The 56,291-nt window shown below is 66.7% G+C and carries 57 protein-coding genes and 1 tRNA gene (2 of these 58 running past the window's edge); 31 read left to right on the top strand and 27 right to left on the bottom strand.

Annotation, left to right across the window (positions count from 1 at the left end; translation table 11 throughout):
* Together JOF56_RS02700 and JOF56_RS02695 are read right to left on the bottom strand one after the other, a co-directional pair.
* Nucleotides 1–500, bottom strand: partial view of an isochorismatase family protein gene (locus tag JOF56_RS02700; RefSeq protein WP_209634043.1) — the 5' portion only. The gene continues 70 nt to the left of window position 1, outside the view; only the first 500 of its 570 coding nucleotides appear in the window; the start codon lies at nt 498–500; its stop codon lies off the left edge, out of view.
* Nucleotides 501–510: 10 nt separating this feature from the next.
* Nucleotides 511–1,806 (bottom strand): nicotinate phosphoribosyltransferase, encoded by a 1,296-nt coding sequence (locus JOF56_RS02695; protein ID WP_209634041.1) that lies wholly within the window; start codon nt 1,804–1,806, stop codon nt 511–513.
* A 104-nt stretch (nt 1,807–1,910) separates the two neighbouring features.
* Between JOF56_RS02695 and clpS the strand changes: the two genes are divergently transcribed.
* The 8 genes from clpS to JOF56_RS02655 are packed head-to-tail and all read left to right on the top strand — an operon-like array spanning nt 1,911 to nt 6,323.
* Complete coding sequence (gene clpS / locus JOF56_RS02690) at nt 1,911–2,198, top strand: ATP-dependent Clp protease adapter ClpS (protein ID WP_209634039.1); 288 nt, start codon at nt 1,911–1,913, stop codon at nt 2,196–2,198.
* A complete protein-coding gene (locus tag JOF56_RS02685; RefSeq protein WP_209634037.1) occupies nt 2,195–2,752 on the top strand; it encodes a DUF2017 domain-containing protein in 558 nt (185 codons plus the stop codon). The genes clpS and JOF56_RS02685 overlap by 4 nt, the downstream gene beginning before the upstream one ends.
* Nucleotides 2,749–3,771, top strand: a complete 1,023-nt coding sequence (locus tag JOF56_RS02680) for a P1 family peptidase (RefSeq protein WP_209634035.1) — start codon at nt 2,749–2,751, stop codon at nt 3,769–3,771. The genes JOF56_RS02685 and JOF56_RS02680 overlap by 4 nt, the downstream gene beginning before the upstream one ends.
* Nucleotides 3,768–4,007, top strand: coding sequence for an ATP-dependent Clp protease adaptor ClpS (locus JOF56_RS02675; protein WP_209634033.1), 240 nt, complete (start codon nt 3,768–3,770; stop codon nt 4,005–4,007). Before JOF56_RS02680 ends, JOF56_RS02675 begins: the two co-directional genes overlap by 4 nt.
* Nucleotides 4,004–4,534: a DUF2017 family protein gene (locus JOF56_RS02670; RefSeq protein WP_209634031.1), complete on the top strand. Its 531-nt coding sequence runs from the start codon at nt 4,004–4,006 to the stop codon at nt 4,532–4,534. Before JOF56_RS02675 ends, JOF56_RS02670 begins: the two co-directional genes overlap by 4 nt.
* Before the next feature lie 58 nt (nt 4,535–4,592).
* A complete protein-coding gene (locus JOF56_RS02665; RefSeq protein ID WP_307854888.1) occupies nt 4,593–5,045 on the top strand; it encodes a M67 family metallopeptidase in 453 nt (150 codons plus the stop codon).
* Nucleotides 5,046–5,096: 51 nt separating this feature from the next.
* Nucleotides 5,097–5,369 carry a MoaD/ThiS family protein gene (locus JOF56_RS02660; RefSeq protein WP_209634029.1) on the top strand — a complete coding sequence of 91 codons (273 nt, stop codon included), beginning with the start codon at nt 5,097–5,099 and terminating at the stop codon, nt 5,367–5,369.
* 3 nt (nt 5,370–5,372) lie between these two features.
* On the top strand, nt 5,373–6,323 hold the full coding sequence (locus tag JOF56_RS02655) for a PLP-dependent cysteine synthase family protein (protein WP_209634027.1): 951 nt from the start codon (nt 5,373–5,375) through the stop codon (nt 6,321–6,323).
* Nucleotides 6,324–6,346: 23 nt separating this feature from the next.
* On the opposite strand, the gene JOF56_RS02650 is transcribed toward JOF56_RS02655, so the two are convergent.
* Nucleotides 6,347–7,198: an SMP-30/gluconolactonase/LRE family protein gene (locus JOF56_RS02650; RefSeq protein ID WP_209634025.1), complete on the bottom strand. Its 852-nt coding sequence runs from the start codon at nt 7,196–7,198 to the stop codon at nt 6,347–6,349.
* Between the two features lie 19 nt (nt 7,199–7,217).
* Here JOF56_RS02650 and JOF56_RS02645 point away from each other — a divergent pair, with 19 nt between their 5' ends.
* From JOF56_RS02645 to JOF56_RS02625, 5 genes are read left to right on the top strand one after another with little or no spacing between them, the layout of a single operon-like run.
* Complete coding sequence (locus JOF56_RS02645) at nt 7,218–7,877, top strand: rhomboid family intramembrane serine protease (RefSeq protein ID WP_372447821.1); 660 nt, start codon at nt 7,218–7,220, stop codon at nt 7,875–7,877.
* 53 nt (nt 7,878–7,930) lie between these two features.
* Complete coding sequence (locus JOF56_RS02640) at nt 7,931–8,578, top strand: rhomboid family intramembrane serine protease (protein ID WP_372447820.1); 648 nt, start codon at nt 7,931–7,933, stop codon at nt 8,576–8,578.
* Nucleotides 8,575–9,378: a glutamate racemase gene (murI, locus tag JOF56_RS02635; RefSeq protein ID WP_245378123.1), complete on the top strand. Its 804-nt coding sequence runs from the start codon at nt 8,575–8,577 to the stop codon at nt 9,376–9,378. The genes JOF56_RS02640 and murI overlap by 4 nt, the downstream gene beginning before the upstream one ends.
* A 36-nt stretch (nt 9,379–9,414) precedes the next feature.
* Nucleotides 9,415–10,182 (top strand): MBL fold metallo-hydrolase, encoded by a 768-nt coding sequence (locus tag JOF56_RS02630; protein ID WP_209634020.1) that lies wholly within the window; start codon nt 9,415–9,417, stop codon nt 10,180–10,182.
* Between the two features lie 48 nt (nt 10,183–10,230).
* Nucleotides 10,231–12,801 (top strand): tetratricopeptide repeat protein, encoded by a 2,571-nt coding sequence (locus tag JOF56_RS02625; RefSeq protein WP_209634018.1) that lies wholly within the window; start codon nt 10,231–10,233, stop codon nt 12,799–12,801.
* On the opposite strand, the gene JOF56_RS02620 is transcribed toward JOF56_RS02625, so the two are convergent.
* The 3 genes from JOF56_RS02620 to JOF56_RS02610 form a co-directional block, all read right to left on the bottom strand.
* The gene (locus tag JOF56_RS02620) at nt 12,758–14,017 is read right to left on the bottom strand and encodes a glycosyltransferase family 4 protein (RefSeq protein ID WP_209634016.1); all 1,260 of its coding nucleotides are present in this window, start codon (nt 14,015–14,017) and stop codon (nt 12,758–12,760) included. The two genes, JOF56_RS02625 and JOF56_RS02620, sit on opposite strands and share 44 nt — an antisense overlap.
* A gap of 18 nt (nt 14,018–14,035) precedes the next feature.
* Nucleotides 14,036–14,380, bottom strand: coding sequence for a hypothetical protein (locus tag JOF56_RS02615; protein ID WP_209634014.1), 345 nt, complete (start codon nt 14,378–14,380; stop codon nt 14,036–14,038).
* Nucleotides 14,381–14,452: 72 nt separating this feature from the next.
* Entirely contained in the window at nt 14,453–15,118 is a 666-nt protein-coding gene (locus JOF56_RS02610) for a Crp/Fnr family transcriptional regulator (RefSeq protein WP_209634012.1), read from the bottom strand.
* Nucleotides 15,119–15,243: 125 nt separating this feature from the next.
* Here JOF56_RS02610 and rph point away from each other — a divergent pair, with 125 nt between their 5' ends.
* A complete protein-coding gene (gene rph / locus JOF56_RS02605; RefSeq protein ID WP_209634010.1) occupies nt 15,244–16,023 on the top strand; it encodes a ribonuclease PH in 780 nt (259 codons plus the stop codon).
* Nucleotides 16,020–16,634 (top strand): RdgB/HAM1 family non-canonical purine NTP pyrophosphatase, encoded by a 615-nt coding sequence (gene rdgB / locus JOF56_RS02600; protein ID WP_209634008.1) that lies wholly within the window; start codon nt 16,020–16,022, stop codon nt 16,632–16,634. The genes rph and rdgB overlap by 4 nt, the downstream gene beginning before the upstream one ends.
* Before the next feature lie 87 nt (nt 16,635–16,721).
* Here the strand turns inward: rdgB and JOF56_RS02595 are convergent, their stop codons facing one another.
* Nucleotides 16,722–17,282, bottom strand: a complete 561-nt coding sequence (locus tag JOF56_RS02595) for a TetR/AcrR family transcriptional regulator (protein WP_209634006.1) — start codon at nt 17,280–17,282, stop codon at nt 16,722–16,724.
* A 42-nt stretch (nt 17,283–17,324) separates the two neighbouring features.
* Here JOF56_RS02595 and JOF56_RS02590 point away from each other — a divergent pair, with 42 nt between their 5' ends.
* Nucleotides 17,325–18,458: an FAD-dependent monooxygenase gene (locus JOF56_RS02590; protein WP_209634003.1), complete on the top strand. Its 1,134-nt coding sequence runs from the start codon at nt 17,325–17,327 to the stop codon at nt 18,456–18,458.
* Nucleotide 18,459: 1 nt separating this feature from the next.
* On the opposite strand, the gene JOF56_RS02585 is transcribed toward JOF56_RS02590, so the two are convergent.
* The 5 genes from JOF56_RS02585 to JOF56_RS02565 form a co-directional block, all read right to left on the bottom strand.
* Nucleotides 18,460–19,128 carry a hypothetical protein gene (locus JOF56_RS02585; RefSeq protein ID WP_209634001.1) on the bottom strand — a complete coding sequence of 223 codons (669 nt, stop codon included), beginning with the start codon at nt 19,126–19,128 and terminating at the stop codon, nt 18,460–18,462.
* A 418-nt stretch (nt 19,129–19,546) separates the two neighbouring features.
* Nucleotides 19,547–20,020 carry a thioredoxin-dependent thiol peroxidase gene (gene bcp, locus JOF56_RS02580; RefSeq protein WP_209633999.1) on the bottom strand — a complete coding sequence of 158 codons (474 nt, stop codon included), beginning with the start codon at nt 20,018–20,020 and terminating at the stop codon, nt 19,547–19,549.
* Nucleotides 20,021–20,040: 20 nt separating this feature from the next.
* Entirely contained in the window at nt 20,041–20,592 is a 552-nt protein-coding gene (locus JOF56_RS02575) for a hypothetical protein (RefSeq protein ID WP_209633997.1), read from the bottom strand.
* A gap of 160 nt (nt 20,593–20,752) precedes the next feature.
* Entirely contained in the window at nt 20,753–20,935 is a 183-nt protein-coding gene (locus JOF56_RS02570; RefSeq protein ID WP_209633995.1) for a hypothetical protein, read from the bottom strand.
* Between the two features lie 108 nt (nt 20,936–21,043).
* Nucleotides 21,044–21,277, bottom strand: a complete 234-nt coding sequence (locus JOF56_RS02565) for a hypothetical protein (protein ID WP_209633993.1) — start codon at nt 21,275–21,277, stop codon at nt 21,044–21,046.
* Nucleotides 21,278–21,519: 242 nt separating this feature from the next.
* Here JOF56_RS02565 and JOF56_RS02560 point away from each other — a divergent pair, with 242 nt between their 5' ends.
* Nucleotides 21,520–21,966, top strand: a complete 447-nt coding sequence (locus JOF56_RS02560) for a nuclear transport factor 2 family protein (RefSeq protein WP_209633990.1) — start codon at nt 21,520–21,522, stop codon at nt 21,964–21,966.
* A 135-nt stretch (nt 21,967–22,101) separates the two neighbouring features.
* On the opposite strand, the gene JOF56_RS02555 is transcribed toward JOF56_RS02560, so the two are convergent.
* Entirely contained in the window at nt 22,102–22,299 is a 198-nt protein-coding gene (locus tag JOF56_RS02555; protein WP_209633988.1) for a hypothetical protein, read from the bottom strand.
* A 253-nt stretch (nt 22,300–22,552) separates the two neighbouring features.
* On the opposite strand from JOF56_RS02555, the gene JOF56_RS02550 reads away from it, so the two are divergent.
* Entirely contained in the window at nt 22,553–23,212 is a 660-nt protein-coding gene (locus JOF56_RS02550) for a hypothetical protein (protein ID WP_209633986.1), read from the top strand.
* Nucleotides 23,213–23,238: 26 nt separating this feature from the next.
* Here JOF56_RS02550 and JOF56_RS02545 read toward each other — a convergent pair.
* Nucleotides 23,239–23,312: transfer RNA gene (locus JOF56_RS02545), tRNA-Leu, on the bottom strand.
* 102 nt (nt 23,313–23,414) lie between these two features.
* On the opposite strand from JOF56_RS02545, the gene JOF56_RS02540 reads away from it, so the two are divergent.
* Nucleotides 23,415–23,636, top strand: coding sequence for a DUF3618 domain-containing protein (locus JOF56_RS02540; RefSeq protein WP_209633984.1), 222 nt, complete (start codon nt 23,415–23,417; stop codon nt 23,634–23,636).
* Between the two features lie 19 nt (nt 23,637–23,655).
* Here JOF56_RS02540 and JOF56_RS02535 read toward each other — a convergent pair whose 3' ends face one another.
* Together JOF56_RS02535 and JOF56_RS02530 are read right to left on the bottom strand one after the other, a co-directional pair.
* The gene (locus tag JOF56_RS02535; RefSeq protein WP_209633982.1) at nt 23,656–24,024 is read right to left on the bottom strand and encodes a hypothetical protein; all 369 of its coding nucleotides are present in this window, start codon (nt 24,022–24,024) and stop codon (nt 23,656–23,658) included.
* Between the two features lie 126 nt (nt 24,025–24,150).
* Nucleotides 24,151–24,750: a TetR/AcrR family transcriptional regulator gene (locus tag JOF56_RS02530; RefSeq protein ID WP_209647963.1), complete on the bottom strand. Its 600-nt coding sequence runs from the start codon at nt 24,748–24,750 to the stop codon at nt 24,151–24,153.
* Nucleotides 24,751–24,874: 124 nt separating this feature from the next.
* On the opposite strand from JOF56_RS02530, the gene JOF56_RS02525 reads away from it, so the two are divergent.
* On the top strand, nt 24,875–26,341 hold the full coding sequence (locus tag JOF56_RS02525; RefSeq protein WP_209633980.1) for a flavin-containing monooxygenase: 1,467 nt from the start codon (nt 24,875–24,877) through the stop codon (nt 26,339–26,341).
* Between the two features lie 157 nt (nt 26,342–26,498).
* On the opposite strand, the gene JOF56_RS02520 is transcribed toward JOF56_RS02525, so the two are convergent.
* The 3 genes from JOF56_RS02520 to JOF56_RS02510 form a co-directional block, all read right to left on the bottom strand.
* Nucleotides 26,499–27,023: a helix-turn-helix transcriptional regulator gene (locus JOF56_RS02520; RefSeq protein WP_209633978.1), complete on the bottom strand. Its 525-nt coding sequence runs from the start codon at nt 27,021–27,023 to the stop codon at nt 26,499–26,501.
* A gap of 82 nt (nt 27,024–27,105) precedes the next feature.
* Nucleotides 27,106–28,674, bottom strand: a complete 1,569-nt coding sequence (locus JOF56_RS02515) for an LCP family protein (RefSeq protein WP_209633976.1) — start codon at nt 28,672–28,674, stop codon at nt 27,106–27,108.
* Nucleotides 28,675–29,110: 436 nt separating this feature from the next.
* Nucleotides 29,111–31,042 (bottom strand): phospholipase A2, encoded by a 1,932-nt coding sequence (locus tag JOF56_RS02510; protein WP_209633974.1) that lies wholly within the window; start codon nt 31,040–31,042, stop codon nt 29,111–29,113.
* A gap of 94 nt (nt 31,043–31,136) precedes the next feature.
* On the opposite strand from JOF56_RS02510, the gene JOF56_RS02505 reads away from it, so the two are divergent.
* Nucleotides 31,137–34,568, top strand: coding sequence for a tetratricopeptide repeat protein (locus JOF56_RS02505; RefSeq protein WP_209633972.1), 3,432 nt, complete (start codon nt 31,137–31,139; stop codon nt 34,566–34,568).
* Nucleotides 34,569–34,936: 368 nt separating this feature from the next.
* The gene (locus JOF56_RS02500) at nt 34,937–35,824 is read left to right on the top strand and encodes an SDR family NAD(P)-dependent oxidoreductase (protein ID WP_209633970.1); all 888 of its coding nucleotides are present in this window, start codon (nt 34,937–34,939) and stop codon (nt 35,822–35,824) included.
* On the opposite strand, the gene JOF56_RS02495 is transcribed toward JOF56_RS02500, so the two are convergent.
* Nucleotides 35,727–37,688, bottom strand: coding sequence for an FAD/NAD(P)-binding protein (locus JOF56_RS02495; RefSeq protein ID WP_209633967.1), 1,962 nt, complete (start codon nt 37,686–37,688; stop codon nt 35,727–35,729). The genes JOF56_RS02500 and JOF56_RS02495 overlap by 98 nt on opposite strands.
* Before the next feature lie 135 nt (nt 37,689–37,823).
* Complete coding sequence (locus JOF56_RS02490) at nt 37,824–38,711, bottom strand: universal stress protein (protein ID WP_209633965.1); 888 nt, start codon at nt 38,709–38,711, stop codon at nt 37,824–37,826.
* Nucleotides 38,712–38,786: 75 nt separating this feature from the next.
* Between JOF56_RS02490 and JOF56_RS02485 the strand changes: the two genes are divergently transcribed.
* From JOF56_RS02485 to JOF56_RS02470, 4 genes are all read left to right on the top strand, one after another.
* Nucleotides 38,787–40,205, top strand: coding sequence for a helix-turn-helix domain-containing protein (locus JOF56_RS02485; RefSeq protein WP_209633962.1), 1,419 nt, complete (start codon nt 38,787–38,789; stop codon nt 40,203–40,205).
* A gap of 51 nt (nt 40,206–40,256) precedes the next feature.
* Nucleotides 40,257–41,603, top strand: a complete 1,347-nt coding sequence (gabT, locus tag JOF56_RS02480; protein ID WP_209633960.1) for a 4-aminobutyrate--2-oxoglutarate transaminase — start codon at nt 40,257–40,259, stop codon at nt 41,601–41,603.
* A 29-nt stretch (nt 41,604–41,632) separates the two neighbouring features.
* The gene (locus tag JOF56_RS02475; protein ID WP_209647962.1) at nt 41,633–42,985 is read left to right on the top strand and encodes an NAD-dependent succinate-semialdehyde dehydrogenase; all 1,353 of its coding nucleotides are present in this window, start codon (nt 41,633–41,635) and stop codon (nt 42,983–42,985) included.
* Nucleotides 42,986–43,141: 156 nt separating this feature from the next.
* Nucleotides 43,142–43,912 (top strand): S1 family peptidase, encoded by a 771-nt coding sequence (locus JOF56_RS02470; protein WP_372448361.1) that lies wholly within the window; start codon nt 43,142–43,144, stop codon nt 43,910–43,912.
* A gap of 62 nt (nt 43,913–43,974) precedes the next feature.
* Here the strand turns inward: JOF56_RS02470 and JOF56_RS02465 are convergent, their stop codons facing one another.
* Both JOF56_RS02465 and JOF56_RS02460 read right to left on the bottom strand, forming a co-directional pair.
* The gene (locus JOF56_RS02465; RefSeq protein WP_209633956.1) at nt 43,975–44,160 is read right to left on the bottom strand and encodes a hypothetical protein; all 186 of its coding nucleotides are present in this window, start codon (nt 44,158–44,160) and stop codon (nt 43,975–43,977) included.
* Between the two features lie 66 nt (nt 44,161–44,226).
* Nucleotides 44,227–47,310: an ATP-binding protein gene (locus JOF56_RS02460; protein ID WP_209633954.1), complete on the bottom strand. Its 3,084-nt coding sequence runs from the start codon at nt 47,308–47,310 to the stop codon at nt 44,227–44,229.
* Between the two features lie 59 nt (nt 47,311–47,369).
* Here JOF56_RS02460 and JOF56_RS02455 point away from each other — a divergent pair, with 59 nt between their 5' ends.
* Nucleotides 47,370–48,581, top strand: coding sequence for a hypothetical protein (locus tag JOF56_RS02455; RefSeq protein WP_209633952.1), 1,212 nt, complete (start codon nt 47,370–47,372; stop codon nt 48,579–48,581).
* Nucleotides 48,578–48,889, top strand: coding sequence for a hypothetical protein (locus JOF56_RS02450; protein ID WP_209633951.1), 312 nt, complete (start codon nt 48,578–48,580; stop codon nt 48,887–48,889). The genes JOF56_RS02455 and JOF56_RS02450 overlap by 4 nt, the downstream gene beginning before the upstream one ends.
* On the opposite strand, the gene JOF56_RS02445 is transcribed toward JOF56_RS02450, so the two are convergent.
* Both JOF56_RS02445 and JOF56_RS02440 read right to left on the bottom strand, forming a co-directional pair.
* On the bottom strand, nt 48,827–50,944 hold the full coding sequence (locus JOF56_RS02445; protein WP_209633949.1) for an ATP-binding protein: 2,118 nt from the start codon (nt 50,942–50,944) through the stop codon (nt 48,827–48,829). The two genes, JOF56_RS02450 and JOF56_RS02445, sit on opposite strands and share 63 nt — an antisense overlap.
* Before the next feature lie 113 nt (nt 50,945–51,057).
* Nucleotides 51,058–51,543: an Lrp/AsnC family transcriptional regulator gene (locus JOF56_RS02440; RefSeq protein WP_245378122.1), complete on the bottom strand. Its 486-nt coding sequence runs from the start codon at nt 51,541–51,543 to the stop codon at nt 51,058–51,060.
* 91 nt (nt 51,544–51,634) lie between these two features.
* On the opposite strand from JOF56_RS02440, the gene JOF56_RS02435 reads away from it, so the two are divergent.
* From JOF56_RS02435 to JOF56_RS02425, 3 genes are read left to right on the top strand one after another with little or no spacing between them, the layout of a single operon-like run.
* Entirely contained in the window at nt 51,635–52,705 is a 1,071-nt protein-coding gene (locus tag JOF56_RS02435; protein WP_209633947.1) for a thiamine pyrophosphate-dependent dehydrogenase E1 component subunit alpha, read from the top strand.
* Nucleotides 52,705–53,685: an alpha-ketoacid dehydrogenase subunit beta gene (locus tag JOF56_RS02430; RefSeq protein WP_209633944.1), complete on the top strand. Its 981-nt coding sequence runs from the start codon at nt 52,705–52,707 to the stop codon at nt 53,683–53,685. The genes JOF56_RS02435 and JOF56_RS02430 overlap by 1 nt, the downstream gene beginning before the upstream one ends.
* 2 nt (nt 53,686–53,687) lie before the next feature.
* A complete protein-coding gene (locus JOF56_RS02425; RefSeq protein WP_209633942.1) occupies nt 53,688–54,932 on the top strand; it encodes a dihydrolipoamide acetyltransferase family protein in 1,245 nt (414 codons plus the stop codon).
* A gap of 38 nt (nt 54,933–54,970) precedes the next feature.
* Here the strand turns inward: JOF56_RS02425 and JOF56_RS02420 are convergent, their stop codons facing one another.
* Nucleotides 54,971–56,023, bottom strand: a complete 1,053-nt coding sequence (locus tag JOF56_RS02420; RefSeq protein ID WP_209633940.1) for a sulfate/molybdate ABC transporter ATP-binding protein — start codon at nt 56,021–56,023, stop codon at nt 54,971–54,973.
* Nucleotides 56,020–56,291: the 3' end of an ABC transporter permease gene (locus tag JOF56_RS02415; protein WP_209633938.1), read on the bottom strand. The gene runs 535 nt beyond the window's last position; only the last 272 of its 807 coding nucleotides appear in the window; the start codon falls outside the window, past its right edge; its stop codon occupies nt 56,020–56,022. Before JOF56_RS02415 ends, JOF56_RS02420 begins: the two co-directional genes overlap by 4 nt.

The following is a 56,291-nucleotide window of genomic DNA, read 5'->3' as shown; positions in this document are numbered from 1 at the left end:
GTGGGCTGCGCGACGCCCGCAGTCAGCTCAAGCAGCACGCGCGTTGTCAGACCCGCCTGCGCCGCGTCCACCGCGGTCGCGCGCACGCAGTGGTCCGTTGCGATGCCCACCACGTCGACGGTCGTGACGTCACGTGCGCGCAGCCAGTCAACGAGAGAGCTGCCGTCCGCGGCCTCGCCCTCGAAACCTGAGTAAGCCGCCGCGTAGGCGCCCTTGGAGAACACCGCCTGGATCGCCGTCACGTCCAACTCCGGATGAAACGACGCCCCGGCCGTCCCGGCGACGCAGTGCACGGGCCAGCTGTCGACGTAGTCCGGTTCGTCGCTGAAGTGCGCACCCGGGTCGATGTGGTAATCCCGGGTGGCCACCACGACGTCATACGGCGTCTCGGAGATGTGCTTGCTGATGGCGGCGGCCACCGCGGCGCCGCCGGTCACCGCCAGCGAACCGCCTTCACAGAAGTCGTTCTGAACGTCCACCACGATCAACGCGTTCGCCACGGTGACTCCCCTAATCGATGAACACGGTCGGGATGGCCGGCTCGCCGTGGGACAGTTTCAGGCCCTCCCAAGGCAGGCTGACCAGGCCGCGCTTGACCCGCTTGCGGCACTGTTCCAGGGTGGGCGGGTCGGCCACCGGCTGTCCACCACGCAGGAACGGAACCTGTAGATCCCGGTCGTTGTCCGACATCTGCGGCCACTGCTTGTCCGGCTGGTACACGACCTCTTCCAGCGCGGTCCCGGTCGGCTTGTGGCGCCGCATCGCGCCCTTGCGCCCGCCGCGCGACTCCTTGTGCGAGCTGCGCTTGGCCACGGGCCGCCCGGCCACCTCGACCAGCTTGTAGACCATGCCCGCGGTCGGCGCGCCAGACCCGGTTACCAGCGAGGTGCCAACCCCATAGGCGTCGACCGGCTCGGCGCGCAGCGCGGCGATCGCGTACTCGTCGAGGTCGCCGGACACCACGATCCGCGTGTCCTTGGCGCCCAGCGAGTCCAGTTGCTCACGGGCGTGCCGCGCGAGCACGCCGACGTCACCGGAGTCGATCCGGATCGCACCCAGATCAGGACCGGCGATCTCGATCGCGGTGTTGATGCCAGCGGTTATGTCGTAGGTGTCGACGAGCAGCGTCGTGCCTACGCCGAGCGCGTCGACCTGCGCCTGGAACGCGGCGCGCTCGTCGTCGTGCAGCAAGGTGAACGCGTGCGCACACGTGCCTGCGGTTGGGATGCCGTACGTACGGCCCGCCTCGAGGTTGGAGGTCGTCGCGAACCCAGCGATATACGCGGCGCGCGCACAGTCCACGGCGGCGCTCTCGTGGGTCCGTCGCGAGCCCATCTCGATGATGGGTCTGCCGTTGGCGGCGCTGACCATGCGTGCAGCTGCCGAGAGGATCGCGCTGTCGTGGTTGAGGATCGACAGCACAACCGTCTCCAGCACCACTGCCTGCGCGAACGTGCCCCGCACGGTCATGAGCGGCGACCCCGGGAAGTACAGCTCGCCTTCCGGGTACCCGTCCACGTCGCCGGTGAAGGTGTAGTTCGCGAGCCAGTCGATGGTCTGTTTGTCGACCACCTTGCTCTCGCTGAGCCTGCTCAGCTCGTCGTCGCCGAAGCGGAACCGCGCGATGGTGTCGAGGACCCGCTGCGTGCCGCCGACGAGCCCGTACCGGCGGCCGTCGGGCAGCCTGCGGGCGAAGACCTCGAAGACACATGGCCGTTCCGCGGTGCCATCCGCGAGTGCGCCAGCCAGCATCGTCAGCTCGTAGTGGTCGGTGAGCAGCGCAGTGCTCGTGCCGGGTCCGTTCATGAAAGGAGAGCCTATGGCGCCCCCACGGGCGACGATCACCCGGCGGGGCGCAAAACGCCTGAACTCGGCACAACGGCTCGCCAGGCGCATGCCACCATTGACACATGACCACGCCAGTCGAGCTGGGGAAGACACACGGGGCCGAGACCGGCGCCGAGGACAAGCCGTGGCAGACGATCGTCTGGAACGACCCGGTCAACCTCATGTCGTACGTGACGTACGTGTTCCAGAAACTGTTCGGCTACACCAGGGACAAGGCCACAAAGCTGATGCTTGACGTGCACCACAAGGGCAAAGCGGTGGTGTCCTCGGGGGACAAGGACAAAGTCGAGGCGGACGTCGCCCGGCTGCACGCCGCGGGTCTCTGGGCCACTATGGAGCGCCCCTCTTGAACCCCTGGCGCAAAGAAGGTGACGTCCTCGTCACCGAGATGGAACGGCAGGAAGCCGCTGTGCTGCGCGGGCTGGTCGGCCAGATCAACGACATGCTGCACGCGCGCGCCGAAGAGGCGCCGAAGGACGAGCTCTCGGAGCTCACCGGCATCCGGACCGGGCCGGCGACCTCGCCGGACGACCCGATCCTGTCGCGGTTGCTGCCGGACTTCCACCGGCTGGACGCCGACCAGCCGTCCAAGGAGGACATGGATTCGGCGGCGGCGCTGCGCTCGCTGCACGAGCCGGAGCTGCTGGACGCCAAGACCGGCGTCGCCGAGGTGCTGCTGGACACATGCCCGCCGGGTGGCGGTGAGGTGCGCCTCAATTTGGACCAGGCCGACGCGTGGCTCTCCGCGCTCAACGACGTCCGGCTTGCTCTGGGGACCGCGCTGGACATCGACGACGACATGCCCGACGAGCTGCCGGACGACGATCCGCGCGCCGACCACCTGCCGGTCTACCACTGGCTCACCGTGGTGCAGGAAGAGCTCGTGCACGCCATCAGCTCATGAAGCCCGGTCCGCTCAACGCGATCACCGACGTCCACGGCGTGACGGTCGGCCATCACCAGCGCACAGGCGACGGTTGGGCAACCGGCACGACGGTCGTGTTGACGCCGCCGGAGACCGTCGGCGCTGTCGACTCGCGAGGCGGCGCGCCCGGGACAAGGGAAACCGACACGGTCCTCCCAGAGAACCTCGTGCAGTTCGTCGACGCCATCTGCTTATCGGGCGGCAGCGCGTACGGCCTGGCGGCGGCCGACGGGGTCATGCAGTGGCTTGCGGAGCACAACCGCGGGCTGCAGGTCGGCGCGGAGCCGCATCACGTCGTGCCGATCGTGCCGTCGGCTGTCCTGTTCGACCTGCCGGTCAACTCGTGGGGCAACCGTCCGGACGCCTCGTTTGGTTACGCAGCGTGTGAAGCAGCGGTTTCCGGGCGCGTTGATCAGGGCTGCGCAGGCGCCGGAACTGGCGCTCGAATCGGCTCGCTCAAAGGCGGTGTCGGCACAGCGAGCACGATTGTCGACGGATTCACAGTGGGCGCGCTTGTCGTTGTGAATGCGGTCGGCGAAGCCGTGAATGCCGGTACCGGCATTCCGTTCGCCGCCGATTTCGAACTCGCGGACGAGTTCGCGGCCAAATGGCCTAACCGGGCCGGGCAATTACCCGACATCCCGAGACGGCGCCTCAACACGACCATCGGCGTGATCGCCGTGGATGCCAGGCTGGGCAAGGCTGAGGCCCGCCGGCTGGCCGTGGCGGCGCACGACGGACTGGCCCGCGCAGTGCGCCCCGCCCACTCGATGTTCGACGGCGACACCGTCTTCGCCCTGGCGACCGGCGTGAAAGACCTGGTCACCGGTGATGGTCCACCAGGAGTACCACTGCGGGCGCTGGCGTTGGACCGGCTCTGCACAGCAGCCGCCGAGACCTTCTCGCGCGCCATGGTGCACGGGCTGCTCCACGCTGAGGCCCACGGAGACCTCCTCGCATACCGCGACATCTGGCCCGAAGCCATAATGCGTCCATGAGTAGTGGGGGCTGGCGCGTGGTGTTATGGGATGACGACATCAATACTGTGGCCACAGTGGCGTTCGTGTTGCACCGGTTGATCGGTATGTCGATCGGCAAGGCGCTTGATCTTCCTCATGAAGTGCATGAACGGGGCGTTGCGGAAATAGCCGTTCTTGAGGACCGGGAACAGGCCGAGATGATGGCCGCGCGGATGCAGGTCTTTGGTTTGCACGGCGGAGTGATCCCGGCATGAGCAACGAGAAGATCCTTCAAGAGAGCGTTCAGCTGCTGGCCGAGACACTGCGGGGTGGCCCAGCTCGGCCGATCAGGTCGTTGGGCTGGTGGGCCCGGTGCAGTCCCGTCGGCGGTCCCAGCGCGCGTGCTGCGCTGTTTGCGCCAGTGTCGCCGGACACACAGGCCGCTGCGGATTTCCGGGAACGGCATGAAAGCGCGATGCAGGCGGAGGTCCTCGCCGCCGTGACCCGTGTGCTGGACCGCTGGGAGCACCAGTGTGAACCTGGGTGCGATCAATCGCACTTCGACGACCTCTTCATCGCCCTGATTCACGTGCGCCTGATGCTGAGTCCACGTCGGGGAGCCACCGAGATCTCGCCCATCGCGGAGCGGGTCGGCACGATCAGCTTGGCGGCGCAGCAAGTGCTGACCGAGAAATGGCTGAGGCCGCTGATCAGCGCGAAACTCAATGCCCCCGGTGATGCGCCGCCGGCTGAGCCAGGGCTGCCTGGATCGGTGCGGGAGGCGCTGGCCCAGTACGACTAGCAGCTGGTGGCCCATCTCACGGCGTGGGAACGCCCGATCCAGCCTTTAGGATGGAGCCGTGTTGCAGATCCGCCGAGACCTCGTGGACGAGATGGTGGCCCACGCCAGGCGCGACCACCCGGACGAGGCCTGTGGAGTGATCGCCGGGCCGGAAGGCACCGACCGTCCGGAACGGTTCGTGCCGATGACCAACGCCGCCCGGTCGCCCACCTTCTACGAGTTCGACTCCGGTGAGCACTTCCGGCTCTGGCGGGAGATGGACCGCAACGACGAGGTGCCTGCGGTGATCTACCACTCGCACACCGCGACCGAGGCTTACCCGTCGCGCACGGACATCAACCTGGCCAGCGAGCCCGAGGCGCACTACGTCCTGGTCTCCACCAGACACCCGGAACAGTACGAACTGCGGTCCTTTCGGATCGTCGACGGCCAGGTGACCGAGGAGCCGGTCGAGGTCGTCGAGTCGTACCTGTTCTCGCACACGGGGGCGGACGACGTCCCCGACTCCTGAGCCGAGTCCCCGTTCCGCATTGTGTCCGAATCCCAGAGCCGGAGGTTACCCATGGCTGTGACCGTTTCCATTCCCACGATCCTGCGCACGCACACCGGTGGCGAGAAGGCCGTCGAGGCGACCGGCGCGACCGTCGCCGAGATCATCGACGACCTGGAGGCTCGCCACGGGGGCCTCAAGACCCGACTGGTCAAGGAAGGCACCCTGCACCGGTTCGTGAACGTCTACGTCAACGACGAGGACGTCCGGTTCGCCGGCGGCCTCGAGGCGAAGGTGTCCGACGGCGACACGGTGACGATCCTGCCCGCCGTCGCCGGCGGCTGATTCGTGACCAGGTACGACTCGCTGCTCGACGCGCTGGGCAACACCCCGCTTGTCGGTCTGCCCCGGTTGTCGCCGGGCGACGGCGTACGGCTCTGGGCCAAGCTGGAGGACCGCAACCCGACCGGTTCGGTGAAGGACCGGCCGGCCCTGGCGATGATCGAGTCGGCAGAGCGCGACGGCCGGCTCACGCCAGGGTGCACCATCCTGGAGCCCACATCCGGCAACACCGGCATCGCGCTGGCCATGGCTGCGAAGCTCAAGGGCTACGGCTTGGTCTGTGTGATGCCGGAGAACACCTCCGAGGAGCGCCGTCAGCTGCTGCAGGCGTACGGCGCGCGCATCGTGTTCTCGCCTGCGGCCGGTGGGTCCAACCAGGCGGTCGCGCGGGCCAAGGAGCTGGCCAAGCAGAACACCGACTGGGTGATGCTCTACCAGTACGGCAACGAGGACAACGTCCGCGCCCACTACGAGGGCACCGGGCCGGAGATCCTGCGTGATCTGCCGTCGGTGACGCATTTCGTTGCCGGCCTGGGCACGACCGGGACCCTGGTCGGGGTGGGCCGCTATTTGCGCCAGCAGAAACCGGGCGTGCAGATCATCGCGGCTGAGCCGCGGTACGGCGAGCTGGTGTACGGCCTGCGCAACCTCGACGAGGGCTTCGTGCCCGAGTTGTACGACCCGTCCGTGCTGACCGGCCGCTATTCCGTCGGTTCGTACGACGCGTTGCGCCGGACCCGGCAGTTGCTCGAGACCGAGGGCATCTTCGCGGGGATCTCCACAGGAGCCATCCTGCACGCGGCGCTTGCCGTCGCGGAGAAGGCGGCGAGCGCGGGCACTGAGGCCGACGTGGTCTTCGTCGTGGCCGACGGCGGCTGGAAGTATCTGTCCACCGGCGCTTACAGCGGTTCGCTCGACGAGGCTGCGGCGCGCCTGGACGGCCACCTCTGGGCGTAGGCGCAATTATTGAGCCAGGGCCGTCAACCTGCGAAAACGGTTGACGGCATTCCTGTGCCTACATCAGGCACGACAAAGACCGACCCGGCTAGCGGCTGCTGCTCAAGCTCTTCGTCGGTCAACCCGACGCGGGCCGTGGTGATGTACAGGTCGGCCAGATTGGCGCCGCCGAAGCAGCACGCGGTCGTCAGGCTGGCCGGCACGGTGATCGTGCGGTCCAGCTTGCCGTCCGGCGTGTAGCGGCGGACCTGACCTTCGCCCCACAGTGCGACCCATATGCAGCCGTCCGCGTCGACGCACAGACCGTCCGGCGAGCCGGCGACGTCGACGAGGTGGCGCCGTGAGGTGACCGCCCCGGTCGCCAGGTCGTAGTCGAACACGTCGATCAGGCCAGTTGGCGTGTCCGCGAAGTACATCCGGGTGTTGTCCGGGCTCCAGCCAACGCCGTTGCTGATGGTCACTTTTTCGAGCACCATGCTCGCCTTGCCGTCCGGTTCGACCCGCGCCAGCCAGCCTCCGCCGTCGGCCGTGTCGTAGCGCATGGTCCCCGCCCAGAGCCGCCCCGCCGCGTCGACACCCGCGTCGTTGCCACGCACGTTGTCCCTGGCCCAATAGACGAGCCACCGGTATTCACCTGCGGAATCGACGATCGCCACCCCGTCGCGGAGGTTCACCACGAGCCCGCCGCCTGCCCTCGGTTTCGCGGCGCCGACGTGCTGCGGCGCGGTGCTGGTCTCGTTGACCCCGGTCGACGGGTTCCAGCGGTGGATCTCCGGAGCCAGGATGTCGACCCAGATCAGCGTGCCCGAGCGGGCGTCCCACGTCGGCCCCTCACCGAGACTGGCCGTCGCCTGAACCGCGATGTCGAGAGTCACAGCCCGATACTGTCATCTTGTGGACCCCACCGGATTACCCAACCAGGACGAGCCACCCAGACCGCCTAAGCCGCCCGTGCCCGCGGCCAAACGGATCTTCCCGCCGAACCCGCTGCAGGCGCTGCTCGTGGTGGTGGGATTTGTCGCCTTGCTGTTCGTGATCGAAGGTGTGGACGTCGTGCTGGGCCACACCCTTGACTACCACGGGATCTGGCCCCGCGACATCGACGAGTGGGACGGCATCCTGTGGGCGCCGTTGCTGCACGCGGGCTGGGACCACCTGCTGGCCAACGCTGTGCCGTTCCTCGTGCTGGGCCTGCTGGCCACGGCCGGCGGGATGGGCCAGTTCCTCGGGGTCACCACTATCATCTGGCTGGCCAGCGGCGTCGGCACGTTCCTGGTCGGCCAGGACGGGGTGCACCTGGGCGCGTCCGGCGTGGTGTTCGGATTCCTGACGTTCCTGCTGGTCCGCGGCTTGTTCGTGCGGAGTGTCCCGCAGATCCTGATCGCCGTCGGGGTCTTCGCGGTCTACGGTTCCGTGCTCTGGGGTGTGCTGCCCAACCAGCCGGGCATCTCCTGGGAAGGGCACCTTTCCGGAGCCATCGGCGGCATCCTCGCGGCCTGGCTGGTCGGCCGGGCACTGCGGCAGGCGGCGCGGCCGCCTGCCATTTCCGGGTGAATCCGGGGTTTCACCTGATCCCAGGCCAACCGGCCGCGACGTAGCCTCGAAGTGTGAGCACACTGCCTGCCAAGCCCGCCGACCCGGGTCCGATGAACCGGGTCGTGCCGCCGAACCCCAAACAGGCGGCGTTCGTGGTGCTGGGCTTCACCGCGTTGATGTACCTGATCGAACTCATCGACGTGGCGCTGCCGGTGCACCTGGATCGCTGGGGGATCGTGGCGAGGTCGTGGTCCGGGCTCGACGGTGTGATCTGGGCGCCGTTGCTGCACGGTGGCTGGGGCCACCTGTTCAGCAACACGCTGCCGGTCCTGTTGTTCGGGTTCCTCGCGATGGCCGGCGGACTGGGCCAGTGGATCGCGGTGACCGTGACCATCTGGCTGGTCAGCGGTCTGGGCGTATGGCTGACCGCGCCGTCCGGCGTGATCACCGTCGGCGCGTCCGGGATCGCATTCGGGTGGTTGGCGTTCCTGCTGGTCCGCGGGATCTTCAACAAGAGCCTCAAACAGCTCGCGGTGGCTTTCGTGTTGTTCCTGTACTGGGGCAGCACCCTGCTGGGCGTGCTGCCTGGTGACCCGGGGATCTCCTGGCAGGGACACCTGTTCGGGGCGCTGGCCGGCGTGCTGACCGCATGGCTCACCTCAAGGGCCACCCGGGTCAAGGCGGCCGCGAACCCGACGCTCCCGGAGTTGCCGGCTTGATCTCCGCCGACGCGCCGATCGGGGTGTTCGACTCCGGGGTCGGCGGACTCACCGTGGCCCGCGCCATCCGGGACCAGCTTCCCGCCGAGAAACTCCGTTACGTCGGCGACACCGAACGTACGCCGTACGGTCCGCTGCCCATAGCTGATGTCCGGGCGCACTCGCTGGCGATCATGGACGAACTGGCCGACAGCGGCGTGAAGATGCTGGTGATCGCCTGCAACACGGCTTCGTCAGCGTGTCTGCGCGACGCGCGGGAGCGCTATTCCATCCCGGTCGTCGAGGTGGTCCTGCCAGCGGTGCGCCGCGCGGTCGCCACCACGAGGACCGGCCGTATCGGAGTGATTGGCACGATCGGCACGATCAGGTCCGGCGCGTACCAGGACGCGTTCGCCGCGGCCAAGGATGTGACCGTCACCGCCGCGCCGTGCCCTCGGTTCGCCGAGTTCGTCGAGCGGGGGGTCACTTCAGGGCGCCAGGTCCTCGGTCTGGCGCAGAGCTACCTCGAACCGTTGCAGCGCGCCGACGTCGACACGCTGGTCCTTGGTTGCACGCACTATCCGTTGCTGACGGGTGTCCTGCAGATCGTGATGGGCGAGAACGTCACGCAGGTCTCCAGCGCCGAGGAGACGGCCAAGGACGTGGTCCGCGTACTGACCGAGCGGGACCTGCTGCGGGAGGCGGGCGACGAGCCGCGGCACGAATTTCTAGCCACCGGTCCAGTCGCCCCCTTCCACCGCCTGGCCAGGCGTTTCCTTGGGCTGGAAGTGGCCGGAGTTAGGCCGTTGGTGCGAAATTGACCTCTTGTTGGCACGTGGTATGTAACGCTTTGCGGCGTGTTGTTGACCGTGCTGGGCTGTTCGGGCAGCGTTCCCGGGCCGACGTCGCCCGCCTCGGGCTACTTGGTCGAGGCCGACGATTTTCTGATGGCGATGGATCTCGGCAACGGCACGCTGGCCGAGCTGCAGTGTTACTGCGATCCGTTCCTGCTCGGCGCTCTGCTGCTGTCGCATCTGCATCCTGACCACTGCGCCGACGTCACCGCGCTGACGGTCTTCCGGAGGTACCACCCGGCTGCGGCGCAGCGTGGTGCCCTCCGGTTGCCCGTCTACGGCCCCAAGGATGCGCCAGAACGGTTCGCGAGGGCCTACGCACCGGACCCGGACGAGCTCGCCGATACGGACCTCACAGACACCTTCGACTTCCAGCCGCTGGGGCCCGGGACGTTCCAGATCGGGCCCTTCGAGGTGACCGCCCTCCCCGTGTCGCATCCATGCGAGGCGTACGGCTTCCGTGTCACCCATGGCGGCCGCACGCTCGTCTACACCGGTGACAGCGGCCCGTGCGACGCGTTGGACAAGCTGGCCGACGGCGCGGACCTGCTACTCGCGGAGGCCTCGTGGACGCACCACCCTGACCGTCCGGCAGACATGCACCTGTCCGGCCAGCAAGCCGGCGAGCTGGCCAGCCGCGCCGGGGTGTCCAAGCTGCTCATCACGCACGTACTGCCGTGGACCGACCGGGGGGCGGTCCTCGCGGAGGCCCAGGCGGCCTTCGACGGTGATTGCAGACTGGTGGAGAACGGCGACGCTTACACGGTTTAGCGTCCCACCTGGCATGCTGGCTCATTGATGACGCCACCGGGGCCGGCTGTGCATCGAACGATCCTCGTACTGGACGTGGCGGGGTTCGGGGACCTTCGCCGGACACACCACCACCAGATGGCCGTGCGGGACGGCCTCTATTCGCTTGTGAAGAATTCCTTCACAGCGGCCGGGATTTCATGGGCTTCTTCTTACAAGGAGGACCGCGGCGACGGTGTCCTGATCATCGTCGAGCCGGCCACCGCCAAGGGCGTTTTCGTCGAGAAACTGCCGCCGGCACTGGTGGCCGCGTTGCGGGACCACAACGCCGGCCACCGAGCCGAAGAGCAGATCAGGCTGCGGATGGCGCTGCACGCGGGCGAGATCCACTACGACTCACACGGGGTGGTCGGCCGCGCGGTCAACCTGGCGTTCCGGCTCGGCGACTCGCAGACCTTCCGGGAGGTCATGTCGTCGACCGACGAGCCACTCGCGGTGATCACATCCCAGTGGTTTTTCGACGAGGTCGTCTGGCACAGCAGTGTCGCCGCCGACTACCACCGGATCCAGATCAGCGCCAAGGAAGTCGACACGACGGCGTGGCTCTCTTTTCCGGCCACCGGCGCCCAGCCTGCGCAAACGGTGGCGCCGCCGCCGGACCGGTCGGTGCCGCGCCAGTTGCCGATGCGCTCGCCACAGTTCGTCGGGCGCGAAGCCGAGATCGCCGGGCTGACGGCGTCCCTGGCCGACACCGGCACGGTGGTCATCACGGCGATCGACGGCACCGCCGGGATCGGCAAGACGACGCTGGCCATGCAATGGGCCCACCAGGTCAAAGACCGATTCCCAGACGGCCAGCTGCACGTCAACCTGCGCGGGTTCGACCCCGGCGAGCCGATGGATCCCGACCAGGCCCTGCACGGGTTCCTGCAGGCCCTCGGGGTGGCTCTGAACGAGAGCCCGGCGGGAGTCGAGGCCAAGGCGGCGCTCTACCGGACCCTGTTGGCCGACCGGCGGGTCCTGATCGTGCTGGACAATGCCCGCACCGCCGAGCAGATCCGGCCGTTGCTGCCGGGCAGCCCGACCTGCCTGGTCATCATCACGAGCCGCAACCGGCTCGACGGCCTGATCGTCCGGGAGGGCGCCCGCCGGATCGCTCTCGACGTCCTGCCGGCGGCCGACGCGATGGACCTGCTCGCCGAGCGGGTCGGCCGGGACCGGCTCGACGCCGAACCGGAAGCGACGGCTCAACTATTGGACCTCTGCGCGCGTCTGCCGCTCGCGTTGAGCATCGCGGCGCAGTCCGACCAGCCGATCAGCAGCCTGGTGGCTGAACTGCGCGACGAACGCAACCGGCTCGACACGCTGGATCTCGGCGACACCGACCTCAGCCTCCGATCGGTGTTCTCGTGGTCGTACAACGTGCTTACGCCTGCGGCCGCGCATCTGTTCCGGTTGCTCGGTCTGCACCCGGGTCCGGACATCAGCCGCCACGCGTGCGGCTCGCTGACCGGCCGTCCAGCGGGACCACTCAAGGAGCTCGTCAGCGCGAACCTCCTGACCGAGTACCTGCCCGGCCGGTATCGGCTGCATGACCTGCTCCGCACCTACGCGGCGGAGATCGCCGCGACCGACCCCGAGCGTGACAACGCGGCAGCGAAATTCCTGGAGTACTACCTGTGCGCGGCGTCGCACGCGGACAAGTTCATCCAGCCCAACCGTCGTGGGCTGATCGTGGCACCGCCGGGTTTCGAGCCGCCGGACATCGCGTCCTACGCGCAGGCGATGGACTGGTTCAATGAGGAACACGCCGTACTGCTGGCAGCGATCACCTTCGCCGGCGACAACGGCCACGCCACGTACGCCTGGAAGCTCGCGTGGGCGTGCACGACGTTCCTGCGCCGCACTGGGCGGTACCACGAACGTGCCAGCGTCTACCGGATCGCCGTCGCAGCCACGCGTCGAGAGGGGGACGAGATCGGCCTGGTCACTTCGTTGCGCCACCTCGCCACCGCGTCTGCTCGGTTGGGACAGTTGCAGCAGGCACTCGATTACCTCGACGAGGCCGGCGCGATGCTGAAGGCAGCGGACGATGACCGGGTGGTCCAGAACCATCTGGCCTACGTGCGGGTCCTGGAAGCCCAGGGCCACCCGGCGAAGGCCCTCGAGTACGCCCGGCTGGCCTGGGACCTCGTGCAGGGAGGCGAGCCCACCCGGGTCGCCGATGTCCTCACCGCGATGGGAAGGCAGCTGGCTCTTCTGCGGCGCCACGCCGAGGCCCTGCCGATGTGCGAACAGGCCCTGCAGCTGTACTCGTCGGTAGGGCATCAGGAAGGCGAGGCCGACGTCCTGCTCAACATCGGCGACATCGAGCGGCACCGGCAGCGTCACGCCGAGGCCCTGCGGTTCTATCGGCAGTCGCTCGATCTCGACCGGCAGCTCGGGGACCGCTACTGGGCCGCGATCGCGCTCGAGCGCATCGCCGACGTCCACCGGGACGTGGGCGACCGCGAGCTCGCGGCCGAAGTTCTGACAGAGTCACTGGTCATTCTGGAGGACCTCCGGCACGCCGACGCGGGTCGTGTACGGACCAAGCTCACCGGTGACACCGCTGAGCCGGGATCGCCAGCGCCGCGGTGAGCCGGGCCGCCATCGTGTCCCATCGGAGCACGTCCTTGAGTTTCGAGCGGATGTCCGCGGCGTACTTGAAGGCGCCGATCGGATCGTCCAGCACCTGCTGAATCGCCGCCCGCCAGCGCGCCACGTCCTGCTCCAGGTTGTCCACGACCTCCACGATCATGGGCTCGGCAAGCCAGCCCAGGTGGTAGCGGAGGGTCTCGGCGAGCCCGCTCTTGTCGCTCACGCGCACCGGCGTGCCCAACGCGATCGCCTCAACCGCCGCCAGACCGAAACCCTCGGCACGCGATGGCATGACGCAGAGCATTGATCGAGTCAGGTCACGGTCGAGCTGGTCGGGGTCATCGGTGTACGGGCGCACGTCGATCTGACCGCGTGACAGGCGCGATTCGTCGACCAGGTAACGCCGCAGCCAGTCGCAGCGCTCTACTGGGGCGCCGCGGATGAGCAGGTCCGGTTGGGGCTTGCCGTAGGGCACGACGAGGCCCGCGACCGCGTGTGCGGCGATGTCGAGGCCTTTCGGCTGGATGTGGGCGCCGCGGCTGAAAACGAGGACCGTCGGGTTGGCCGGTGCGTCCCGGGGGCCATCACCGATCTGCTCGGGAACATCCATGCCAGGGTCAAGCTGCAGGACGGATATGCCGCCACCCACCATTGCGGCGGTGCTACGAGCCAGGCTTGGACCGACGGCGGCGACGACATCGGCGTCCGAAGCGATCCGCCGTGTCACGCGCTCGCGTTCCTCCGTGCGCCTGGTCGCGTCGTCGTCGCGCTTGTACGGCTCGATGCGCGAAGGGGTGTGCACGATGTGGACCAGCGAGGCGTTGGGGAGGTACTGCCGTGCCCATGTCCACGCAGCCGATCCGCTGATGATGTCGTGCCCGACCACCACGCTGGGGTCCTCGGCGGCGACCTCCCTGGCGAAGACGAAGAGATTCGGCCCGGAGGGCGGGTGTGCCGCGGTGATGAGCTTGACGCCGCGTTCCTGGGCATCCAGCCGCTCCCGGTCCGTCGCTGATTCCACCAGGCAGCATGTCCGGTGCCCGGCGGCGGCCAGGGCCGTGGCCAGCCGCCGGTTGAACTGCGAGATCCCGCCCTTGGTCGGGGACCATTCGTCGCAGACGAGCAGGTAGGTCAGTGGCCGCTGGGCCACGCCGGGTTCTGGAGGTTGCCTGAGGCTCGTCTCGCCGGACATGGTCTGCCCCGATCTGGAAGGCACACCGTCACACGGGTGCGATCACGGATAGTTCCGGAGGATCTCCTTTGTCTGGCCCTCCATCCGAAGCTTCGCGCGATCGGTTATCGTCTGCGCGATCTTGGAGGGCGAGTAGCCGAGCATCCGCATGTAGTTCAGCGAGATGCTCATCATGTCGACTGCTTCGTTGGCGGCCCGGTCGTATTCACCGGCCAGGTGGTGGTTGCTCAGCTCCTTGATCTGGCGCTCGTAGGCATGTGCGAAATGGTCCAGTTCCTTCTGACGCATCACCTCGTGCTCCGGGTTCCAGACCTGCCACAGGACCTGGAGCGGACCACCGAGGTCGGCGTCGTCGAAATGTGCTGGAGTGGCGTCCTCGTCTGACATTGTCATCACCATAATCGCATCACTCCATCCTTCTCTGTGTATTACTGCACAGTTGAAGATGGATGTCTATATCTAGCTGGGCAAGATACTCTTCAAAGCTCTGAGATCGTGTAACACAACTTTGCGTCGAGCTGTGGTTAGAAGGCCTTCACGCCTGAACTTCCGCAGCTCGACGGCCACTGCTTCACGGGACGCCGTGATCGCCTTGGCGAGCTCCTCCTGCGAGGCTCCCTCAACGACCCAGTCGTCCCCTTCCGGGGTACCCAGCCGCTGGACCTGATCCAGCAGATGGTCTGCCAACCGCTCCCGTACGTCATACTGAGCGACCAGGATCCGCTTGTCGTCCGACTCGTAGCGCCGGTCTATGGCCTGCCGGTAGAAGGCTTGCCACAGCCTCTCCTCGTCGACGAAGTCCAGCAGTGCCCGTGCGCCGATGTCGACCCCTATGACCTCGGTGATGGTGGTGATGGTGGCGTAGCGGACCACGTCTGCCAGTACGCCCTCGTCACCAAGGATCTCGCCGACCCCTCGTGTCGCGAGCGGGATCTCCGTGCCGTCGGGGGCGTGCTTGAGGATCCGGACGTTGCCCTCTTTGACCATCACGACCGACCGTGAGGGCTGGCCTTCGCGGAACACCGTGTCCCCAGGTGGGAACGACACCTCAGTGCCGAGGGCCTCCAGGGCGCGGCGCTGCGCCTGAGTCAGGAAGTCCTTCGCGGCCGGGATGTCGTCCTGCATCTTCAACAGTGTAGATCCCTACAGTTCAACGTGGTGTATCGGCATGATCTCCACGTATGAGAGCAGACAGGCGCAACACAAGAGCCAGCGCCGGGCTTCGGCCGCCTGGGTCGTAGGGTGGCCATGTGGCGCGAACTGACGGCAGGAACGACGACGAACTCAGGGAAGTCCGCATCACCAGGGGCTTTCAGAAGTGGCCAGCCGGATCGGTGCTGGTGGAGTTCGGCAACACCAAGGTGCTTTGCGCGGCGAGTGTCAGCGAGGGCGTGCCGCGGTGGCGGATCGGATCCGGGCTCGGCTGGGTGACCGCCGAGTACGCGATGCTGCCCTCGGCGACCAACACCCGAGGCGACCGGGAGTCGGTCAAGGGACGCGTCGGCGGCCGTACGCACGAGATCAGCCGGCTGATCGGCCGCTCGTTGCGGGCCTGCATCGACCTGTCGGCGCTCGGCGAGAACACGATCATGATCGACTGTGACGTGATCCAGGCAGACGGTGGTACGAGGACCGCCGCGATCACCGGTGCGTACGTCGCGTTGGCCGACGCCATCACGTGGCTCGCCGCGGCGGACCGGCTCGCTGATCCGAAGCCGCTGTCGTGCGCGATCGCCGCGGTCAGCGTGGGGGTGGTCAACGGACGGGTCCGGCTGGACCTGCCCTACGAAGAGGACTCCATCGCCGAGGTCGACATGAACGTGGTGGCCACCGATGTGGGCACCCTGGTCGAGGTGCAGGGGACCGGTGAGGGAGCCACCTTCGCCCGTTCGACCCTGGACCAGATGCTGGACCTGGCGCTGCAGGGCACCGAGAAGCTCTGCCGGCTGCAGGCCGAGGCGCTCGCCGAGCCGTACCCGGGCGAACTGCCCGAGCCGATGCCGCGCAAGAAGTCCAAGGCCAAGTCGTGACCCGGCGGGTACTGCTGGCGACTCGCAACGCCAAGAAGCTTGTCGAACTCCGCCGGATTCTGGATACCGCCGGTATTTCGGGTATCGAGATCGTCGGCCTGAACGAGGTCCCGGAGTATCCCGAGGCTCCCGAGACGGGTGCGACGTTCGAGGAGAACGCGCACGCCAAGGCGCGCGACGCGGTCCAGGCGACGGGCCTGCCCGCGATCGCTGACGACTCCGGCCTCGAGGTCGACGCGCTCAACGGAATGCCCGGCGTGCTCTCGGCACGGTGGGCCGGTGGGCACGGCGACGACACAGCCAACCTGGAGCTCGTGCTGAGCCAGTTGGGGGACGTCCCGGACGAGCGAAGAGGAGGGGCCTTCGTGTGCGCCGTCGCCTTCGTCGTGCCCGAGCAGCCGGACGTCGTGGTCCGCGGCGTGTGGCCGGGCCGGATCGTGCGCAAGCCGCTCGGCACGAACGGCTTCGGATACGACCCGATCTTTGTGCCGGAAGGCGACACCCGGACGTCGGCTGAACTCGAGTCGGCCGAGAAGGACCGGATTTCGCACCGCGGCCGCGCCCTCAAACTGCTGCTCCCGCACCTGCGGGCGTTCGCCGACCAGGTTTAGGGCCGGGCATCGAAGCCGGGCGCCACGAATACCGACGGTATTTGAGCGGCTCGCTGATGGTGCCAGGGCCGGGCCGCGTGAAATGGCCTAGATCGACAGTTGCGTGTCGCCGCGGAAGGCCGCGGCGAATAGCGGGGTGATCGCGTCGAACAGGTCGGCGCGCGACCGGACCGGGCCGACCTCGGCGAGCTGGTCGAAGACTAGGCCGTCGATATGGGCCACCAGGTTCGCCGCGCGCCGTTTCGCGTCCGGGACGCCTGCGTCGGTCAGCACGGTCTCTGCCTTGGCGCGGAACTCTCCGCCGAGGCGGTGCATGGCGGCTCGCAAAGTGGGCCGCCTGGTGGATTCCAGGGTCAGCTCGAAACGGGCCAGCATGCGATCGCGTCCCGCGGTCAGCCAGTGCTCGATCAGAGCGGCGACCGAGTCGAGGTCGGTCGCGCTCGTAGCCGTGATTTCGGCGTTGGTCAGTTCGGCGAGCCGGTCGAGGGTGCCCACCAGGAGCGCCTCCCGGGTCCGGAAGTAGTACGACGTCGACCCCTCTGCGACCTGAGCCGCGCGGTCCACCGCGCGGTGCGTCAACCCCCGCATGCCTTCACGCGCGAGTGTGACTATCGCCGCGTCTGCCAGTTCCGCCCGTCGATCCGACACTCTACAAGTGTAGAGTCCTCTACAGATGTAGAGGAGGTAGCCATGCGAACCGCGGCGATCGTGGGCGGTGGAATCGGCGGGCTGGCCACAGCGATTGCCCTGTCCCGGGCCGGCTGGCAGGTCGAAGTGTTCGAACAGGCACCCGAACTCGGCGAAGTCGGCGCCGGAATCACGATTTGGCCCAACGCGTTGCGTGCACTCGACCACATCGGGCTGGGGGATCGGATCCGGTCGGTCGGGCTGATCGAAGCTACCGGCGGTATCCGAGATCGGCGCGGCCGCTGGTTGATCCGCGCGGATACCACCGAACTCGAGCGGCGCTTCGGCTCTGCGGTGGCCCTGCACCGGGCGGAACTCCATACGGCTCTCGTGGAGAGCCTCCCGGACGGCGTCCTGCGTACCGGCACCAAGATCACTGGCGCGGGGCCGGACGGCGACGGAGTTGTCGTCACGCACTCCGGCGGGGAGTCCAAAGCCGACCTGCTGGTCGGCGCGGACGGCCTGCGCAGTGTCGTACGTGGACAGTTCTGGCCGGACAGTGAACCGGTCTCTTTTGGAGCCACCGCGTGGCGCACAGTCCTGGACCGTCCCGGCAGGCAACTCGATCTGATGGGCGAATTCTGGGGCCGTGGCGAGGAGGTCGGCGTGGTGCAGCTGCCCAAGGACCAGGTGTATTTCTTTGCCGGCGCACTGGCGGAGCCAGGAGTGACGAGCCCTGATGGTGAACTCGCGGAGCTGTGTAGGCGGTTCGGTCATTGGGCCGACCCGATCCCACGGCTACTGAGCGAAGTGTCGCCGGACAATATCCTCCGGCACGACCTTTACTACATGCCCAACCTCCGATCCTATGTGCACGGTCCGGTCGTGCTCGTCGGCGACGCCGCGCACGCGATGACCCCGAACATGGGCCAAGGAGCGTGCCAGGCGCTTGAGGACGCCGTGACGCTCGGCGCGCTTGCCAAGAACAACGACATTCCGGCGGTACTGGCTCGTTACGACAGCCTGCGCCGGCCGCGGACTCAGGCGATCTCGCGGATGTCCAGGATGGCTGGCCGAACCGGGCTGGTGAAGTCCGCGGTGGCGGCCGCAGCCCGGGACAAACTGCTCAGCCTGGTACCCACGTCGGCCATGTTGCGTTCGTTCACGACCATCTACAACTGGGCGCCGCCCAGCTAGTTCATTCCAGTTTCGACATGATGGCCGCCGCGCCGGCGGTCACCGACCTGGTTGCCACGTCCCAGCTTTGCCCAGGAGGGTGCTCGGTGAGCACGATGACCACATACCGCAGGTTCTCGCCGACGAACCCGGTGCTGTGGGTCAGTCTGTGGTCCTCCGAGTCGGTTGCCCAGGCCTGTTTGACCGCCCAGGGCGGCTTGGTCGCCGACGGAATCCCGAAATGCTGTTTGAAACCGTCCGCTCCGGCCTTCGACGCGGTCTTCATCGCATCGAGGATCGTGTCCCGCTCGAACTCTTCGGCCTGGGTCATGATGTAGTCGTAGATCCGGGCCATGTCGTTCGCAGTGACCGTGGTGTTGCCCCATCGGGTGCTGGGCACAGGTGGCTCAGTCGACCTCAGGCCCATCACCGTGCGCGTCCGGGTGATGATCGAGGTCCCGCCCTCGGAGACCCAGAAACTGCTGGCAGTCGGGTCGTCGCTGGCCTGGATCATCTTGAAGACCCGGTCCCGCACCATTTTGTCGCCGCGGTGGCGATGCAGCGCGTCCCACCCGATCAGAAGTTTGACCAGGGACCCGGCGGCGAACGGCCGGTCGGCGTTCTCGGCGAGGATCGTGTCGCCGGTCTCCCGGTCGACGACTACAGCCGACGCCACCGCCGACCTGGACACCAGTCGCACCGACGGCTGCACAGCAACGTCGATACGCGGCCGTGTTTGCGGTGATCCGGGGCCTTGGTTCGAATTGTGCCCTGGTGGTTCAGCTACTGGCGTCGGCAATTCAGACGACGGCTGCGATGCTTCGACGGTGGCCGTGAGCAACGGCAGTTCCTGTGTGGGACCCTGCGCAGCGTGTGTCGAGCAGCCGGCGACCCCCAGCACGATGGCCATGACTAGTGCCCATTGTGTGCGCCTCATGCCCCGGAAACGCCCGAGGTACAACCGCAGGTTGACGGCGCTGACACTCAACCTTTGCGCAGATCAGGGGGTTAACGCCGAACCTGGCCCGATGGTTGAGCCGGCGCCGGGTTTTCTTCTCCCCAGCACTCGGCAGCGGGGTGGCGCGCGATTCGGGCCACCCCGGCCGGCTTCAGACGCCCAGGTCCTTGCGTAGTTTGGCGACGTGCCCGGTGGCGCGGACGTTGTACGAGGCCTTGGCGATCTTGCCGTCGCCGTCGACGATGAAAGTGGACCGGATCACACCCATCACGGTCCGCCCGTAGTTCTGCTTCTCACCGAACGCGCCCCACTCGGTCATCACCGCGCGGTCGGCGTCGGACAGCAGCGGGAACGTCAGTCCCTCGGCCTCGACGAACTTCGCCAGCTTGGCCGGGCTGTCCGGGGAGATGCCGAGCACGTCGAAACCGGCGTCGTTGAGCTCGGCAAGGTTGTCCCGGAAGTCGCACGCCTGCTTGGTGCACCCCGGTGTACCGGCCGCGGGGTAGAAGTAGACGACAACCGAACGGCCGCGGTAGTCCGACAGCGACACCTGCTTGCCGGTGCTGTCCGGGAGGGTGAACCCGGGTGCCGGATCGCCGGCGGCCAGCCTGCTCTGCTCACTCATGTCGGGACAAGTTACCCGGCTCAGGCACTGCCCTCGAACTCGGCGCGAGCACCGGCCGCGGCCACGTCCGGCTGGATGAGCACCCGCACGTCCACCGGGTCCTGAGGCATCGCGAACGCGAGCGTCAGTTTGGTGCTCTTCCCGGACGGCACCTCGATGTCGGCGCTGACGCCACCCGAGTAACCCTGCGCCTTGTCGACCACAGGATCCGCCGTGTGGCCATCTGGCGTGACCACTGTGACCCGCAGTTGCGTCGGCCGGTAGATGCGACTGCCCTGGTTCTCGATCGCGATCTCGAACGCGACGGCGCGGCGTGCCCGTGGGTACGCGTTTTCGCCTGGCACGAACGATTTCGGCGCCGGGAGCGTGACCAGCAGTGAATCTCCGGCAGCGCGGCGTTCACCGAACTTGGCGGGCCGGTCGGCGATCGCGACGGGCACCTCGCCGTTGCGTGTCGGCGCGGCCACCGGCGACACGCCGGTCGCGCTCGCGCTGCTCATCACACCTGCGCCACACCCAGTCGCCAGCGCGACGAGCGCGCACGCGGCGACCGCCAGTCCGACGGTTTTCACGGTTCCTACTTTCCAGCCTGTGGGGACGAGAGGTGTGACTCCCACAGAGTGGAGGCAATCGGCCCAGGAACCTAAACAGTTGCCCTGGTCGAGTCGGAGCTGGTGTCGTGATGTGGCCAAGCCGTAACCGAAGGCGCACCTGGAGTGACCGAAAACACCCTTAGGCCGCCATTGCGAAGAATACGACGAACAGTCCAACGGTGACCAGCCAGGTCGCGATCAGCCAACCGAAATCGCGCCACGGGGAGACCGGATGGCTGTCCTCGCCAGGCACGTACACGCCACGCGCCTCGAACCAGTCGACCACACGCAGCGCCCGCCGTAGCGGTTCAAGTGCTCGCATGGTCCAGACCTCCTGTGCGCCGATCCCTCCGACATGGTGACACCCGGGCGGGATTGGTCAAGCCACTAGGTGGCGTAGCGCATACCGAGGCCCCACGATCGAGCGAACCTAGGCGGGTGGCGTGAATCCGGTGACCCAGCCGGGATCCTCCGACTCGCCGCAGATCGGGCACGGCCGTTCGACCATCACGCCGGGCGCGATCTCATGGTAGATCGAGCCCTGGCCGGGCACGGTCATCGGGCGCAGCACCGCCATGTCGTCCTCGTCCTCCAGGCGGATGTGGGTGACTTGGCGGCAGCCATGGCAAACCGTGCGCTGCGGCAGCGACCCGGGCGTGGACATGCGTCCACGTTAACGTCCCGGCGACCTACCCGTTCGAGTGAACTCATGTCCCCTGCGACTGGCGCGTTTCGGGAGCCTCTTGCCAGCCCTGCAGGCCGAACGGCTCCTGTCACAAGCACGCGCGGATCCCGGCGGCGGGATAGTCGATCATGTCGGCCGGTCATCGGCGCCGATGGTACCGGGGAGCTTTGACGTACAGTGTACGGAGCGCGGTACAGCGTACGGAAATCAGGGGAGCGGGTATGGCTGACCTTCCAGCATCGGTGACGGCAAGCAGCGGCTTCCAGCCGTCGGCCGAGGACATTCAGAGCGTCAAGGCGTGGTTTGTCGAGTACGACGGCCACGCCGCCAACGCGGACTTGGCGCGCATGGCGGACATGGCTCTGTTCCCGCTCAACGTCGTCAGCGACGACTTGTCGGGCAACGGCTCGGCTGCTCAATGGACTCGCGAACAGTTCATCGGCGCGATGTCGCACGTCGTGGCCGGCGCGGAGGATATGCGGATGGAGTCCGACCGGACCCCGGTCTTTCTCACCGGGCAGCTGGTTCTGGTGGTCACCAATGCGACATTCACGACCGGTGACAAGACCGAGGCGGTGCGGTATGCGGATCTGCTGGTCAAGAAGGATGGCCGGTGGTTGTTCCAAACCATGGTGCAAGGCGGTTGGGGGGATCAGCTGACCGGCTGACAAGCGGGTTTCAAAAGCAGGAATTGCGATTCCGCGGCGGGATGGCAACCGCCGCGGAACCGTCGGAGAATTTATTCTCCCGATCGTCCGATGAATGGGGACGGGGGTTGTCGCAGGTGAAGATCGAACGCGTTCTCACCGGCGGGTCTTGGGCTCCCGGACGGTGTACGCCACATCCATCTCGGTGCCGCTGATCTTGCCGTCGGTCACCAGGATCGCGCGTTTGCCCAGGCCGGCGGCCTCCAGGCGGAGGCCCACCTCGTAGGCCAGGGTCGCGTACTGCTGGTTGGTGAAATCGCCCAGCACTCGGATCGTCAGATCGCGGTAGGTCATGCCACGACGATGGCGCGCGAGAACCCATGACACAAGTCGCTCAATAGATACCACAGTTGCCACCTGGCAAGCGTCATATTCTGCCTTTTCGGGCAGCGTGGTCTGAAATATCGACCGTGTGGTCACGTATTCGCGATCCGCTATGCCGGAATGCGAACGCGAGTGCAACGGAACTGCAAAGACGATGAGCAGACTGTGGGCTGCTCGCGGCGGTAGCCGCTGTTCGTAGAACATTCCCGAGGAGTAGTACCCGATGCTTGTCACGTCCCGCCCTGCCCTGTCTCGCGTCCGCCTGATGGCGCCGTTGTTCGCCGCAGCGATCGCAGTTCTCGCCGCCTGCGGTTCGCCCTCGTCGGGCGCGCCGTCGTCCGGGTCCGGGGCGGGCGGCACGGCAAAGGAGACCAAGGCGCCGATCAAGAAGACGCTCACCGAGACCGACTTCCAGGGACTGTGCGCCGGCGCCCCACAGGCGGCCGCGACGGCCTACGACAAGACCAAGGCCGGAATCCACCCCGTGCTCGGCTTCGGCTCGAAGCCGTACGACTCGGACGCCGAGAAGCTCTCGCCGCTCGACATCCCCGAGGGATTCACCGTCAAGTGGGACAAGGACAAGAACGTCTACACCGAGATCCAGCTGGTGGTGTGCGCGAAACGGACCACGGACACCGTGGTCAAGAAGTGTGACGGCTACAAGAAGGACGGCAAGCCGACCGGGCAGGTGCTGAACCTGCACAGCACCACCTACGAGGTGAAGCTGTACACCGCCAGCACCGGCGACGTGATCGCCACCAAGAACATCGACGCGCCCGGCAAGGATTGCCCGAGTGTCGCGCTGAGCGACCAGACCGACGAGTACGAAGAGGTCGACGAGCAGGTGGTGGCCTTCATTCAGCCCTTCGTGAAGACCACCTGATCCCTTGCTGCGCCAGGCAGACCGAGTAGGGCGGAGGGGACTTGAACCCCTACTGGCACGGACCTAAACCGTGTGCCTCTGCCAATTGGGCTACCGCCCCCTGTCGGCTGACGGGCATAGCCTAGCGATATCCCGGAGCGGCGGTGGCACTACGGGTGATCTACCGTGGTGCGCCGAGAGCCCGGATTCTTGGGAGGAACACGTGGCCCGCGACCCAGAAACCATCCAGCGTGACATCGAGCAGACCCGTGAGGCCCTGGCGTCCACGCTGGACCAGCTCGGCACGAAGGCGAACCCGAAGAAGCTCGTCGACGACGCGACGACGCGAGTGAAGTCGAAGTTCGACGACCCGAAGGTCAAGGCCGCGCTGATCGGAGCCGGTGTGCTGGTCGCGGTGCTGGTCGTGCAGCGGCTCTTCCGCTGAGCCACCCCTGGCCGGGGCGTTACGAGGTCTTCGCGGCCTCGGTCGGCTTGTCCGCCGGTTTGCCGGCGGCAGGCTTGCCCTGCGCTTGCTGCCCGCTCGGCTTGTCGTCCGCCGGTTTGTCCGTTGCCTCGGAGACGGCGTCCACTGTGGGCTTGGCCAGGCGTGCGTTGAGGTAGGCCGTGGTGAACTCCAGGGCGTCACCGTCCAGCCGGTGCACCACGGTCCGCTTCTTCTCGTCGCCCGCCAGCTCGTCGACCAGTTGGTCCGCCCGGTCCCGCGCGGCGATGAGGCCGGGTGCCGTCGCGGTGAGGGTCTTGCCTCTCCCGACGATCGTGATGGTCCAGTCGTCCCCGTCCGGTACGTAGTTCGCTTCGATCGGTTCCATCATGGGCTGGCCCCTCTCCCGAGGCTCCGAACGTCGAGCTTGCTCGTCACCATTAGACGTCTTGCGAGCCTATCCCGACACTTCAGCAGCCGGTGATCGATCCAGAGTGTTACTTCACACCCTGTTCTGCTACTCACTGTGTCCTTCGTGCCGCTGAACTTCGCCTCGAAGGCCGAACCATGTCATCCGCATGATGTGCTCAGCGGCTTCCTCGGGTGTCACATCGTCATGCCGTACGTACCAGACCGACAACCGCTCGCAGGCGCCGACGAGGATCTCCGCGGTGGCCTCCAGAACCAGCTGGTCCGCACCAGGCATGTACGCCGAGAACAGCGCGATATGCAGCTTGATCTGCTCCTGGCGGGCTGCCTCGATCTCGGCCACCGCGGCCGGGCCGACCACGGCTGTCTCCGTGCGCAGCAGCAGCTCCCATGAGCGGCGGTGCTCGTCGGTGAACTGGAAGAACGTCACCAGGCCCCTGCGGAGAGCCTCCTCCGGCGACTGGGCGCCGATCACGGCCTGCGCGGTCAGTTCCTGCAGCTCGGACCGCACCTGCCGGATGCAGGCCACCAGCAGGCCCTCTTTGGAGCCGAAGTACTCGTAGATCATCGGCTTGGACACGCCGACCCGTTCGGCGATCTCGTCCATCGATGTCGCGGCGTAGCCACGCTCGGAGAAGACCGCTTCGGCGATCGTCATCATCTGCCGCTCACGCTCTGCCCGCGGCATGCGTCGTCGTCGTTCGGTCCCGGTCTCCGCACTCGTCACGACATTCACTCTACCGTTTCCTACTCGAAGTAACCTACTATCGGTAACGTCAACGGACGTACCGGCGGTATGGAGGCGTGCACTGATGGGCGAGCGCTACGAGACCGGCGTCGTGATCGTCGGTACAGGCTTCTCCGGACTGGGTATGGCCATCCAGCTCAGGAAGGCCGGCCGCACCGACTTCGTGGTGTTGGAGAAGGCCGCCGACGTGGGCGGCACCTGGCGGGACAACACCTATCCCGGCTGTGCCTGCGACATCCAGTCGCACATGTACTCCTTCTCCTTCGAGCAGAACCCCGAGTGGACCCGCTCGTTCTCGCCGCAGCAGGAAATCTGGGACTACCTGCGTCGTGTTACCGCAAACTACGGCCTGAGAAAGCACATCCGGTTCGGCACCGAGATGGTCGGCGCCCACTGGGACGCCGAGGAAAGCCGCTGGCATCTGCTGGCGCGCAACGGAGACGAGTACGTCGCGAAATTCGTGGTATCGGGTATTGGCGCGCTGCATATCCCGCGGATCCCGGAGCTGCCCGGCCTGCCCGACTTCAAGGGCCGGACCTTCCACTCGGCCGACTGGGACCACTCGTACGACCTGCGCGGCAAGAAGGTCGCGGTGGTCGGCACGGGCGCCAGCTCCGTCCAGTTCGTGCCGCAGATCGCCAAGGACGTCGCGGAACTGACGCTGTTCCAGCGCACCCCGCCGTGGATCATGCCCAAGCCCGACCACGCGATGCCGGAGTGGACACGGCGGCTGTTCCGGGCGGTGCCGGCGTCGCAACGGGCGTACCGCAACGCGATCTACTGGATGCTGGAGGCCCGGGCGATCGGGTTCAACGGCAGGCCGGGCCTGATGAAGGCCGGTGAATGGATCGCCCGCAGGCATTTGGCCAGGCAGGTCGAGGATCCGGACCTGCGCCGCAAACTGACCCCGGAATACACGATGGGGTGTAAGCGTGTGCTCGTGTCCAACGACTACTACCCGGCTCTCACCCGTGACAACGTCCACGTCGTCACCGAGGGCGTGACGCACGTACGCGAGCACAGCGTCATCGCGGCGGACGGCACCGAGCACGAGGTCGACGCGATCATCTTCGGCACGGGTTTCCACGTCACTGACGCGTTCGACTCGCTGGACGTGATCGGGCTGGAGGACAAGAACCTGGCCAAGCAATGGCAGAAGCACGGCATGCAGACCCACAAGGGGATCACCGTCTCGGGCTTCCCGAACCTGTTCTTCCTGCTCGGCCCCAACACCGGCCTGGGGCACAACTCGGTCGTGTTCATGATCGAGTCCCAGATCCGGTACGTCGCCGACGCCATCTCGATGGTCGAACGCGCCCGGGCGCAGGCCCTGAACGTGCGCCCCGAGGTCCAGGACAACTTCAACGAGCAGGTGCAGCGCAAACTCGTGAAGGGCGTCTGGACCCAGGGCGGCTGCGACAGCTGGTACCTGGACGCCATGGGCGTCAACCGGACCGTCTGGCCCGGCTACACCTGGCGGTACTGGCTGGACACCCGCAAGGTCGACCCAGCCGATTTCGAGCTCACCTGACAGGACCGGCCGGGAACAGGTCCGCAGCGGGGGCCACGGGCATGGCTCGATTGGTGAGCCGCATGGTCTGTGCGCCGGCCCGGGGGTGGCTCGGAGGGATAGCCACCCCCGGTTGGCCGCAGGTGAGACGGGGTGGTGCCGTAATCGGGCCACCCCGTCAGTCGTCTTCGCCGTGGCCGATGTCGGGGTGGTAGACCGCCGGCTCCGCAGCCGCGCCACCGATCCGGCGCAGCAGCGTGATCAGGTCGACGGTGTCCATTCCGCACAACTCGGCCATCCGTTCCAGCGCGGCGAAGTCCAGGTGGACCTCGGCGGCGCTGGGGCCGGGGTGCTGGTCGAGCCGGCCTCTGGCCCAACGGCGCAATGGCAGCAGCTCCTCGTGGTCGTCGTAGACCACCTGGCGCAGATCGATCCGGACCCGGCCGCGAGGCGAGTCGGTGAACACCCGCTCGTGCACGCGCGCGATCAGCTCGTGCGGGAGTTCCTCGAGCGCGAGGCAGATCTCCACGAAGCGCACCATCGAGCACTGTCTTGTGCCCAGCTCATAGGTAGCCAACGTCTGCAGCGAGATCTCACTCTGCAAGCGGCGGTTGAGCTGCTTGCGAGTCAGGCCACGCTTCTTTCGCAGCCGGCGGATCTCGTCGCCGAGCACCCGTTGGTAGACACCCACGTCGAACAACACACAGATGAAACTGGCGAGTAGGCCCACTCTTACGCGGAAGTAGCATTTTCTTCCGGTGTTGCTCCGAACGGGTGAGCCGGAGCTAGTTCACGCATGGTGCGCCGTTGGCGCCGATCTGCGGCTGGGCCTGGGTCCGGGCGGGATCCAGCTGCAGCAGTGGCTGCGCCGCGAGGCCGTCGACCGCCTTGTAGTCCTTGCCGAGGAAGATCACCACGTGCCCCTTGGACACGTTGGCGTCCTGCTCGACGGTCACGCTCCCGCCGAGCGCGTCGGCGACTTTGTCGGCGTTGGCCTTCTCGCCCTTCGGGTACCGGATGACCGACTTCGTCCGGGCGGCCACATTGTTGGTGTCCCCGGTCTTGAAGCCCTGGTCGGACAGTGCCTTGGACACTTGGCTGGCCAGGCCGGACTTGCCGTTGCCGTTGCGCACGTCGACCGTGATCGCTTTGTTCTCCGAGTCGCCACCGGCGGTGGGGGAGCTGCTGGAGGACGAGGACGACGACGGCGGCGCGTCCGTGCCGAGCAGGCCCTGCACGAACGTCTTCACCTCGGCCGGCTTGATCTCGATCGCGTCGCCGTCCTCGGGAGTCTTGAGGTCGGGCCGTCCGGTCGGGATCGTCTTGAAGTCCAGAGAGCCGCCGGTCATGCCTTGCATCTGGCGGGCGAAGTCGACGATGTTCCATTTCTGGTCCAGCACGATCGACTTCTTGATCGCGGCCAGCAGTTTGTCCAGTTTGCTCTGGTCGGTCAGGGTGCCTGCGCTGAGCACCTTGGTCGCCATGCCCTTCATGAAGACCTGCTGGCGCACAATCCGGTCCAGGTCACCGTTGGGCAGCCCGTGCCGCTGGCGCACGAACGACAGTGCTGCGGCGCCCGTCACCTGCTGCTCCCCGGCAGGGAACCGGGCACCGGAGAAGGAGTCGCTGGTGGCCTTGAGCAGGCAGACGTCCACGCCGCCGATCGCTTCGGTGATGTCGGCGAACCCGAGCAGGTTGACCTCGGCATAGTGGTCGATGGTCGCGCCGGTGAGCCCTTGGATGGTCTTGATCAGGTTCGCCGCGCCGTCCTGGCTGGATTTGACCTCGAGCTCGGCCTGGTCGCTGATGCCCTGGCCCTTCAGCTTCTTCATCGACGAGGCCTTGGCGCGCGCGTACGCCGAGTTGATCTTGTGTTTGCCGTAGCCGGGGATGTCCACGTACGAGTCGCGGGGGATCGAGACGCCGATCGCCTTGCTGCCGTCGTTCGGGATCCGCATCAGGATCAGCGTGTCGGTGTTCAGCTCGCCGTCGGCCTTGCCGGCGTTGTACTTGGCCAGCAGTTCCTTCGACAGCGGCTTGCCCTGGGCGTCGACCCGGCTGTCCAGGCCGACCAGCAGGACGTCGGTCGCGCCGTCGGCCGGTTTCGGGCCGCCCGCGCCTTCGTCGATCACGTTCGCGGTGGTGTACCCGCCGACGATCTCGTTGTACTTGCCCCAGCCGAAGCCGGTCGCGCCGAGCACCACCAGCGACACCACGGCGATGATGACCTTGCCGCCGATCCAGCGGGGACGGCTCGGCTCAGGAGCCGGACGCGATGTGGCTCGCTCCGAGGGCCGTTCACGAGGGGGAGCAGGACGTGAGCGTGGTGGCTCGGCTGCCGGCTCGTCCCGCATCGGGGCACGGCCAGGCTTGTACGGCGGAGGGAGCTGGCTGCGGCCAGGGGGCGGCGATGGCACCCGACGGCGTGGAGGTGCCCCGTCCTGGCCACGCGGCGGCACCGGGCGTCCTCCTCGGCCCTGATTGCCCGCGCGGCCGCCTGACCTCGGCGGCCCGTACTCCAACTACCTCTCCTCACGGCTGTTTTCGTGCTTACCCCAACTGTGGCCCAACATCTGTTCGGACGCGCATGTGGGCCATCCGGTTGCGGGGTAGCGTGACATACCGTCGCGTTCGGGGTGACGACCACATCATGATCCGGCGCGCCTGGCCGGAGATCAGTGCCTGGTTGTCTGGTTGTTCCAGTGTGCCTGATCTGCGCTTGAGCCGCGGCTGAGTGGCCCGCGATCTGGCCGTGGTGCTGCGTGCACGCCATCCATAAGTGGCGGGCCGTCAGCCGGTTGCGGCGATGGTGGCTCGTGAGCGGAGCCTCGTTGTGGTCACGCGCACAGCCACTGTGATGGCCACCACGATAGTGACGCTGTGTACCGCGAAGCCGAACGGACTCCAGGTGGTGAAGATCGGCGGCACACAGGCGGCTCCGGTAAGCAGCCATGGCCACGTGCGATCGCTTTGACCTGCGTGGACTGTGTGCAACAGATATCCGCCGAGCATCAAGTGGATCAGGTTCGCCAGCGGATCCAGCGCCATACCGAACACAGCGGGCGCGCCGATGTGCCACGTCACTCCCGTCACCGCGAACCCGAGTACGCCGAGCGTCGCGTAGCCGACGCCGAGCGCGCACGCGAGCGCCTGCGTGCCCGCGACAGGGCCGGACAGCGTGAGCACCGGCCGCGGCCGTCGTTCGAACCATAGGAACGCGACGAGGATCGAGGCACCGAGCATCGAGACCGCGAGCCATGTCCGAGGCCGGGCGAACCAGTCAAGGCCCGGCTCGCTGGTCAACCCCACGAACAACAGCACCAAACCGACGTACACCAAGTACACAGTCATCGGTCTCGACAGCAGGAAGCCGGCGGCTCGCGACGGGAGCCACCCGAACGACCGCACCGCGCACGCCAGGCTCACCTGGGCAATGCCGAGCAGCGGCAGATACCCCAGGAGCACGAAAGCGACCAGAGCAGCGGCAGCGGCGCCGAACAATGCCGGGCGCGGTACGCCGCGCAGCGGGCCGTCCTCCCAGTGAAACGCCAGCTGGCTGAATCCGAGAGCCAGCAGAAGGCCGCTGACCAACAGGTACGCATCCGTTGACCCGGCGACGTCCACGGCTGTGGAGGCCGCGAGGAGGAGCACGGGGACGACCACACCGCACCGTTCATAGAGCCACTGCATCAGTGGGCACGCGGCGACGGTGACCAAGAAGAGGCCAAGCACCCAGAGCGGTTCCAGGACCAATTGGCCCACCGACGTGATCGTGCCTTCGGGTGCGTCAAGCAACTCGAGCGTCAACGGCACGAGCGCCCAGGCGAGCACGAACGCGAACACCGGTTTGAGCAGCGCGTGGATCCGGTTGGCCAGGTACATGCCGTAGCTGGCTCCCGAGGAGCGCCATGCGATCACGTTCGCGTGCCCACCCGCGAAGAACAGCAGCGGCGCGAGTTGCAGCAGCCAGAATCCGCTGGCGTGGGTGAAGGCCAGCACCGTCTCACCGACGACGATCCCGGCCACGCTCAGCACTCGGAGCATGGACATGTACGCCGCCGAGCCGGTGGACGGCTCCGGCGACTGGCTCCGCTGGCGAGCCCATGGTGGACGGCTGGCCAGCAGGAAAATCACGACGACCAGGCCGACCGCCCAGGACGAGATCGGCTCGGCCCGTGGCGGCCCCCAGCGCTGGTGCCAGGAATTGACCACCAGACCGGCGGTGTAGACCGAGGCGACCACCTGGCACGTCCCGGCGGAGCCTTGCGGGTTGAGTTCGCACTGTTTGTGCATGTCCCGGGACAGTTGGTCGTCCAAGCGGCGACGCAGGTCCGCGGGCAGCGGGTGGCCCTTTTTCTCGGCATACCGCAGCAGGTCGTAACCCAGATCGTGGGCTTTGCAGCCGACGCTGTAATCCCAGCGGGTGTTCTCGTCACCCCAAGGTGTAGAGCATCCGCCGTCCACGTGAACAGCGCGCATTGTCCCGTCCGGCGCCCGCATCCGGCCGGGGATCACCTTCTCCACGGCCGAGAAATCGGCCGGGAGCTCGGCGATGGGATCGGCGCTGGACCCGGGGTGCAGCAGCGCCTCGACCGCCCGGGCAGCCGCGGCGAGGTCGCCACCTGGTGGGACGTCCGGCGGTGGCGGGGCCGGCCGAGACGCGACGATTCCGAAAGTCAGCGCCGCGACCGTTATCGCGAACACCCCCAGTAACCTGCGCACACGCCGAAACTACCGGCCGCGGGCCGCTGGAGCAGTAAGGAAGGCCCGGCCCTTTTGGTATGGGTAGCCGGGTTGTTCGGGCAGGATCTTGTCCATGGCGTTCGGCCCGAACGAGTTGGGTGAGCTGCTTCGCGCTCACCGGGTTCGCGCTGGGCTGACTCAGCAGGAGCTCGCCGACCGCGCTGAGGTGAGCGTTCGCGCGGTCCGGTACATCGAGCAGGGCCGCGTCGCCAAACCCAGGGCCGCCTCGATGCGCAGGCTGGCCGAAGTCGTGGGCCTGGTTCTCGACGGGCGCACCGATGTCCGGATCGGCGTGCTCGGGTCGTTGAGCGTGCGGACCGGTGCGGGCCCGGTCGACATCGGGCCGTCGATGCCGAGGTCCCTGCTCGGCCTGCTGGCTCTCCAGCCGAACCGGGTGGTGACCCGGGAGGAGATCGTCGACGTCCTGTGGGGCGAACATCCGCCGAAGTCCTCGCTGAACCTTGTCTATACATATGTGGCCCGGTTGCGGCGTGCCCTTGACCCGGCGCAGCCGATCACCGCCGCGCACGGCGGCTACATGCTGAAGGTCGATGACAACGGCCTGGACGCGCTCCGATTCGACGACCTGGCTACTCAGGCGCGCCGTCTCACGTCAGACGACCCGCATACGGCTGAAGCGCTCTTCGTCGAGGCGTTGCAATGCTGGCGTGGCGGCGTGCTTGTTGACATGCCTGACCGTCTGCGCCAACACCCCGCAGCACTGGCTCTCGCACAGCGCCGCCTGGCCGCAGCGTTGAGCCACGCCGATCTGGCGATGGGACTCGGCCTGCACGAGCAGGCCGCGGTCCAACTGCAACGACTGACCGGGGAAGACCCCTTGCACGGCGGGCTGCACGAAGGACTCAACGCGCGTCTGATGTTGGCCCTCGCCGGCTCTGGACAGCAGGCCGCCGCGCTGCGCCTGTTCGGTGACGTACGTGACCGCCTTGCCGACGAGCTCGGCGTCCGGCCTGGGGCCGAGATGCGTGAGGCCCATCTACGGATCCTGCAGCGCGAAGCGCCCACTGTGACAACGATGGCTCCGCCGACGAGCCGCAGCATCCCGGCCCAGCTGCCCGCGGACGTCACCGGGTTCGCCGGTCGGGAGGCCCAGATCGAGGCCCTCGACGCCCTGGTCCCCGAGGGGAGCCAGACCACCGCGGTGGTCATCGTGGCGATCGAGGGCATCGCGGGGGTTGGCAAGACCGCGCTGGCGGTCCACTGGGCGCACCGCGTCCGCAACCGGTATCCCGACGGACAGCTATATGTCGACCTCAGGGGTTACGCCTCTGGTGCTCCCGTGCGGCCACTCGACGCGTTGTCCCGGTTCCTGCACGCTTTGGGCGTACCGGCCGAGCAGGTCCCTATCGACGTCGATGAGGGTATGGGCCTCTACCGGACCCTCCTGGCCAACCGCCGAGTCCTGATCGTGCTCGACAACGCCAGTGGCGTCGACCAGGTCAGGCCGCTGCTGCCAGGCAGCGCGGGGTGTCTGGTCCTCGTGACGAGCCGTGGTCGGCTCGGCGGGCTGTCCGCGCGCGAAGGGGCCCACCGGCTGGCGCTCGACGGGCTCCACCCGGATGAGGCCAAGGCGTTGCTCGCGCGCACGATCGGCGCCGACCGCATGCGCGACGACCCGGCTTCCGTGGCGGACCTGCTCGACGCCTGCGCCTACCTCCCGCTCGCGTTGCGGATCGCTGCGGCGAACATCAACTCCGGCCCGAACACGGAGATCGCGGCGTACACCGCTGACCTGCGCCGGCAGGGCCGGCTCGCTGGTCTGGCCGTCGAAGGCGACGAGCAGGGTGCCGTCCAGGCCGCGTTCGACCTTTCCTACGCCCAGCTGGAACCGGACTCGCAGAACCTGTTCCGCCTGCTCGGGCTCGTCCCCGGCTCGGATTTCTCCGCCGACGCCGCGATCGCCGTGACCGCGGGCACCCCGGCGAAGGTGCGCCGCTGGCTGGGCCACCTCGTGTCGGCGAACCTCGTGCACCCGGAGGCAGGCGACCGGTACAAGCTGCACGACCTACTGGCCGAGTACGCCGGGATCCGCGCCCGCGAGGACGACATCGGCCCGGCTCTGGTCCGGCTGCTCGACTTCTATCTGCATACCGCACAGTCGGCGACCCGGCTGCTGTTCCCGGACACCACCCGGCTGCCGGCTCCGAAAATGGCCCAGGGCGTCCACGTGCCCGAACTCGCCGACGAGACCGAAGCACTCAGCTGGCTTGACGCCGAGCGCCCGAACCTCATCGCCGCGGTCAACTGGGCCGCCACCGCCGGGCCGCGCCGCTACGCCTGGCTGATCACCGACGCTCTCCGCGGCTACTTCATCAGCCGTGGTCATGGCGTGGACGGCCTGGAAATCTGCCACGTGGCTCTCGAAGCGAGCCGCCAGGAGGGCGACCAGTTCGCCGAGGCCTCGATGCTCGACATCCTTGGTCTCGTCTACTACAACCTCAGCGATTACCAGCGCGCCATCACCGAGCACAACGAGGCGCTCGCCCTCAACCGCAAGATCAACAATCGGGCCGGTGAGGCGGCGTCGCTGCACAGCCTCGGCCGCGTGCACTCGCAGCTCGGCCGGCCCGCGCAGGCGGCCAGCTACTACTCGCAGGCGCTGACGATCAACCGGGAGACCGGCAACCGCGTGGGCGAGGCGACCGGCCTGAACTACATCGGTGTCGCCCAGCTGTCGCTCGGCCGGCCGGACCAGGCCCTGAGCTGGCACAAGCAGTCGATCACGCTGGCCCGCGAGCTGGGCAACCGATACGTCGAGGCCCGCGCCCTTAACGGGGCAGGGCTCGCGCATTGGGCCATGGGCGAGCTGGACAACGCGGTGCAGTGCCACCTGCGTGCGCTGGCGACGTGCCGTCAGATCGGCGACCGGCACGGCGAGGTGAGCACGATCATCTGCCTGGCCGAGACCCATTGCGACGCCGGTCGTTACCGCCGGGCCGTGGTCCTCGCGCGGACAGGCATCACGCAGGGACGCCAGCTCGGGGAACGGCGTCACGAGGTCAGCGGCCTGGAGATCGTGGCCACTGCCCACATGCGGCGCGGACACATGGACATCGCGTTGAGCCACTACCGGGAGGCGCTGCAGCTGGCCAGGGACATCGAGTTCCGGTACGGCGAGACGTCCGTACTGATCGGAATGTCCGCGGTGTTGCGTAGGGCCGGTCACGTTGCCGAAGCGCTCACAGCAGCGCGTGACGCGCTCGCCGTCATGCGTGACTCGGGTATGCGGCTGCTGGAGGCGCGTGCGTTGACGGTCCTCGCGTTGGGCTACCTGGCGTTCAACGACTTCTCGCGTGCGCACGACAACGCGCAGCAGGCGTTGACCATCGCACGGAAGACCGGGCAGCGGCTGGTGGAGGCGTGGGCAAGGCAAGCCAAGGGCCAGGTCCTGCGAGGACTAGGCGAGACCGGCGACGCGCTGGTCGAGCTCGGCGCGGCGGAGGCGATTCTCACCGCGCTCGGTGTGCCGCCAGTCGACCACTGAGCTGTTTGACGACTGATCGGTCAGGCGCCCGGAGCGTATTACGACATACCCCCCGATGCCGTAATACGCGTTCCGGGCAGCTAGAACGTTAGTGGGCGGCAGTGGATCAGGACTGAAAAATCCCTATACTCCCGAACGCTGTTCAACGTCGCTCAGATATGGCTCTGACCTGTGTATTCGGCAATCACCTACAAGGTCGACCGGCAATTTCACGAATCGAATCGGCAACTTGATTCACATCTTCGCGTAGTTCGGTGATAGGCGCGGCTCTACTGCAGGGCTGAACTCGTTGATGCGTTTGGCGCAATGTCTAGACCGTTCGTCGCCGGTCACCCACGCGGGCACTGCGCACTGTCAACACTGGACCCATGAGGTTCTTGGACGGGAAGGCAGTGGTCATCACCGGGGCGGGGCGCGGCCTCGGTGAGGCGTTCGCGCTGCACGCCGCCCATGCGGGGGCGGCGGTCGTGGTCAACGACATCGACGGTGACCTGGCGGAACGGACCGCGGAGAACATCCGGGCACAAGGAGGTCAGGTCGTCGCGAGCAGCCATTCGGTGGCCGATCCCGCTCAGGCCCAGGCGATCGTCGACCTGTGCGTCCGGGAGTTCGGCGCTGTACACGGTTTGATCAACAACGCCGGCCTGAACTACGAGGCCTTGCCGTGGGACGAGGACATCGACCAGATGAGGGAGCTGGTCGAGGTCAACGTCCTCGGGGTGATGTACACCGGTGTCGCGGCCGCCCGGCAGATGCGGGCCCAAGGCGGTGGCGCGATCGTGAACGTGTCGTCCGGCGCTCACCTGGGGCAGCGAAAACTGGGGACCTACTCGGCGAGCAAGGGCGCGGTCGCCTCGCTCACCTACTCCTGGGCGCTGGACATGGAGGAGGCCGGCATCCGAGTCAACGCGCTGTGCCCGTTGGCGCACACCAGGATGGTGTGGAAATCGGAGCGTTCGCTGCGGGCCTGCCCGCCGGATCGGACCGCGAGCCGGATCGCGCCGGTGGCCCTGTTCCTGTTGTCGGACAGGGCGCACGGCATCACCGGCCAGGTGGTCCGCTGTAACGGCCCACAGCTGCACATCGTCGGTCAGCCGTATCTGAAGGCACCGATTCTGGAGCGGGACGTGTGGGATTCCGACGGTGTCGAGCACGCGTTCAACGAGGTCTTCCAGGCCCACCTCGAGCCGTATGGCCTGGAGAAACGTCTTCCGCCGCGGCTGCGCAAGTGGATCGTGCCGGCCACGGCGTCCTGAGGACCGCCCTGGCCACAAGATCGTTCTGACGGAACGCGGGCGAATTCACCTTCGGGCGTGAGAACGCCGCCACGGCGACCACACTTGTGGGCGCGCCCAAGGCGAACCGCCGCGGATGCGCGCGGCCCGCACTGTTCACAAGACGAAGATCGGTCGGCGACACCAGGAGCTGACCGGTCCCGTGCCGTGGCTCGAGGAGCACTTCCGGGGCGCCATCGCCGGATTCGTACAGCGAACGCAGCAGATCGTTGGTGGTGCGTTCGAGAGTCGGCTTGGGGATGCGGGCCTCGATGAGAGCCGTCGCCCTTACCGTGTGCGGACTGCTCGAACCGTGCGCGGCGAACTGGCCGTCCACTGTGTCTACTCGCATGCCGGCGCCCACAAAATGCACGATTCCCGCCCGCGACAAGGCCAGTAGCTCTTCCAAACGATGCCCAGGAGGGCCGCTGGCCAGGAAGCTGAAGAAACCGAGCCACCATCCGCCCACGTCCCGGACGTACGAAATGGTCGTCAGCCTGCGTGCCGCCGCGAGTGGGGCGAGATTCACGAACGCGGACAGCAAACCCGCGAACGCACCGAGATCCGCACTGTGCTGATCGGTGGACCGGCGGTCGACGTCCTCCCGGATCAACGCGCACAGGTGGTCCTGTAGCTCGCCAAAGGTCTCGAATCGGAGCCCCTGCAACGGATGATCAAGCGCGCTGAGATCCAGCCGGTCGTCTGCATCGGGCACCGTCTCGGCCACCAGCGCCCGCATTCCGTCGGTATCCCAAGTGAGTCCGGCGAACCGTTCGGCGAACTCCGCCCACGTCACCAGGACACGATCCGGGTGCCCGTTGAACAGTTCGTGGTAGTGGCCCCACGCGATGTCCTTGGCCATCAACGGCCAGACATGCGACCGGAAGTCCACTGGCGCGTGCTGGCTCACCAGATGAGCCACGGCGTCCGGGCCGAAGAACCGGGGCAGCGGAGGACGGCCCGCCAACAGCCGGTAGTTGGTCTTGGAATGGTACGGAACGCCGCGGCGCGACCCAACGAACAATCGGGGTTCCTCACCGGACGGCAGGTACGTCAGCGTCCCGTCGGCTTCGGGCCGGTACTTCCCGCCGCGGCCTTCGGTCAGCAGCACCATCAGGTCGATGAACGCGAGGCCGAACCCGCGCATCAGCACGTCCTGGCCGGGCTGGATGCCATCGAGGTCGCTGTCGGCGGAGTACTCCGGCGGCAGATAGAAAAGCCCGTGTTTCTCGGCGTATCGGGCGAGTGCGGACTGCTCGTCGTCGGCCGCGCTGTCCAGGTGGCCCAACGCGAAGACCACCACATCAGCCACGACTGGTTCGGACGTGGTCGCGAGCCAGACCAGTTGGGGTTCGTCCTCGCCACCGGTCACCCGTACGACCGTGTCCTTGTGCACGTGCACTGTGACGTTGTCGCCGAGCCCGGCCACGGTCTGTTCGAAAAACCAAGTCAGGTAGGCACTCTGGAGGCGCCGTGTCGGGAATGTCGTACCCGTCAACGAGTGAACCTCGTCGAGCACATGAGGGCACAGCGCCGACCCGTCGATTCTGCCAGTTTGTGCAAGTGTTGCCCATTCGGACAACGACGGGCCTGGCCGGATCGGGCCTTCGCAGGTGACGCTGTCGTCGGTGAACATCGTGACGTCTTCGGCCATCGAGTTCATCCTGAGCAACGGCGACTGCGCGTGCCGCCACACCCGGCCCGGGCCCGGCGGGAACGGATCGATCAGGTGGACTTCGAGCCGGCGCCCGGGCGCCAGTGGCTCAAGATTCGCGCCAAGCCGCTCCAGCACACCGGTCCCGCGCGGGCCGGCGCCGATGATCGCGACAGTCTGGGTGGGCGGCACACTTTCATTACCTGGGAAAAAGACAACCTCGGTCAAGCGTGCCCACCTGCTGGACACCCGTCGCCCGACCACCCGCTGCCGGACGTACCGTTTCTTGTGAAGCCTGCCTTAATGGTCCAATGTAGACAATATGGTTCAGCTTGACCGGATGACCGCCACGGGGCACTTCGCGTAGTGCAGGATCGCCTGGCTCACCGAGCCGAGGAGCATCCGGCGGACCGCGCCGCGGCCGTGACTCCCCACCACGAGCAGGTCCGCCTTGGCAGCCTCATCGAGCAAGGCCTCGACCGGTTTGCTCATCGTGACAACCTGACGCACGTTCACATCCGGGTACCGCGCGGAATGCCCGGCCAGCGTCTCCGCCAGCACAACCTTGGCCTGCTCAGTAATCTCCTCCCAGTTCACATCCCACTCGCGCACCGCACCGAGCGCATCCAACGGCAAGTCGCTCCACGCATGCACCGCCACGAGCTCAGCGTTGTGCCGCGTCGCGTAGTCATACGCGAAATCCACAGCGCCGATGCTGGTCTTCGAACCGTCCACGCCGACCACGACTTTCCGGTTTGCCGCTGGGTGGTCCGTTCCGCGAACCACCACGACCGGCGCGTTGGCGTGCCGGACAAGCTCCGCGGACGTTGATCCCAGCAGAACCTGGTGCACCGTGCCGCGCCCGGACGAGCCGAGTACAAGCAGGTTCGCATTCGTGGCCATACGCTCAAGCACGTCGACCGGCTCACCGGTGATCACGACGCCACGCACCTCGAGTTCACCCATCAACGGCCGGCATTCCTCGACCAGAGCGTCGACCATCTTCTGGTACTCGTCACGGAAGGGGTCCTCGGAGAGGACCACAACCTCGGTGCGCAACTGGGTGAGTTCAGTGAGCGGCCATCGGAACGCGTGCACGATCACCAACCGTCGGCGCCGGGTCACGGCTTCCCGCACGGCCCAGTGCGCTGCCTGCCGTGCGGCCTGCGAACCGTCGTAACCGACGACGACCGCGTCATGAGCGGAATCGGACATGCCGTCCTCCCTCAGTTGCCGGTACCACCACTCTGCTCCCCGGTGGGCCGCCGCGCATCGTGGGACAGTTGCGCAGTGACGCTGACCTTGGCCGCGCTCGTTCGCCAGCGGGTATTCGGCTTGCGTGTGCTGGCCGGTGACACGGCGCTGAACCGGTCCGTCGGCTGGGTTCACGTCAGCGAACTCGCCGATCCGACGCCGTTCCTCCGGCCGGAGACGCTGCTGCTGACCACTGGTCTCCAACTGGGGCCACCCAGCGACTACGTGGCGCGACTGGTCTCGGCAGGTGCCGTCGGCGTGGGTTTCGGTGTCGGTTTGTCGCACGCCTCAGCGCCAGCTCCGCTCATCGCAGCATGTGAGGACGCTGGCTTGCCGTTGCTCGAGGTCCCTTTGGCGACCCGGTTCGCGGACATCAACAGATTCGTCGCCGACGACATGGCCCGCACCGCGGTCCGGGCTGCCCGGTCCACATCGGACGTCGAACACGCGTTGATCCGCTCCCTGGCCGCGCCGGACGTCGCCGGCGAGATCGTCCAGCGTCTCTCCCGGTGGCTCCATGGCTGGGCCATGGTCCTTGACCAGGACATCCGCGCCGTGGCGGCGGCCCCCGCGCGTGCGAGGCGAGAGCTGCGAGCGGTCCGGGCAGAGCTGGAGCGGGTCACGCCGGCCGGGCGGTTCTCAATGTCGTGGTCCGCTGGCGGAGCCCAGGTGTCCGTCCATCCGATCGAGCACCGCGGTGGCTACCTCGTGGTCGGCACACCCGGGCTGGGCGCCGACGGTCACGGCGTCATCAGCGTCGCGCTCAGCTTGCTCGCGTTCCAGGCCGAACAGGCGACGACGGTGTGGCGCGCAAAAAGAGCCTTGCGCGACGCGACCGCGCGCCTCCTTATCAATGGGTTGCCGGACGACGCCGCGCATACAGGCATCGATCTGCCTCGGACCCCTGTGTGCGCCGCCGTTATCCGCGGCGTCGACGTGCGTGGCGTCGAGGCGGAGTTGCCGCAGGCACTGTGCATTGAGGACGGCGACGATCTGCTGTGCGTTCTTGAAGAAGCCGACGTCGACGCACTGGCTCATTTCTTGGACCAGCGTGGCCGCGCTGCGGTCGGCGACCCCGTGACCTTGGAGAAACTCCCTGCCGGGGTGGCCCAAGCGCGGCGTCTCGCCGACGCCTTGACTGCTCCAGGGCCGGTTGTGGTGACCAGCGCCGAGGTTCGCGGAACGGGCCTGCTGGCGCATGTGGACACCCCAGCGGTCCGGGCGTACGCGAGCGCGTTGCTGGCGCCGCTTAAAGGGTCCACCTTGGACCTGATCGGCACGCTGCGGGTGTTCCTGGCTTGTGACGGCAACTGGTCCGACGCGAGCGCCACCTTGGAGATCCACCGGCACACGTTGCGGTATCGGATCCGCAAGATCGAGGAACTGCTCGGCCGGCGCATCGAGGACACCGGGGCAAGAGCCGAACTGTGGCTGGCACTCCAGTTGGACAACTAGTCATCTGTTTGGACAGCTGACTTACGCGGCGACGCGCCTTCTAATGCCCATATGACCATCGAGACCACGCAACCGCACGGCGTGCGCATCGAGCAGCGCCGTGTTCTGCGGACCGAGGTTCCCGGCCCGCGATCCCGTGAGCTGCACGCCCGGAAGACCGCTGCGGTCGCGTCCGGTGTCGGAACCACCCTGCCGGCCTACATCGCCAGGGCAGCCGGTGGCATCGCCGTCGACGTCGACGGCAACCAGTTGATCGACTTCGGTTCGGGCATCGCGGTAACGAGCGTGGGCAACTCCGCGCCACGCGTCGTCGAAGCAGTGCAGGCACAGGTCGAAGACTTCACGCATACCTGTTTCATGATCACGCCGTATGAGCAGTATGTGGCTGTTGCCGAGCGGCTCAACGAGCTCACACCCGGCGACCATGCCAAGCGCTCCGCCCTGTTCAACTCCGGCGCCGAAGCCGTAGAGAACGCGGTCAAAATCGCGCGCCACTACACGGGCCGCACCGCGATCGTCGCGTTCGACCACGCGTATCACGGCCGGACAAACCTGACGATGGCGTTGACCGCGAAAAACATGCCGTACAAGCACAAGTTCGGGCCATTCGCGGGCGAGATCCACCGCGCCCCGATGGCGTACCCGTACAGGTGGCCCACTGGGCGAGCCACTTGTGCCGACGAGGCTTTCGAGGCGTTCACCACGACGGTTCGTGTCCAGGTCGGCGCCGAGAACGTGGCCGCCGTCATCGTCGAGCCGATCCAGGGTGAGGGCGGTTTTGTCGTGCCGGCCCCAGGCTTCCTGCGCAAGGTCGCCGAGTGGTGCGCGGCCGAGGGCATCCTGTTGATCGCCGACGAGATCCAGACAGGCTTCTGCCGTACCGGCGACTGGTTCGCCTCAACCCATGAAGGCATCGTCCCGGACCTGATCACCACGGCGAAGGGCCTCGCGGGAGGCCTGCCCCTCGCTGCGGTCACCGGCCGCGCCGAGGTCATGGACGCGGTGCACACAGGGGGCCTCGGCGGGACCTACGGCGGCAACCCGATCGCGTGCGCTGCGGCACTCGCGGCAATCGACACCATGCAGGCCGACGACCTGTGCGCCGCCGCCCGCCGGATCGAGTCGATCATGCGGCCACGACTCGACGCACTGGCCGCCAAGTACGACCAGGTCGGCGACGTTCGAGGCCGAGGCGCGATGCTCGCCATCGAGTTCGCCGAGCCCAGCTCCGCCCTGGCCTCAGCGGTCGCCGCGGCGTGCCACCGGGCCGGGCTGATCGTGCTGACCGCCGGGACTTTCGGCAACGTGCTGCGGTTCCTGCCGCCACTGGTGATCGGGGAGGATCTGCTCAGCGAAGGCCTGGACGTTCTCGAGGCGGCCATGGGAGAGGTGCTGTGAAGACGGATCTGTTCATCAACGGCCAATGGATGGCGGGCTCGCAGGGCACTTTCCCGGTGATCGACCCATCGACGGCCGAGCCGATCATTTCAGTCGCACGGGCTGGACTCGACGACCTGGATCACGCGATCGGCGCAGCTCACGCGGCATGGCCCTCTTGGGCAGCCACCTCACCGCGTCAGCGCAGTGAGGTCCTACGTCGCGCGTTCGAGGCGATGATCGCCCGCCGGGAGGAGATCGCGGCGCTGATCCACCAAGAGATGGGCAAGTCCCTGGCCGACGCCACCGCCGAGGTGACCTACGCGGCCGAGTTCTTCCGATGGTTCGCTGAGGAAGCCGTCCGGATCGACGGCGAGTTGCGCACCGCGCCCGGCGGGACCAACCGGATCCTGACGTTCCGCAAGCCGGTTGGGGTGGCTCTGCTGCTGACCCCCTGGAACTTCCCGGCGGCCATGGCCACCCGCAAGATCGGTCCCGCGCTCGCGGCCGGGTGCACGGTTGTGCTGAAACCGGCCGAGGACACTCCGTTGACCGCGTTGCTGCTGGCGGATCTGCTCGCAGAGGCAGGCCTGCCGGAGGGCGTCCTGAACGTCCTGACGACCGATCAGCCAGCGGCCTTTGTAGAAAAAGCGCTCTCCGACAGCCGGATTCGTAAGCTGTCCTTCACAGGCTCGACCCGCGTCGGCCAGCTCCTGCTGGCGCAAGCCGCGAACCATGTCGTCAACTGCTCCATGGAGCTTGGCGGGAACGCGCCATTCCTGGTTCTCGACGACGCCGATCTGGACGCGGCCGTCGAGGGCGCGCTGGTGGCCAAAATGCGCAACCATGGCCAGGCCTGCACTGCCGCGAATCGATTCCTGGTGCAGGAATCCGTGGCCGAGGAGTTCACCTCGAAGCTGGTTTCCGCGATGGCCGCACTGCCGTCCGCGCCGCTGGTGAACGAGCGTGCCCTGGTAAACCTCGGGTCCAAGGTGGATTTCTCCGGCGGTCGTGTCCTGCTGGGCGGAAAGCGGACAACCAGCCCAGGATTCCACTATCCGCCGACCGTCGTAACCGACGTTCCGCGCGACTCGGTACTCGCCCGCGAGGAGATTTTCGGGCCGGTCGCGCCGATCATCACGGTCCGGGACGACGAGGACGCCATCGCCGTGGCCAACGCGACCGACATGGGCCTCGTCGGCTACATCTACACAGCTGACCTGGCTCGAGGATTGCGCCTGGCTGAGCGGCTGGAAGCCGGCATGGTGGGCCTCAACCGGGGCCTGGTGTCCGATCCGGCGGCGCCCTTCGGTGGCGTCAAACAGTCCGGGCTCGGCCGGGAAGGCGGCTACGAAGGCATAACCGAATATCTGGAAACCACGTATGTGGCAACATCCTGGTAACACAACCTGCTGAAGATCCGAAGAAAGTTGGTTGACCGCCCGGATTCCGCTCTGGTGTAGTCGGATTCGTTCCACATCCCTGCATCTTCTGTGGATTTCGGAAGGAATGATCCGTTGAGCACCAATACGTGGTTCAGCGCGCTCAAAAAATCCGCTGTGGCGATTGCCGGCGCCGTGACGATCGTCGGACTGGCCTCGCCGGCCGCCGCGGCCCCGCCGCCCTCCTCGGACGGCGTGCAGCCCCAGGTCGTCGGCGGCACGCGGGCGGCGCAAGGCGAGTTCCCGTGGATGGTCCGGCTTTCGATGGGCTGTGGTGGCGCCCTGTACACGCCACAGATCGTCCTGACCGCGGCGCACTGCGTTTCCAGGACCGGCGCCAACACGAGCATCACCGCCACGCTGGGCGTGGTGGACCTGCAGAGCTCCAGCGCGATCAAGATCAAGTCGACCTACGTCCACCGGTCGCCGACGTACGACACGTCCACTGGCGGTGACTGGGCACTGATCAAGCTCGCCAGCCCGGCCACCGGCATCCCGACGCTGAAGATCGCGACCACGAAGGCGTACGACAACGGCACGTTCGACATCGCCGGCTGGGGTGGCGCGCGTGAAGGTGGCGCCCAGCAGCGCTACCTGCTCAAGGCCCAGGTGCCGTTCGTCAGCGACGCGTCGTGCAAGGCGTCTGGCGGCAGCTACAGCGGCCTCATCTCGTCCGCCGAGATCTGCGCCGGATTCCCGCAGGGTGGCGTGGACACCTGCCAGGGCGACTCCGGTGGCCCGATGTTCCGCAAGGACAACAACGGCGAGTGGGTCGAGGTCGGCATCGTCAGCTGGGGCGAGGGTTGCGCTCGCGCCGGCAAGCCTGGCGTCTACACCGAGGTGAGCACGTTCGCGACCGCCATCGCGGCCGCTGCCGCCCGACTCTAGGCCCTCAACTGCTCTTCGTGGGTGGCTCGCAGGCTGGGCCACCCACGAAGGGGAGGACTGGACTACCTGGGGTCCATCCATTGGGTCGAGCACTCGCTGACCGAGATCGTCTTCGTGGTGTCGGCGGCGGCATCGGTTGCCGCACTCGCGGCGACTCCCGCGGCCAGGAGCGCCGAACCTACAAGCGCGACAATGACGGCAGCTCGGCGTAGGTAGTTGATCACCTCCGGATTCTTACCAGTCCGCATAGGCGCACTGAGAGTCGGGGTAGCTCGATTGGCCTACTGGCTAGTAGGCCGAATATGGTTGAACATTCACCCTTTCGGGGGTATATCGAATGTGGGCTGTGACTGTTTGTCACTCCTCTGCGGTGGAGCGGATTGTGTGCCACCACGCGCATTTGTCAGGCGGTCCTGGATGTCGGCCGACTTTGGACTGTCCAAATCAGTCAGGATCTCGAGTTCCTCGGTCCACGCGACGCGTGCTGCCTGGTGATCACCGATGATGTCCAGTGCGCGGCCGAGAATGTCGAGTGCACGCGCGCGAGCCTGTGAGCTGATGATCTCGTCAGTTGAGATCTCGGTCGCCTGGCGGGCCAAGTCGATCGTCTCGTCGAAAGCGCCGGAAGCGTGCTGCACTTCGGCCAGGGTGATCAGTGCTTCGCACGTCATCGATTGGTCCATGGTCGAGAGGAGTGCGGTCAGTGCTCGGCGGCCATGATCGCGCGCCGTGTCGAGTTCTTCTAAACCCAGATACACGCGTGCCAGAGCGGTGCGAGTGGCGCCTTCGCCGCGTTTATGTCCTATTTGGACTCTTATGGTCAGTGCGCGTGTCAGGTGCCTGAGTGCTTCGTCGTCCTTCTCCATTTGATGGTGTGCGAGCCCGAGGCGGTGCAGGCTGAACGCTTCGCCATTGAATTCACGAATATCGTGATACGCCTTCCGGGCGAGCTGGAAATGACGTATGGCTGTGCCGATGCTGCCGAGTTCACTGTGGACGTTGCCGAGATTCTGCAGGCAGACTGCCTGTCCCTCGCGATGTCCGGCCTCCTGGGCAAGCCGGAGACCTTCCTGGAAGTAGTTCTTGGCATCCTGGAGGGCACCGATGTCGAGGCAGGTGGCGCCGAGATTGTTCAAAGTGCCAATCTGGCCTTCGTAGTCACCGATGGCCTGTGCTGAACTGAGGCCGATCTCATTGCTTCGCAGGATGTCCTCCTGCGGTCCATAGCGCTCGAAGACCTCATGCATCGCACCGGGTAGCTGCCAAGAGATCTTGTGGAATCCGTATTTGGCCGCGCACTGAGGCATCGCGGTGAGGTTCTGCCGTTCCAGTTCGCACCATGCCATCGCTGCCGCGTCCGTGCTGAAATCGATCGGCCTGAAGCCGTCTGGTTTCGGCAGTCCTGGCACGGGACTTCGTTGTGGGGCCAGCCGATGTGCGGCATTCGTGCCGGTGAGCAAATAGAACGTGAGCATTCGGTGGACCGCCGCGCTACGCTCCTCGTCGCTATCGTCCAATTCGGACCGCGCTGCGGCGAACATGTGGAGCAGGTCGTGCATTCGATATCTCTGCGCTGTGTCGTGCTCGATCAAATGCAGGCGGATGAGCTTGTCCAAGTGTCGTTCCGGGCGTTCTCCGAAGAGAGCGCCGGCGACTTCGGCGCTGACCCCATGGCCCGGATGCAAGCCGAGTAATCGGAACAACCGGGCAGTGGTCGCCGGAAGGTCCTCATAGGACCACGAGAACACTGTATGCAGTGTGCTTTCTTCTTCGTCGTCGTCCGGCTCGCGCAACAATTGTGCGCGTAACTGGTCGGGCAGTTCGTCCAGGTTCGCGAGTGGTCGTTCAGCGATGTGCTGGCCCATGATCCAAAGCGCCAACGGCAAACCGCTCGACAATCTGGCGAGCGAAGTCACCGCGGACGGCGCTTCCGCGGCTCGACGCGCGCCGATCAGCGTTCGCAGCAATGTGACCGACTCGGCGGTCGACAACGTCGGGACCGGAATACTGCGGAAGCCGTCGCGCACGGTAAGGCCTTTGAGCCGGTCACGACTGGTTATCAGGACAAGGCTCGCCGACAGTGCCGACAGCAGTGGCCGGAGGTGATCCGCGTTTCGGACGTTGTCAAGGACGATCAATACTCGGCGATCTGCCAGCAGTTGGCCCAAGCGCGCTCGACGGCTCTCACCGGCAGCTGGAATACGATCGACAGGGAGTCCTAGAGCATGTAGGAATCGGGCGAGCACTTCGTCAGGCGGGATCGGACGGCCGGACCCATAGCCGTTCATGTTGATGTAGAGCTCACCGTCCGGAAATCGATCACGTCGATGGTGTGCCCAGTGTGTCACCAAGGTCGTCTTGCCGATGCCCGGCATCCCGGTCAACGCGACACCGGCCGGTGATCCCGGTTCGTCGATCATCGCGTCGAGTTCGGCGATCAGGTCCGCGTGTCCGGTGAATTCCCGGGTGTCCCTGAGAAGCTGTCGTGGCGGAACGAATTCGGCCCGTGTTTCACGGATCTCCTGGTTGCCGAGCACCCGGCGGTAAGCGGCCTGTAACTCGTCCAACTGCTCTTCGCCGGTGTCGTCGAGCCGCTGGCGCAGGCGGTTGTACTGGCGTGTCACGTCGTGTCGCCTACCGGTCGCGGCCAGTGCCACAATCCATTGTTTGGCGAGCACCTCGTCGTAGGGGTGCTTTTCGAGCAGCGGCGCCAACTGGCTCAGCACCTCACGGTGCTGTCCGAGCGCCAGGAGGCTGTCGAACAGCAGGTGGTACGCGGGCAGCAAGCCCCACACGTTGATCATCAGCTCTCTGATCTGCTCTGCATCCGCGGACTTGAGCTCCTCGAGGGGCGCGCCGGTCCACCAGTCGACCGCCTCCTGCAGCGCGTCGACCACCGCGCTGTGATCCCCTTTCGCGGCCGCGGCCCGTGCGCTTTTCATCCGGCCGACGAAACGGTTGTAGTCGATCAATTCCGGATCGGTCGTCAAACTGTATGCATCTCCGACTCGGATCAGCTTCGCGGACACACCTGACTCGGCGAAAGCCCTACGAATACGGCTGACCGGCGAGTACAGCGATTGCCGTAATTTCTGTGCCGCCTGAGCGGGCCAGAGCTGGCTTCCGATCACCTCGACCGGCACCGGCTTGTTGACGTTGTACAACAGCAATGCGAGCAGCCCGCGTTGCTTGGCGGGGCCGAGATCGATCTGCCTGCCCTCGACGATCAATCTGGTCGGACCCAGGATCATGAATTCCACCTGCGTCACCCCTCGACAGACGCGGCGCCCTTTGCAATGGATTCTGTACCAGTTCGCCACCGGCCGCTGGTAAATCGATGAAGTCGTTAGAAAGCTACGCCAACCGAGTGGCAAGTGTGCTGGCAAGCCCGCTGGCAACCGGTGGCTGGATCCTTTCCACTCATCGGGGGCGATTCGACGTTGGATCGGGGTGGGGAATGATCTCTCAAGAATGGGTACATGTACCCGTTGGTATCAACGCCGAGTGGCTGGTGACTCGTGGTGACTGCCGGACTGTCCTGGTCGTGGTGCACACGGTGACCAGCGGTCAGCCATTGCTGGACGTGGTCGCGCAGATCGAGAGCGACCGTCGGATACAGGTGGTCTTCACGCATGTGCAGGGTGCCTTCAGCAACGGTGTGGCTGAATTGCTTGAACGGTCCGGTGGGGTGGTGATTCCATGGCATCAGGCCGTGCGTGAACGTTTTGACCTGGCGTTGGCCGCCGCTTACACCGGGTTGTCCGACCTGCACGCGCCCACATTCGTGATCGGACATGGTGCGGCGTTCGGCAAGCACGTATCGCCGGTTGGCGATTCGGGTGTGCCGGTTGCCGAACCTTCGGTGTACGGCTTGGACGCGCAGCGCCTGACCAGGGACGGGCGCGTCGTCGTCTCGGCGCTGGCGCTGTCGCATCACAACCAGCTCGAGGTCCTGCGCAGGCAGTGCCCGGACGCCCTACGGGTCGCTGTCGTCGCCGGTGATCCGTCCTACGACAGGCTGGTCGCGAGCATGTGCGAACGGCCCGCTTATCGAGCCACTCTTGGTGTGGGCGCCGAACAGGAGCTGGTCGTTGTCAGTTCGACCTGGGGCCAGGACGGGTTGTTCGGGCAGCATGGCGAACTGCTGTCGCGGCTGATGAACGAACTTCCAGCGGACCGTTATCGCGTGGCCGCGCTGCTTCATCCGGCGGTATGGGCATGTCACGGGCACCGACAGGTCAAGGCGTGGCTCAGTGACTGTGTCGACGCCGGACTGATGTTGTTCGAGCCGCACGACGACTGGCGGCCGGCAGTCATCGCGGCCGACCACGTGATCGGTGACCACGGTTCCGTCACGGTCTATGCCGCCGCTATAGGCCGCCCGGTGCTATGTGTCGACCGTCCGTCAGGCTGGGTGACCTCCGGCGGATCGCCCCATGAGCTTGTCGGTCACACCGCGCCGGTGCTCGATCCGGGCCAGCCGCTGCTGGGTCAGTTGGACAGCCATGTGACGGTCCCGCGGGAGGACGTGGCGCGGCTGCTGACCTCGTGCCCTGGCCGTGCTGATGGTGTTCTGCGGCGGACGATGTATCGGTTGATCGGGATCGCGGAGCCCGGCAGGCACCGACAGGCCCAGCCGTTGCTGGCGCCGAGCAGGTGGGCGCGATGAGCGAGCCCGTCATCGCGGAAGGCTGGCACGACAGGATCGCCACTGCTGACGTTCTCGTTCTTTCCGCAGGCCACGAAGGGTGGCTCGACATCTGCGCCGCAGCCTTCGCACAGTGGCCAGGTCTGGCGATGGTGATATTCAGTCCGGCCGGTGGACCGGTCGCGATCGGTACGCGCGATGGCGTCCGGCTGACCGCGCACGCCGAGCTGACCACGGGCGCGGTGAAGATCATCTATGCCCTGTGGTCACTCTCCGGTCAGCTCGCGCAGCCGGGCCCGGACGGGATCCGCCCGGGCGGAGAAGGCTGAATCGAAGATCTCCAACGCGAGCCGGAGATGGTCCGCTGCCGTAGCCAGGTCCCCCTGGCTGGCCGCGATCTCGGCAAGCACTTCGTGTACTTCGGCTTGACCGAAGTCGGAGCCAAGTTCGGTCATGGCGCGCGCCGCTCTGGTGGCCCAGGCGCGCGCCTGGTCGGGCTGGCCGGCCTGCCGATACGCCTCGGCGAGGGCGGTCATCGCCCTGGCTCCGTTGAACGGATCCGTGCCCGCGAGCCTGGTGAAGATCTCGTGCGCTTCTGACAATCTCTCGATCGCCTCGTTGGCGCGTCGTTGCCTGGGCAGCACCAGGCCCAGGTTGATCAAGTCGAGGCCCACGTTGCGGTCGGCACCGAGCTCGCGATGGGTGACCAGCAAGTCCTCGAAGATCCTGGTGGCGTCGGCCAGCCGGTCGATCTCCAGGTACAGCAGCGCGAGGTACTCCCGCGCGGCCGACACGCCGAGACGGTCGTCCTGCTCGTCGAAAAGCTGTTCGGCGGCGTGCAGTTGCTCTTCGGCTTGGCCGTGCCGGCCCAGCACCGTCGACACTCGTCCGAGGCGCTTGAGCATCTCGGCTTCGGCCCATTTGTTGGACCACGCCCTGGCGGCCTGGACACCCCGGAAGTCGATGTCGAGGCGGTCCCGATAGTGCTTGCGGTACAGCAGCAAGGGCCACATCACGTCGCACAGGTGCCAGGCGAGCGTCGGCCATTGCCGGTCGAGCGCGGTTCGCCCGGCGGCGATGAGGTTGACCCGTTCGCTGTCCAGCCAGGACAACGCTTCGTCTCGGTCGGCGAAAGCCGACGGGCGCGGACGCCCTGACTGGAATTCGTACCGGAAGGGACGGCGGCGATAAGGGGTCAGAACCTGGTCCGCTGAGAGAGCCATCGCCAAATACCACTCGAGAATGTCGCGCAACGCCGCATCGCGCTCCTGCGGTGTGTCTTCGGCTGCGGCCCGCTGACGTGCGTGTAACCGCAGCAGGTCATGGAAGCGATAGCGATCCTCCTGGATCTCCTCGAGGAGGTTGTCCTCGATCAGGTTCTCCAGCGCGCGATCCTCATCGTCCGGAGTCACGGCGGCAGCCACCCCAGGCCCGAAATCCTGGCCAGGGTGCAGGCCCAACCGCCGATAGAGGGTCGCCACTGGCGCCTCCAGCGACTTGTAGGAGACGTCGAACGCTGCTTGGACCGACAGTCCGTGCGCCGACAACCCGGCTAGGCGGCGACGTTCGTCGGCGAGTTCCGCCGCGACGCGCCCGACTGAGAGCCTAGGCCTCGTGGCAAGCCTGGCGGCCGCCACGCACACTGCGATCGGCAGGCCACCGCACATGTCGACGAGTTGCTCGGCACGCTCCCGTTCCTGGGTCACTCTGGCCCGGCCGACCGTGCTGGCCAGCAACTGCACCGCGTCAGGAGTCGGCAACGGTCCGACTTCGACAAGCTGGCCACCATGAGGGACCAGGCCGATGAGACGGCTACGGCTTGTGACTATCACCGCGCTGTCTGGCGGAGCGGGTAGTAGCGCTCGCACCTGGGCTGCCGAATAGGCGTTGTCCAGCAATACAAGTAGGGACCGGCCCGCGGTCAACGACCTGTACAGCGCAGCCTGTTCGGCCAGTCCGACTGGCACGTTGTCCGGCGTTATGCCAAGCGCGCGAAGAAAAAGACCAAGCGCGTCGCCAGGAGCGACCGGCGCCGTTTCACTGAAACCGGCCAGATCGACGTAGAGCTGGCCGTCCGGGAATCGGGTGCTTATCCGGTGCGCCCACTGCAACGCCAACGCTGTTTTTCCAACGCCGCCTGGTCCACTGAGGACGATCAGTGCCGGTGATCCGGTGGTGAGAATCTCATCCAGAACGCCGAGTTCGTGATTCCGGCTGGTGAAATGAGCTGGTGGTGCGAGCAACTGCCGCGGTACCGGAAGTCTGTTCGCCGTTTCCTGATGGAAATGCACGCCGCCGCTGATACTGCCTGCCTGCACTGCCGGCCCGACTACGGAGCCGGAAATCTTGTTGCCGACATCCTGAGGTCTGCCGCCATCGTCCATTGCTCTCCCCCCGACTGGGACAACAATCCGACCGTACGGTGTGGATGGGGGAAATAGCCATGAAGTCGCCCCTTAGTGGGTCCTTTGTCCCAGTGGCAACTGGCTCGATCGGGCTAATGCCTGGGATGTAGTTCGTCAAGGATGAACATCGTGTGTGTGGCCATCACTTCGGGCATCGCCTGCAGACGGTCCAGCACCACGTCCCGCAGCGCGTCGCTGTCGGTGGTACGCACCAGCAGCAAGCCGTCGTACCCGCCGGACACCATCGCGGCGTGCTCCACCTCAGGCATGTCCGCCAGACGCTCCGTGAACTCGCGCCACGAGCGCTGGCGCAGTTTCACAGCCAGATACGCCGACACCGTGTAGCCGTACCGGTGCGGGTCGATCGTCGCGTGGTACCCGGTGATCACGCCAGATGAGGTCAGCCGCTCGATCCGGGCGTACGCGTTGGCGCGCGAGACATTGACCTGCTCGGCCAGCTTGCGCACAGAGATCCGGCCGTCCGCCCGGAGCAGTTCCACGATCCGCCGGTCGACCTCGTCCAGCGCGGGCGCCATCCGTCCATCGGTCTCCCGTTGGCCGGACATCTGATGGGACATCCGGACCTCCCGTCGCGTTCCCACCGGCAACTCGTCTCGGGGTCCGTCACCGGCGTGGACAACTGTCACGATACCAACTGACCATTCGGTCATGAAGTCGATCGAGGCGAGCCACGAGCTGACCCTGCCGAGCCGGGAACCGATCCAGCTGGTCGACGAGAGCGGGGCGGCCACCGGTGCCCTGCCCGACGAGCGGGTGCTGCGATCCTTGCACCGCGGGATGATCCTGGGCAGGCGGTTCAACCGGCAAGCCACCGCGTTGACCAAACAAGGCCGCCTGGCTGTCTATCCGTCCTCGGTCGGCCAGGAGGCCTGCCAGGTCGGCGCGACTCTGGCGCTGGAAGCCGATGACTGGTTGTTCCCGACCTACCGCGACACCGTCGCTGTTGTCACACGCGGTGTCCCCGCAGTCGAGACGCTGACGTTGTTGCGTGGCAACTGGCACTCGGGTTGGGACCCGTACGCGCATCGCGTGGCTCCGTTGTGCACGCCGCTCTCTACGAACGCGCCACACGCGGTTGGACTGGCTCACGCCGCGCGCCTGCACGGTGACTCGGTCGCAGTGCTCGTCTTCATGGGCGATGGTGCGACGAGCGAGGGCGACGCGCACGAAGCGTTCAACTTCGCCGCCGTGTTCAACGCACCTGTCGTGTTCTTCATCCAGAACAACCAGTGGGCCATCAGCGTGCCCCTCGACAAACAATCGAAGGCTCCCACACTGGCCCACAAGGCAATCGGCTACGGGATGTCCGGCTACCACGTGGACGGCAACGACGCCGCAGCCGTGTACACGGTCACCTCAGAGGCCCTCGCGAAGGCCCGGGCCGGCGGCGGGCCCTCCATCGTGGAAGGCCTGACCTACCGGCTCGACCCGCATACCAACTCCGACGACACCAGCCGTTACCGCGACGCCAGCGACGCCGACCCATGGCGCGCCAGCGACCCCATCGTGCGCTTCAACCGTCTGCTCGCTGCGGACGAGAACGCGTACGCCGAGGAAGCCGACCGGATGATGGCGGACCTACGCGCCGAGATGAACAAGGACGCGCACGTCGACCCGGACGAACTGTTCGAGCACGTCTATGCGGTTCCGACACCTCGCCTGCGTGCCCAGGCCGCGGCTCTGCGTGCCGAACTGGCGGCGGACCAGGGGGAGGCGTGATGGCTCAGCTCAACATGGCTCAAGCTTTGAACCGTGCCCTGCGCGACGCGATGACCGACGACCCGAACGTTGTCGTGTTCGGCGAGGATGTCGGTCCGTACGGCGGCGTTTTCACCGTTACTGAAGGGCTCACCGCGCAGTTCGGTGAGGACAGGTGCTTCGACTCGCCGTTAGCCGAGTCGGGAATCGTCGGCACCGCCGTGGGCATGGCGATGTACGGCATGCGGCCTGTCGTTGAGATGCAGTTCGACGCGTTCGCGTATCCGGCGTTCGAGCAGATCACGTCGCATGTGGCCAAAATGCGGAACCGGACTCGCGGCAAGGTCGCCTTGCCGATGGTCATCCGCATCCCGTACGGCGGTGGTATCGGCGGCGTCGAGCACCATGGCGACTCGTCTGAGGCGTACTACACGCACACACCTGGACTTACCGTGATCACGCCGGGCACGACGGCCGACGCGTACTCGATGCTGCGCGCGGCGATCGAGAGCCCGGACCCAGTGATCTTCATGGAGCCGAAGTCCCGCTACTGGACCAAGGCCGAGTTCGACCTCTCCACCAGGACAAGCCCGATGAACCGCGCGGTGGTCCGCCGGGAGGGCCAGGACGTCACGCTGATCGCCTACGGCTCGACGGTTCAGACCGCACTGGAGACAGCGGACGCGGCGACAGAAGAGGGGTGGGACGTGGAGGTCATAGACCTGCGCTCGCTCACGCCCCTCGACGAAGAGACGGTCTGCGCGTCGGTCCGCAAAACGGGCCGTGCCGTCGTCGTCCATGAGTCCTCAGTGTTCGGTGGCTACGGCGCTGAGGTCGTCGCGACGGTCACCGAGCGGTGCTTCCATTGGCTGGAGGCGCCTGTGCTGCGGGTAGGTGGCTTCGACGTGCCGTACCCGCCGAAGGATCTCGAGGAGCACCAGTTGCCGCACCCCGACCGGATCCTGGACGCGATCGCCCGCCTGCAGTGGGAGGAGAAGTGAACGTGCGGGAGTTCGCCCTGCCGGATCTCGGTGAGGGCCTGGTCGACGCCGAGATCGTCCGCTGGCTGGTCTCGGTCGGCGACGCGGTGGAGATCGACCAGCCGGTCGTCGAGGTCGAGACCGCGAAGGCGGCGATCGAAGTGCCGGTTCCGTATGCCGGCGTAGTCACCGCTCTGCACGGTGAGACTGGCTCAACGGTCAACGTGGGCGCACCGCTTTTGTCGGTCGCGTCGGCCGGGTTGTCGGAGCCCGGTGTTGAGACGAGTCCGAATCTGGTGGGGTCCGGCGTCACCAAACGGGCTCGCCGGCAGGGTCGGCGCAGGCCACTGGCCCCGGTCGTGCCTCAGGCTCGTTCCGAGGACCAGGCGTTGCCCGCCAGCAAGCCGCCGGTGAAGACGGCTCCCGCGCGGAGCCACAACGCCCGGATACCGGTGGTATCTCCAGTGGTCCGCAAGCTGGCCCGCGAGAACGACGTGAATCTCCACGCCCTGACCGGCAGCGGGCCGGACGGCCTGGTGATGCGCCAGGACGTGGTGGCTGCGATCGAGGGCCACCAGGCGACGAGGATTCCATTGCGTGGTGTCCGCGGCATGGTCGCCGAGCGGCTGACCAGGTCTCGCCGTGAGATCCCGGAGGCGACGGTCTGGGTCGATGTCGACGCCACCGGTCTGCTGGCGGCTCGCAAGGAGATCAACGCGGCCGACCCTGCTCGCCCAGTGAGCCTGCTCGCGCTCGTCGCCAAATTCTGTGTGCTCGGACTGGCGCGGTACCCGGCGTTGAACTCGACGGTCGACACCGCCCGCAACGAGATCGTCCTGTCGGACGCAGTGCACCTCGGATTCGCCGCACAGACCTCGCGTGGCTTGGTCGTCCCTGTGGTCAAGGACGCCCAGAACCGCAGCACCAGGGACCTGGCCGCAGAATTGAGCCACCTCACTGAAGCCGCGCGCAGCGGCTCACTGCAACCGGCGCAGCTGACCGGGGGCACGTTCACGGTGAACAACTACGGCGTATTCGGCGTCGACGGATCGGCCGCGATCATCAACCACCCGGAAGCCGCGATCGTCGGCATCGGCCGGATCATCGACCGGCCGTGGGTTGTGGACGGTCAGCTCGTGGTCCGCAAGGTGACCCAGTTGACGCTCGCTTTCGACCACCGGGTCTGCGACGGCGAGGCCGCCGGTGGCTTCCTGCGGTTCGTGGCGGACTGTGTCGAGCGGCCGATGGCCCTGCTGGGTGACCTCTGACGGCGCACCAGTTGAGCCACAGGCGCTGACCTGCGGGTTCAGCTTGGGTAAGTGTGGGTCTCGGTGGCCTTGACAGAGACCCACACCTGCTGGCCGGGCGACAACAAGAGTTCGGCGACGGCCGCCGTCGTGACGTCCGCGAGCAAGTCGGGAGTGCCCGTCAGCCGTACACGCATGGTGTCGGCGTGCTGCTCGATGCCGGTCACTTCAGCGAGCCATGTATTCCGAGGGCTGCCCTCAGACCTCGTGCGGTGCAGGCTCACCGCGGTCGGAGGAAACGCGACGAACACCGCGCCTGTCGTCGCGTGCGCGGTCGTGATCACGCCACCTTCGTCGAGCTTGACGGTCGCTCCGTCAGCGACACCGCGATACAGATTCAGTCCGACGAGCGCCGCGATGTAGTCAGTACGCGGTCGGCGAGCGATCTCGACAGGCGTGCCTTCCTGCACCACGGAGCCGTTCTCGACGACGAGCAGACGGTCCGCGAGCACCATGGCGTCGAGCGGGTCGTGCGTTACGAGCACGGTCGCCCCTTCGTAGTCGTCAAGGTGCTTACGCAACTGTGCCCGTATCTGGATTCGTGTTGCCGCGTCCAGGGCCGCGAGGGGCTCGTCGAGCAACAACAGGTCCGGCCGGATGGCCAGGGCACGTGCGAGAGCCACCCGTTGAGCCTGGCCGCCCGACAACTGCCGGGGCTTGTGGCGCGCCTGTGGAGCCAGACCCACGCGATCGAGCCAAGCAGCGGCCTCGACTTGCGCGTCCCGCTTGCGCTGCCCCCGGGCCCGCAGTCCAAAAGCCACGTTGTCCACAGCGGACAGATGGCCGAACAGGAGGTAGTCCTGGAACACCACCCCGACCGATCGACGCTCAGGCGGCACGAACAGATCTTGACCGGGCTCGTCCAGCATGCGCCCGTTCAAGGTGATGGCGCCGCCGCTCATCGGACGCAGGCCAGCAAGCGCGCGCAAGGCGGTGCTCTTACCAGCGCCGTTCGGGCCAAGCAACGCGAGCGTGGTTCCTGGCTCCACATCGAAGCCGGCGTTCAGAGCGAACGATCCGATCTGAACCGAAAGGTCCGCGTGCAGTGTCATGCGCGCGGTCCGATCCAGCGGTCCCGCAAACTGACCAGGATCACGATCGACACCGCCAGCAGCACCAGGCTCAGCACGGCCGCACTGTCCGGGTCCCTTTCGAGAGCCAGGTACACCGCGAGCGGCATCGTCTGCGTGGTCCCCGGATAATTGCCGGCAAATGTGATCGTCGCGCCGAACTCACCGAGCGCACGCGCCCAGCACAGCACGGCGCCTGCTGCGATGCCGGGAGCAACGGTCGGCAGCGTGACCCGTCGGAAAGCCATCC

The sequence above is a fragment of the Kibdelosporangium banguiense genome, assembly GCF_017876405.1.
In the GTDB taxonomy this organism is placed as follows: Bacteria; Actinomycetota; Actinomycetes; order Mycobacteriales; family Pseudonocardiaceae; genus Kibdelosporangium; species Kibdelosporangium banguiense.
Note: the sequence above shows the minus strand (reverse complement) of the source record. Positions and strands in the feature narration are given on the sequence as shown.

Excerpts from the sequence above, each read along its gene's own strand:
- JOF56_RS02435 (WP_209633947.1), top strand. The coding sequence starts at position 51,635 with ATGAAGTCGATCGAGGCGAGCCACGAGCTGACCCTGCCGAGCCGGGAA.
- JOF56_RS02465 (WP_209633956.1), bottom strand. The coding sequence starts at position 44,160 with ATGCGGACTGGTAAGAATCCGGAGGTGATCAACTACCTACGCCGAGCT.
- JOF56_RS02440 (WP_245378122.1), bottom strand. The coding sequence starts at position 51,543 with ATGTCCCATCAGATGTCCGGCCAACGGGAGACCGATGGACGGATGGCG.
- JOF56_RS02535 (WP_209633982.1), bottom strand. The coding sequence starts at position 24,024 with ATGATGGAACCGATCGAAGCGAACTACGTACCGGACGGGGACGACTGG.
- JOF56_RS02610 (WP_209634012.1), bottom strand. The coding sequence starts at position 15,118 with ATGCAGGACGACATCCCGGCCGCGAAGGACTTCCTGACTCAGGCGCAG.
- JOF56_RS02695 (WP_209634041.1), bottom strand. The coding sequence starts at position 1,806 with ATGAACGGACCCGGCACGAGCACTGCGCTGCTCACCGACCACTACGAG.
- JOF56_RS02530 (WP_209647963.1), bottom strand. The coding sequence starts at position 24,750 with ATGCCGCGGGCAGAGCGTGAGCGGCAGATGATGACGATCGCCGAAGCG.
- JOF56_RS02475 (WP_209647962.1), top strand. The coding sequence starts at position 41,633 with ATGGCGGGCTCGCAGGGCACTTTCCCGGTGATCGACCCATCGACGGCC.
- JOF56_RS02445 (WP_209633949.1), bottom strand. The coding sequence starts at position 50,944 with ATGGACGATGGCGGCAGACCTCAGGATGTCGGCAACAAGATTTCCGGC.
- JOF56_RS02590 (WP_209634003.1), top strand. The coding sequence starts at position 17,325 with ATGCGAACCGCGGCGATCGTGGGCGGTGGAATCGGCGGGCTGGCCACA.
- JOF56_RS02430 (WP_209633944.1), top strand. The coding sequence starts at position 52,705 with ATGGCTCAGCTCAACATGGCTCAAGCTTTGAACCGTGCCCTGCGCGAC.
- JOF56_RS02550 (WP_209633986.1), top strand. The coding sequence starts at position 22,553 with ATGCTTGTCACGTCCCGCCCTGCCCTGTCTCGCGTCCGCCTGATGGCG.
- JOF56_RS02455 (WP_209633952.1), top strand. The coding sequence starts at position 47,370 with ATGATCTCTCAAGAATGGGTACATGTACCCGTTGGTATCAACGCCGAG.
- JOF56_RS02570 (WP_209633995.1), bottom strand. The coding sequence starts at position 20,935 with ATGCGAGCACTTGAACCGCTACGGCGGGCGCTGCGTGTGGTCGACTGG.
- JOF56_RS02420 (WP_209633940.1), bottom strand. The coding sequence starts at position 56,023 with ATGACACTGCACGCGGACCTTTCGGTTCAGATCGGATCGTTCGCTCTG.
- JOF56_RS02660 (WP_209634029.1), top strand. The coding sequence starts at position 5,097 with ATGGCTGTGACCGTTTCCATTCCCACGATCCTGCGCACGCACACCGGT.
- JOF56_RS02565 (WP_209633993.1), bottom strand. The coding sequence starts at position 21,277 with ATGTCCACGCCCGGGTCGCTGCCGCAGCGCACGGTTTGCCATGGCTGC.
- JOF56_RS02675 (WP_209634033.1), top strand. The coding sequence starts at position 3,768 with ATGAGTAGTGGGGGCTGGCGCGTGGTGTTATGGGATGACGACATCAAT.
- bcp (WP_209633999.1), bottom strand. The coding sequence starts at position 20,020 with ATGAGTGAGCAGAGCAGGCTGGCCGCCGGCGATCCGGCACCCGGGTTC.
- clpS (WP_209634039.1), top strand. The coding sequence starts at position 1,911 with ATGACCACGCCAGTCGAGCTGGGGAAGACACACGGGGCCGAGACCGGC.
- gabT (WP_209633960.1), top strand. The coding sequence starts at position 40,257 with ATGACCATCGAGACCACGCAACCGCACGGCGTGCGCATCGAGCAGCGC.
- JOF56_RS02670 (WP_209634031.1), top strand. The coding sequence starts at position 4,004 with ATGAGCAACGAGAAGATCCTTCAAGAGAGCGTTCAGCTGCTGGCCGAG.
- JOF56_RS02500 (WP_209633970.1), top strand. The coding sequence starts at position 34,937 with ATGAGGTTCTTGGACGGGAAGGCAGTGGTCATCACCGGGGCGGGGCGC.
- JOF56_RS02490 (WP_209633965.1), bottom strand. The coding sequence starts at position 38,711 with ATGTCCGATTCCGCTCATGACGCGGTCGTCGTCGGTTACGACGGTTCG.
- JOF56_RS02515 (WP_209633976.1), bottom strand. The coding sequence starts at position 28,674 with ATGCGGGACGAGCCGGCAGCCGAGCCACCACGCTCACGTCCTGCTCCC.
- JOF56_RS02680 (WP_209634035.1), top strand. The coding sequence starts at position 2,749 with ATGAAGCCCGGTCCGCTCAACGCGATCACCGACGTCCACGGCGTGACG.
- JOF56_RS02450 (WP_209633951.1), top strand. The coding sequence starts at position 48,578 with ATGAGCGAGCCCGTCATCGCGGAAGGCTGGCACGACAGGATCGCCACT.
- JOF56_RS02525 (WP_209633980.1), top strand. The coding sequence starts at position 24,875 with ATGGGCGAGCGCTACGAGACCGGCGTCGTGATCGTCGGTACAGGCTTC.
- JOF56_RS02615 (WP_209634014.1), bottom strand. The coding sequence starts at position 14,380 with ATGTCAGACGAGGACGCCACTCCAGCACATTTCGACGACGCCGACCTC.
- JOF56_RS02560 (WP_209633990.1), top strand. The coding sequence starts at position 21,520 with ATGGCTGACCTTCCAGCATCGGTGACGGCAAGCAGCGGCTTCCAGCCG.
- JOF56_RS02505 (WP_209633972.1), top strand. The coding sequence starts at position 31,137 with ATGGCGTTCGGCCCGAACGAGTTGGGTGAGCTGCTTCGCGCTCACCGG.
- JOF56_RS02555 (WP_209633988.1), bottom strand. The coding sequence starts at position 22,299 with ATGACCTACCGCGATCTGACGATCCGAGTGCTGGGCGATTTCACCAAC.